Source organism: Bradyrhizobium sp. C9 (genome assembly GCF_002532045.1).
Classification (GTDB): domain Bacteria; phylum Pseudomonadota; class Alphaproteobacteria; order Rhizobiales; family Xanthobacteraceae; genus Bradyrhizobium.
In genome coordinates, this window is record NZ_NWTG01000023.1 from 1 (window position 1) to 55,620 (window position 55,620).

Here is a 55,620-nt window from a genome sequence, read left to right on the forward strand (position 1 = left end):
CCACGCCTCGTTCTACACCGATTCCATCCAACCAATCAGCCAGGACCAAACACTTTCGCAGGGACGACACCGAGTATGTTGCACTGCTTGTGAGTTGATCATCCCCATGCTTCGAGGCTCGCTTCGTTCGGTGACATGCTGCCTTCTCAAGCGCGTGAAATCTGCTAGATTTTGCCTGCGCGGCTTTTCTTGGGCGCCGACTACGTAATTTTTGCACATCGCCTTCGCACCGTTGAACGCCGGTGCGCACATTTCGCTGACGTACGTTTTTGAAGCCAGAAATCGATCTGAGTCCTGTCGCCATATTTAATTGATTGGAGGCGTCGTCATGATCCGCATCGGATCGTTAGCGCTCGTTATCGGCGTGTTATTGACCGGCCCGGTCAGCGCAGAATCGGAATTGCTCGCGCGCGGTGATTATCTCGTCAACGGCATCCTGACCTGCGGTAACTGCCATACGCCGAAGGGACCCTCAGGAGAGATCAGCGACAAGGCGTTTTCCGGCGGCCTGTCATGGGATGAGCCACCGTTCAAGGTGACGGCCCCGAACATCACCCAAGACACGGAAACCGGCATTGGCAATTACACCGACGCCGAACTCAGACGGCTGCTGCGCAAGGGCGTCAAGCGCAACGGCGCGCGGGTCGCCATGATCATGCCGAGTGGCTTCTACGAGATCATGACCGATCGCGATCTCGATGCGGTGATCGCCTATCTGCGCACGATCAAGCCGGTCAGGAATGCGGTGCCGGAGCCCATCTACAAGATCGCACAGGGACATCCTGTTCCCCCGGGCGGTGAAAGCCCGTACACCGAAGCGATGCTGGGTGACAAGGTGAAGCAAGGATTCTACCTCGCGACGATTGCACACTGCATGGAGTGCCACACCCCGATGGGCCCGCAAGGGCGAGAATTTGCAACCAGCATGGGCGCCGGCGGCGGCAAGTTTCCGGGACCCTGGGGTGTCTCGGTTTCGCGGAACATCAGCTCCAGCAAGACCAAAGGCATTGGCGGCTGGACGGACGACGAGATCAAGCGCGCCATCACGCAGGGCGTCAGCAAGGACGGCAGCAAGCTCAATCCGCCGATGGGCTTCCATTATTACGCGACTGTGTCGGCTGCTGACCTCGATGCCATCGTCGCCTATCTGCGCACGGTACCGCCAAAGGAATAGCCCGAAAGCCGAAGCCGCGCCCTGCAGAGACGCAGCTCAAGCGGCGCTGTAGCCGCCGTCGACCACTTGCGAAGCGCCTGTCATGAAGGACGCCTTGTCCGAGCACATCCAGACCACGGCCTCCGCGATCTCCTCGGGCACGCCCAGGCGACGTACGGGCACCTTGGCGATGATTTCGTCGTAACGTTCGTCCATCGTCTCCTTGGTCATCGGCGTCTTGATGTATCCGGGATTGACGCAATTCACGCGGATGCCGTCCTGGGCGTATTCGATCGCCGCGGACTTGGTCAGCCCGACGACGCCGTGTTTGGCCGCGACGTAGTGCCCTGACGTGGCAAGGCCAACGAGCCCGGCGATCGAGGCGGTGTTGACGATCGCGCCGCCGCCGCCCTGCTTCAGCATCTGTGCGACCTCGTATTTCAGGCACAGGAACACGCCCATCAGATTGACCGAGAACATCTTCGCCACCGAGGGCTGAGTGAGTTCATGGATGCGCTGGCCGGCCGGACCGACGGAGCGCCCGGCCACGCCCGCATTGTTGAACGCGCAATCGATGCGCCCGAACGCCGATACCGTGCGTGCCACCATGTTGGCGACGTCGGCCTCGTCGGTGACGTCGCCCTGGATCGCGATCGACTGGCCGCCCGCGGCGTTGATGAGCGCGACCGTTTGTTCGATGCCGTCCTTCGACAGGTCGGACACCGCGACGCGCGCACCTTCGCGCGCCATGGCAATCGCCGTTGCCCGGCCGATGCCGGAGCCGCCGCCCGTCACCAATGCAGCCTTGCCGTCCAGAATGCCTGCCATCAGAAACTCCTCTAGCGCTTGCCTTCGATTGCGATCTCGACGAGGTACGGCCGCTGCGCCGCGACGGCCTTTGCGACTGCACCCGCGATGTCGCCCGCCTTCTCGATCCTGACGGCCTCGACGCCCATGCCTGCCGCGAGATGCACGAAGTCGAGCGCGGGACCGGTGATATCCATGTTCTGATAGGGATGCTGGGTGCCGGCTTCGAAATTCTGCCGCCAGACGTCCACATTGTGCTTGAGGATGCGGTATTCGCGGTTTGCGAGCACCACGAACACGATCGCAAGCTTGTGGTGCGCGGCGGTCCACAGCGCCTGGATTGCGTACATCGCCGAGCCGTCGCCGGAGATCGCGACAACCGGACGGTCCGGCATGGCGACCTTGACGCCGATCGCGCCGGCAAGACCCTGGCCGATGCCGCCGCCGCGTCCGCCGAAATAATCGCCGAAGCCGCGATAGTCGAAGGCGCGAGCGAGATCGAGGCTCGCCGTGATGCTCTCATCGACGATGACCACATCATCGGGCAGGCCGCGACGCAGTTCCGCGGTGACGCGCGGCATCGAGCTCGGCTCGCGGTTCCAGCTTTTCTCGACCCGTGCGCGATAGGCTTCCTTCTCTTTCGCCTGCAGTTCGGCGAGCGCAGCGTTGCGGTTCTGCGCAGCCTGCCTGAAGTCCGCGCTCGCCCTGGCGCGCAGCGCGTCCGTCAATGCGCTGATGCTGACCGCGATGTCGCCGACGATCCCGGCATCGAGCCGGTTGTTGAGCGCGAGACGCTCGGCCGAGGCTTCGATCTGGAGCACGGACGCGCCGTCGGGAATGTGGCCATCAGGCGCGAACCAGATGTCCTCGAAGAACGGACCGCCGATGAGCAGAACGAGATCGGTGTCACCGAGTGCCTTGCGCACCTGCCGGGCGTCGCCGGGGAGCGACTGGCGATAGCTCGGATGGCTGGTCGGGAATGGCGCGTGATGCCGGAGCCCTTCGAACCATACGGTGGCGCCGATCGTCTCCGTCAGTGCCACCAGTGCCTGCTCGCCGCCCGACCGTGCCACGTCGTCGCCGGCGATGATGGCCGGATTCTTCGCCTTCAGCAGCAGCGCAAGCATCGCCTCGATGCCTGCCGGATCGGGGCGTGTCGACCGCCACAGATTGTCCGGCCTTGATGCATCGACCGCCGTCTCCTGTTCCAGGACGTCGATCGGGAGCGATACGAACACCGGCCCTTGCGGAGCATCGGTCGCCACCTTGAACGCGCGGCGCATGATCGGCGCGATCTCGTCGGCGCGCTCGATCTGAACGCTCCACTTTGTCACCGGTGCTGCCATCGCAACGAGGTCGTGGCCGAGCAGCGGATTTTTGAGCCGCATGCGCGTGTCCTGCTGACCCGCCGTCACAACCACGGGCGAACCAGCTTTCAGTGCGCCATAGAGCGAGCCGATGCCGTTGCCAAGGCCGGGCGCGACGTGAAGGTTGGCAACGGTGACGCGTCCCGATGCCTGCGCATAGAAGCTCGCCGCGCTCACGGCGACGCCTTCATGCAGCGCCATGATGTATTCGAGTTGCGGGAATGCCGGCAGGCTGTCGAGCAGCGGCGTTTCGGTCGTGCCGGGATTGCCGAAGATATGACGCACGCCGTGCGACACGAACGATTCCATCAGCACACGGCGCCCACGCATTCACTGCCTCCCGGTTGGTTCGGATCCGTTTTTCGCATCATCGGCCGATGACAGGCCGATGGCAACTGCGAACGGTTCGCTTCCGCGCGGCACCGGCTTTCGCGGAGCGCCGTGGACGATCACGCCTTCGAAATACCGCCGTCGATCACCGGTCCCATCGGCTCGTAACGTTCGCCACTGAAGCGCGTCAGCTGCAATTGCTCGAGCGGATAGTAGTCGGTCGGCGAGGTGTTGATCTTGATGCCCGGCAGCAGCATGTCGGATTCGACACCCTTCAAATTCGCCGCCTGCTTGATGATGCTTTCGGACGAGACGTCGTCGCCGCACTGCTTGAGCACCTGAACCAGGATCTGGCTGGTGAGATAGCCCGTGACCGCATAGATGTCATTCTTGGCTGCCGCCGGATCGTATTTGTCGAGGAAGGCGCGCCATCTCTGAATCGCAGGATCGTTGTCCCAGGCGGCGTCGACGGGATCCTTCAGATAGGCGCTCGAGATGATCCCCTTGGACACGTCGAAGCCCGCGGCCTTCAGGGTGGATCCGGCGGAGGAAGCATTGTTGCCGATGTAGTGCGCCGGCTGCCAGCCGAGCTCGGCGATCTTCTTGATGCCTTGCGCGGCGAATTTCGGCGTGGTCATGCTCATGAACACGTTGGCGCCGGCGGATTTGCAGCGAACCACCTGGCTGTCGATGGTTGGATCGGCGGTCTCATAGGACAGCTCCGCCACGATTGCGGACGTCTTGGCGCCGAGTCCGTCCTTGAAGCCCTTCAGCACGTCGCGTCCGAAATCGTCGTTCTGGAAGACGATGCCGATCTTGGGATCATTCTGTGTCGACAGGACATGTTGCGCGAAGGCCCGGCCCTCGATCTGGTAGCAGGGCTGGAAACCCATCGTGTAGGGGAAATTCTTGTAGTCGCCGAATTTGGTGGCGCCCGAGGCGATGAAGAGGTGCGGGACCTTCTTCTGGTTCATGTACTTCATGATCGCCGCATTGGTCGGCGCACCGAGCGGCGCAAACAGCACGTCGATCTCGTCGCCTTCGACCAGCTTGCGCGCCTGTTCCACCGTCTTGGCCGGGCTGTAGGCGTCGTCATAGGTGATGTACTTGATCATGCGGCCGTTGATGCCGCCTTGCTCGTTGATCATCTTGAAATAGCTGCCGGGCGTGCGGCCGATCGACGAATAGACCGCAGCGGGTCCCGAATAGGCGTCGATGTTGCCGATCACGATCTCGGTCTTGCCCTTGGCAATCGCGGGCCTGCCGAGCAGCAGCGTGGCTGACGTGGCGGCGGCACCCTGGATGAGATCACGACGAGTGAGCTGGGGTGAACGGTTCCTTGGCATTGTCATCCTCCGTTTCTTGTTGTTGGCCGTTTGGCATTATTGGCCGGTTGGCAGCCTCTGACGGGCATGTCGGCTCGAAGCATTTCACAGCCTCCGAGCCCAAACCAGTCTATGAGTGGTGCGCGGGCGAACTTGTGTGCAGTCGCTATTGCCGGAAATATTCGCGCGGTGCCAGGGTCCGGCGCAGCGCGGCAGATCGAATGATCCACCGCGCCGGACACTAGTACCGATCAGGCCGGCATGGCCCGGTTCGCCGCGCGAACTGGTGTGCTGCGCGGAGGCACCGGAAACACGCGATCGTACGCGATGTTGAAGACGAACGCGTAGACCAGATAGAACGCGACGATCGAGATATCCATCATCAGCGCGGCCCACAACGAGATGCCGAGATACCAGGCGACGAACGGGATCAGCAGCACGATCAGGCCGGCCTCGAACAGCATCGCGTGCGCGACGCGGATCGGCATCGTCTTGGCAACACGCCCGGTGACGCGAACCAGCGCGTGGTCGAAGCCGAGATTGAACAGCAAGTTCCAGATCGTCGCCACCGTCGCCGAGACGACGCCGATGACGCCCATATGGGCGACCGGCTGATTGAACAGCCAGGCGGCAGCCGGCGTGAAGATGGCGATACCGATCAGTTCGAACAGGACTGCGTGCCTGATCCGGTCGGAGAAGGAACGCATAGACATTTTGAAACCCTTTCTAAATTCTTGTTTTGACGCGGTTTCTTCACGCGAACCGGTATCCACTTCGCTTGAAAACGCTCTGTCGTTGTGACGAGATTTCTATCTGATATTGTGGGATAAGAAAGTTAGGTAATATCTGGAAAAGAGATAGATGACCGTTTCCATGGACCAGCTCGAATCCTTCGTGGCGGCGGCCGAGCAGGGCTCGTTCTCCGGTGCGGCGCGGCTTTTGAAGAAGGCGCAATCGGCGGTCAGCACCCACGTCGCCAATCTGGAGACGGACCTCGGGATTGCGCTGTTCGACCGGGCCGGTCGCAATCCGGTGCTGACCGAAGCGGGCGCGCGGCTGTTGCCGGAAGCAAGGTTGATCCTCGATCGCCGCGAGCATCTGATCGGGGTGGCCAGCAGTTTCGAGGCGCATGTCGAGAAGCGCCTGGTGGTGGCGATCGACGAGCTCTATCCGGAGAGCGCGGTCGGGGAGCTGTTTGCGGAATTCGCCAAGCGCTTTCCCCATGTCGAAGTGGAGCTGCTGTTTCCGATCATGGAGGACGTCAGCCGTCTCGTGCTCGACGGCAAGGCCGATGTCGGCGTGATGTGGCGGCAGGAGCATCTGCCGCCCGAGCTCGGCTTCAAGACCATCGGCTGGGTGCCGCTGCAGCTCGTTTGCGGCAAGAACCATCCGCTGGCGCATGGCCGGGTGGATTGGGAGGAGCTGAAGCGGCATCGCCAGATCATGGTCACGGTGCGTAACGAAGGCACCGAGCGGCATCGGCTGCGTGTCGCGGCCGAGGTGTGGTGGGTCGAGAGCCACTGGGTGATCCTGCAGATCCTCAAGCAGGGCGTCGGCTGGGCGCTGATCCCGGCCCACATCATGGCAAGCTCGCAGATTGCCGAAGAGCTTGCGGTTCCCGAACTGGAATTCGACGAGGGCGCGCATCCCGTCGCGCTCGAAGTGGTCTGGCACAAGCAGCGGCCGGCCGGGCCGGCGGCAAAATGGCTGCGCCGCCGCTTCGCCACGCGACCGCCGATGCTCCGCATGTGACGGGGCGTGCGCGCCGGATAAAATCGCTCGTCGCATCGGAGCTGACAGCGCGACCGTGATGTGTTGCGATGTGCGCTGCACTGACCGGACAGGATCAAGACGATGGCGAAGCAATTGGAAGGCAAGGTCGCAGCCGTGACCGGCGCGGCATCGGGCATCGGACTTGCGAGCAGCGAGGCGATGCTCGCCGCCGGTGCGCGCGTGGTGATGGTCGACCGTGACGCGGCCGCGCTGCAAGCGATTGCCGGCAGGCACGGCGATGCGGTGGTCCCGCTGGTCATCGACCTGCTCGATCCGAAGGCCTGCGCGAGCCTGCTGCCGCTGGTGCTCGAGAAGGCCGGCCAGCTCGACATCCTGCATGCCAATGCCGGGATCTATGTCGGCGGCGATCTTGTCGATGCGGATAGCAGCGCGATCGACCGGATGCTGAATCTCAACGTCAACGTCGTGATGAAGAACGTCCACGACGTGCTGCCGCACATGATCGCGCGCGGGACCGGCGATATTATCGTGACGAGTTCGCTTGCCGCGCATTTCCCGACGCCGTGGGAGCCGGTCTATGCCTCTTCGAAATGGGCAATCAACTGCTTTGTCCAGACGGTGCGGCGCCAGGTGTTCAAGCACGGCATCCGCGTCGGCTCGATCTCGCCGGGGCCCGTGATCAGCGCGCTGCTCGCGGACTGGCCGGCGGAGAAGCTTGAGGAGGCCAAGGCGGCGGGCAGCCTGCTGGAGGCGAGCGAGGTTGCCGAGGTCGTGATGTTCATGCTGACCCGGCCGCGCGGCATGACCATCCGCGACGTCGTGATGCTGCCGACGAACTTCGATCTGTAGCGCGGCGTTCCTGCCGGACTTCGCCTCAGGCGGCGCCGCGGTCGAGAGCCGGCTTGGGGTCCCTTTTCGTCAGCCGGCGCAGGGCCGCAACGTTGGTGGCGACGGACGCCAGGCGGCACTGTGCCTTGCCGTCGGATTTGGCTTCATAGAGCGCGGCATCGGCAACGGCCAGGAGCTCCTCGGCCTCGGTGCCGTGCTCGGGCGAGACAGCAACACCGACGCTGACGCCGACCCTTGCGAAGATGCCGTCGGCGAGCCGGTACGGCATCGTGACGGCCTGGATGACGCGATGGCCGATCCCGAGCGCCTGCTCCGCGGTGACGCCGTTTGCCAGCACCACGAATTCATCGCCGCCGAGCCGCGCGATCACCGCGGTCTCGGGCAGAGCGCGCCGCAGCCGCTCGGCCGCCAGCATCAGCACCTGGTCGCGGCCGCATGGCCGTAGGTGTCGTTGACCGGCTTGAAATTATCGAGGTCGAGGAACAGCAGCGCGAACGGCTTGCCATGTCCGGCCGGAGCCGCCAGCTTCGTGTTCAGCGCGGCGACGAAACCGGCGCGATTGCGCAGACCGGTCAGGGTGTCGTGATGGGCAAGATGGCCGTTCTCGCGCTCGGCGCGCATGGTCGCGATCAGCATCTTGTTGAGGCGGAAGGCCGCGACCGTCATCGCCGCGAGATACATCGGCACCTGCAGGAACACGATGAACAGCAGCGGCTCGTCGGCCAGCGCCGCGCCGGGCACGATCGGGCCGAGGCTGAGCAGGATCATGGTGCCGGCAAGGCGCGGGGCGCTGAAGTTGCGGAAGCAGATGCCGCCGACCATCGCCGCCGCCGACAGCGAGGCCAGCATCGCAACCACCCAGTCGCCGCTTGCGAGGCTGATCAGGATGCCGAAGCCGACGCTGGAGCTCCAGGCGACCGCGAGGACGAGGTGCAGATCAGTCGGCGTCGGCCGCCCTTCGCGTGCCGCGCGATGCGCAGCCACGAGCACCGACAGTCGCGAGAGGCAGATAACGAGTTCGAGGATAACCCAGGCGATGAACGGCGCGGTCGGCTCGCGGATCGCAATCACGGCCGCGACGGCGACCGTATTGACCGCGCCGGCCGCGAACACCGGCAGCGAGCCATAGAGATCGCCGATCAGCGCTGCGCGGATGTCATCGGGCACGCCCGGACCCGCATCGGCGAGCCAGCGCGTCACGCCCCAGCGCGGCTGGCTGTATCGTCCTTTTTCGGACTGCATTGTTCTTGCCTCGTACTTTCACGTGGCAACTGACCCTGCCGGACCTAACAGGCGTTTAAGGCTGCGGCGGATCGCGCGGCGTGATTGACGACAGGTAAATCCGGCGGCCGATCGCGCCGCTGAATACCGATGCTGGGGGCTGCGATGCGGCCGTTGGTCGCGACGTCCATTCGGTCGGCGGTTAATTTTCGGGCAGCGGCGGGATTAATCTGCACCGGGAAGGGTTCAAGAAGGTCACAGAACAACACCCTTCAGGGAGGCTTCCTCATGCGTCGTGTCAGTCTGGCTTTCTTTGCATCCGCAACCATCCTCGCCGCGACGCCGGCGCTGGCGCAGGCGCCGCTGGTCGAGAAGAACGTCTCGATGGCGATGTCGCTCGCGATCATGCAGGCGGCGCTCGATCAGTGCAGCAAGGATGGTTACAAGGTGTCGGTGGTGATCGTCGACAAGGGCGGCAATGTCGCGGCCTCGGTGCGCGGCGACGGCACCGGTCCGCACACCATGGAATTCGCGCGGATGAAGGCCTACACGGCGCGCACCCGCAGCCAGACCTCGCTTGCCACCATGAAGCAGATGGAAGATCCGGCCAACGCCTTCCTGAAGCAGATCCCCAATGTGGTCGGCGTCGGCGGCGGCGTGCCGATCAAGGCGGGCAACGAGGTGATCGGGGGCGTCGGTGTCTCCGGCGCGCCGGGCGGCGAGAAGGACGAAGTCTGCGCCAATGCCGGCCTTGCCAAGGTGGCGGACGCGCTGAAATAGCGCGGCGCCATGACGCGGCCGCGTGTTGCGCTGATACCGCGGTGATCCTATGAGTTGGTCGGGCAGGCGCGACATCTCGCCTGCCGCCGATACTCAGATGACAGAACACAACCTCGTCGCTGCAAGCAGCGAGCCGCGGACCCGGGATAGCCTCATCCGTGATCTGCTTCGCCTCGGCGTGCAGCCGGGCGAGACACTTCTGGTCCATTGCGCCATGAGCAGGCTTGGTTGGGTGGCCGCCGGCTCGGAAACCGTGGTGCGTGCGTTGCTCGGCGCGGTCACCGACGCCGGCACGCTGGTGATGCCCGCGCAATCATCGCAGCTCAGCGACCCCGCCAACTGGCGCGCGCCGGCTGTTCCGCAGGAATGGATCGAGACGATCCGCGCGAATTTGCCTGCCTTCGACCCGCGCACGACGCCGACCCGCGACATGGGCGCCGTCGCCGAGCTGTTCCGGACCTGGCCGGGCGCAAGGCGGAGCCTGCACCCGACCTGCTCGTTCGCCGCGCTCGGACCCGAGGCGGAGAAGATTACCGCGCAGCAGCCGCTCAGTGCGCCGTTCGGTGACGAGGGACCGCTGGGATATCTCTACCGATCGTCCGCGCGTATCCTGCTGCTTGGTGCAGGCTTCGATTCCTGCACCGCCTTCCACCTGGCCGAGCAGAGGGCGTGGCCGGGCTTGCCGCGCATCGCGGAAGGCTCACCCATGGTCGTCGACGGCGACCGCCGCTGGGTTCGGTTCGACGTCGCGGCGGCATACCCGGACGGCTTTCCGGAGATCGGCGAGCAATTGCGCCGGCAGGGGCTGGTCCGGAGCGGCAGCGTCGGCGCCGCCACCTGCCATCTGATGTCGTTGCCGCGCATCGTCGACGCGGCCGCCGAGATCATGGCCGCGCAGCCATTTCCATTCGGATGAAACGGGCGCGCGGCGCCTAGACTGCCACCAGTTCGTCCGCGCGGCCCGCGCGCTTCGTCTTCTTCAGCTTGGCCGGCGCGAACAGATTGCTGGCGGCGAGGCCCGCGGTGTCGGCGACCGCGGGATCACATGACACCATGGCGGCGACGATGGCGCCGTCGATCAGCAGCGCGAGCTGATGCGCGAGCACCGCCGGCTCGGTCGCGCCCATCTCGCCGGCGAGCTTCTCGATATGCGCCAGCACCACCTTCTTGTGCTTCAGCGCGATGTTGCGGAACTGCTTGGCGTCCTTGTCGTGCTCGGCGACCGCGTTGATGAACGGGCAGCCGTAGAAGCGTTCCTCGGCGAACCAGGTCTTCAGGGCAGGGAAGATTCGCGACAGCTTGGTCTGCGGATCGCCGCCGCCGGCCTCGATCGCGCCGATGAACCATTCGCGCCACTGCCGGCCTTCGCTCTCCAGCACGGCATGCACGAGGTTGGTCTTTGAGCCGAACAATTTGTAGAGCGTGGTCTTGGCGGTTCCCGCCTCGTCGATGATCGCATCGATGCCGGTGGCGTTGATGCCGTTCTTGCAGAACAGATGCGTCGCCGCATTGAGCAGGCGTCCGCGCGCGGACTCGTCGTCGCCGGCGGCGAACGCGGCGGCAGGTTTTTTCTTCGCAAGCGATTTGGCCATGCGCGGCAGTAAATCGGAGCGCGGCAAAATCATCAAGCCGCATCTTCACGGGGGCGGGCATGTGCGCCGTCCTGCGCTCAAAGTAATCGCGGCAGCGCGGCAGATGCACCGCGTTTGAGCAGCCGCGCCCTGATCAATCCGCAGGCAGGTAGGGCTAACCGGCTGCGCGATTTCAGCTTTTGATTTGGCGGAGGACTGGCACGCTTCGTGCAGGAAACAGACCGTTCGGTATCCTGACCAAATCCATCGCTCCCAGGGAGAAAACTGATGACCGCTGTCGCTCAAAAAACCGCACTGACCGGCTGCCTCGCGCCGATCGACAGAGGCGGGCTCGAGCAGCTGATTGCCAACGGCAAGGCCAACCCGAAGGTGATCAAGACCTTGAAGTGCAGGACGGTGGCCGAGGGCAAGTTCCGTCACGCCAACTACATCCGCAACCTCGCGCCCTACATCGTCGACGAACCGCCGGGCCTGCTCGGTGACGATACCGCGCCCAATCCGTCGGAGGCCTCGCTCGCCGCGCTCGGCTCCTGCCTTGCGGTCGGCCTGCACGCCAATGCGGTGCACCGTGGCTGGATCGTCAACAAGCTCGAGCTCGAGCTCGAGGGCGATCTCAACATCACCGCGGTGTGGGGCACCGGCGACGTCAGCGAGAAGCCGGTCGGCTTCACCGACGTCCGCGTCAAGGTCGACATGGAATGCGAGGGCGTCGCGCAGACCGAGATCGACGCGCTGGTGGCGCATGTGAAGAAGTGGTCGCCGGTCGCCAACACCTTCACCCGTCCCGTCAATCTCGAGGTCAGCGCGTAGGCGCCCGATCGGCAATTCAAGGTGCGGAGACCAACCATGGGTTCACTGGCTTTATCGCGGGTCGCAGCTCAAGATCCCGCACCGACGATCACGGACGAGGTCGCGCGCCTCGCCCGTCAGGAGCTGGCACCGCTCGCGTCCGCGATCGATGCCGGCTCGGTCTATCCCGGCGAATTCCTGCGCCGGCTCGGCAAGACCGGCGCGTGGAGCAGCCACGTGCCGCAGGAGGGGCCGGCCGACCTGCGCTGGGCGATCCAGTCGATGGCCGCGCTCGGCGAGGTCTGCGGCGCCACCGCCTTCATGGCGTGGTGCCAGAACACGCTGGTCTGGTACGTCGCCAATTCCACCAACGTGAAGCTCGCCGCGCGCTTCGGCAACTGCTTCTCCAGCGGGCGCGCGCTCGGCGGCACCGGGCTCTCCAACCCGATGAAGAGCTTCTTCGGCATCGAGCGGCTGAAGCTGAAGGGCCGCAAGGTCGACGGCGGCTACGTCGTGCGCGGCGCGCTGCCCTGGGTGTCCAATCTCGGCCCCGACCACTACTTCGGCACGATCTTCGAGCGCGACGACGATGGCACCGGCGGCGAGCCGGGCAGCACGGTCATGTTCCTTGCCGATTGCTCCGACCCGGCGATCACGCTGACGCCGTGCAAGCCGTTCCTGGCGATGGACGGCACCGGCACCTACAGCGTCCAGTTCCGCGACGTGTTCGTGCCTGACGAGCTGATCCTGGCCGAGCCGGCTGCGCCGTTCGTCAAGAGGATCCGCGCCGGATTCATCCTGCTGCAGACCGGCATGGGCCTCGGCCTGATGAGGGATTGCATCAACATCATGGACGAGGTCCATGCGCCGCTCGGTCACGTCAACCGCTATCTGCCGCAGCAGCCGGTGCAATTCCGCGAGCTCCATGCCGAGTTCGAGAAGGAGGCGATGACGCTGGCAAGCGATCCCTACAACGCCGACGACAGCTACTGGCGCCGTGTCGTCGCGCTGCGCCTGCGGATCGGCGATGCCAGTGTCGCGGTGGCGCATGCGGCGATGCTCCATTGCGGCGCGCGCGGCTACCTGATGAGCCATCGCGCCCAGCGCAGGCTGCGCGAAGCCTATTTCGTCGCCATCGTCACGCCCGCCACCAAGCAGCTGCGCAAGATGCTGGCGGACGGTTGAAGCATGATCCGGAAAAGTGGGAACCGGTTTTCCCTCGCGACAAACGCGGAACGCGTTTGCGCGGAGATCATGCTCAAACGAGTTTCGGGACCACCACAACTGCAACCACAAACAGGAGACAGCCATGACGGACGTTCTGATCATCGCCGGCGAACTTGCCGAGCTCGTCAAGAAAGAGCCGTGTGTCATCATCGACACCCGGAATCCGGATGCCTATGCGGCGGGCCATCTGCCCGGTGCCGTCAATGTGCATGACGTCTTCACGTTCCTCGCGACCTCGACGCCGGAGGGAATCCACGAGCTGAAGACCAAGTTCGCCGACGCGTTCGGCGCCGCCGGTCTCTCCGGCAAGGAGACCGCCGTGATCTACGAGCAGTCGATGAATTCCGGCTTCGGCCAGTCCTGCCGCGGCTACTACTTGCTGACCATGCTGGGTTATCCCAAGATCAAGGTGCTGCATGGCGGCTTCGATGCCTGGAAGGCCGCCGACCTTCCGGTTACCACGGACGTCGCGGTGCCGCCGAAGGCCTCGTTTGCGATCGTGCCGGAGGCCGGCGACATCATGATCGACGCCAAGGCGATGCTGGCCGCGGTCGGCAAGCCCGGCGTTGCGATCCTCGATGTGCGCGATGTCGACGAGTGGATCGGCGAAAGCTCGTCTCCTTATGGGAAGGATTTCTGCCCGCGCAAGGGCCGCATCCCCGGCGCGGTCTGGCTGGAATGGTACCGCATGATGAAGCCCACCGGCGAGGGTCCGCGCTTCAAGTCGAAGGACGAGATCCTGGCGGAATGCGCCACCGTCGGCATCTCGCAGACCACGCCGGTCTATCTCTACTGCTTCAAGGGGGCGCGCGCCTCGAACACCTTCCTGGCGCTGAAGAACGCCGGCGTGAAGGACGTGCGGATGTACTTCGGCTCCTGGAACGAGTGGTCGCGCGATCCGGCGCTGCCGATCGACGAGGGTCTGCCGACCGCTGCCGTCGTCACGGGCAAGGCGGCATAGAATCTGCATGTTTGCGGCGTCCGGCGGCGTAAAATGCGGCCGGACGCCGATCAATGCCGGCGTCGGCACCGTGCGCCGATCCCCAAGGAGGAAAGCCTGATGAAACGTGAAGACCTCACCGAAAAGCTGCTCGACATCAAGCGCGAGAAGGGCTGGAGCTGGAAGCACATCTGCGAGACAATCGGCGGCTATTCCGAGGTCCTGATCGTCGGCGCGATCCTCGGCCAGATGAAGCTGACAAAACCGCAGGCGGCCAATGCCGGGGAGCTGTTCGGGCTGTCGAAGGCCGAGACCGCGATGCTCAACGAGGTGCCGATGCGCGGCGCCGGCACGCCGATGCCGCCGACCGATCCCCTGATCTACCGCTTCTACGAGATGGTGATGGTCAACGGCCCGGCGTGGAAGGCGCTGATCGAGGAGGAATTCGGCGACGGCATCATGTCCGCGATCGACTTCGACATGGCGATGGAGCGTGTCGCTAACCCGAAGGGCGACCGCGTCAAGATCACCATGAGCGGCAAGTTCCTGCCGTACAAATATTACGGCGCCAGCGGCAATGTGCCGGAATACGGTTTCAAGGAGGAGTGAGACGAGAGCACGAATGGCAAGTAGCGAATGGAATCGCTACTCGCCCATCGCGAAGGAGGTCACAGGATCGTGCCCGGCGCGTAGCTCGCCGCTTCCGGCTTGGCCCGGGCCAGCGCCTCGACCTGCTCGGCGAAATAGTCGACCTGGGCGGCGGCGTCGCCGGAGTTGGCGCGACCTTGCGCGAGCACGAGCTGCAATTCGGCTTCGCTGAGGCCAAGCCGTTGATCGGCGGCGAGACGCTGCAGCAGATCGTTCTGCACGATCTTGCCGGTGCGCAGGTCGCCAATGGCGGCGACGGCGTGCTCCTTGATCGCCTCGTGGGCGCCTTCGCGGCCGGCGCCCTTCTTGACCGCTTCCATCATGACAGTGGTGGTCAGCAGGAAGGGCAGATAGCGGTTGAGCTCGGTGGCGACGACGGCTTCGAACACCTCCATCTGGTCGAGCACGGTGAGCAAGGTCTCGAGCAGGCCATCCATGGCGAGGAAGGCATCGGGCAGCATGACGCGGCGGACGACGGAGCAGGAGACGTCGCCTTCGTTCCACTGATCGCCGGCGAGGCCTGCAGCCATCGCGAGATAGCCCTTCAGGATCACATGCAGGCCGTTGATGCGCTCGCACGAGCGGCTGTTCATCTTGTGCGGCATCGCCGAGGAACCCACCTGGCCCTTGGCAAAGCCTTCGCTGGCGAGTTCATGGCCTGCCATCAAGCGGATGGTCTTGGCGAAGTTGCCGGGACCGCTGGCGAGCTCGGTGAGCACGCTGACCGCACGGAAGTCGAGGCTACGCGGATACACCTGGCCGACGGCGTCGAGCGCTTTCGGCAAGCCGAGGTGAACGAGGATGCGTTCCTCGAGCGCGCGCGCCTTGCCGGCATCGCCATTGAACAGGGTGATCTGGTCGAGGCGCGTGCCCACTGCGCCCTTCAGGCCGCGAGCCGGGTAGGTCTGCAGCACATTGACCAGGCTCTGATGCGCCAGCAGCATCTCTTCGCCGAACATGGCGATGCGCTTGCCGAGCGTCGTGACCTGCGCGGCCACGTTGTGGGTGCGGGCGGTGAAAGGGATGTCGCGCAATTGCTGGGCGCGCTTCGCAAACCGAATCAGCGCGGCGATGCTCTTGGTCTCGACCAGCTGCAACGCGCGGTAGACCTGCAATTGCTCCACGTTCTCCGTGAGGTCGCGGCTGGTCATGCCCTTGTGCAGGTGCTCATGACCGGCCAGATCGCAGAACTCCTCGATCCGCGCCTTGACGTCGTGGCGGGTGACGCGCTCGCGCTGCATGATGGAGGCCAGGTTGATCTGGTCCTTGACGCGCTCGTAGCTTTCGATCACGCCGTCGGGAACCGGAATCCCGAGATCGCGCTGGCCTTTCAGCACGGCGATCCAGTAGTCGCGTTCGAGGCGAACCTTGCCCTCGCCACTCCAGATGGCGCGCATGGCGGGTGAGGCATAACGTTCAGCGAGAACGTTGGAAATGTGATCCTGGGACATGATCCCGCTCTCTTGGCATTGCCTGAGGCTGCCTGCAAGTCGCGACCTGTCATGAATCGTCAGGTCTGGTAGCGCCTTGGCCGGACTTGCGGTGTTGGCGCTACCATACCAGATCAGTGGATGCGCCGCCTCAGGCAATCCCGGGGCGGCGCCGGCATTCCCCGTCGCGGGACAGGACGTCCCGCGCGCTACTTGCCTTTCGCGACAGCAAACGCCTCGCGCACGTCCTTCACCGGCGCCATGTCGCGGACGAAGCTGAATGCGCCCTGGTCCTTCATCTCGCGGGCACAGCGCAGGAAGGCATTGAGCGCGTGGCGCTGCATCGCGCCGCCGACGCTGATGCGCTTGACGCCGGCGGCGGACAATTGCTCGACCGTCAAGGTCGGATCGGCAAACCCCATCACGAGATTGAACGGCCGCTTCACGGCCGAGACCACGGTCTTGACGGTGCCGATGTCGTACAGACCCGGCGAATACAGCACATCGGCGCCGGCGGCCTCGAACGCCTGCAGCCGCTTGATGGTGTCGTCGAGATCCTTGCGGCCGTGCAGGAAGTTCTCCGCGCGCGCGGTCAGCGTGAATGGGAACGGCAGCGCCCGCGCCGCTTCGACGGCGGCCTGCACCCGCTCGACCGCGAGCGAGAAGTCGTAGATCGGGTGCTCACGATTGCCGGTCGAGTCCTCGATCGAGCCGCCGACGACGCCGGCCTCGGCGGCGCGGGTGATCGCCTTTGCCGCGGTCTTCGGATCATCCGCACCGCAATTCTCCAGATCGGCGTTGACGGGCAGGTCGGTGGCATCTGATATCACCCGGCAGTTCTCGATGATGGCATCGAGGCTGACAGTCGCGCTGCCGAGCGTGTTGGCGAGCCCGAGGCTGGTGGTCGCGAGCGCCTCGAAACCCATCGCCGCGAGCAGCTTCGCCGTGCCGGCATCCCAGGGATTCGGGATGATGAAGGCGCCGGGGCGCTGATGCAACTCGCGAAACCGTGCTGCCTTGTCTGCCTGGGTACGCATGTGAACTCCTGATGATTGAAAAATGCGACTGGCCCAGCGATAGGGCGGTTTCGGCCATCAGACAAATTTGTTATTTCTCTCGATATCATCAGCTTTTTGCATGAGGCGAGGGATGGACAGCGACGCGCTCAACACGTTCCTGGTGGTGCATCGCCGCGGCGGAATCTCGAATGCCGCGAAGGCGCTGCACCGCTCGCAGCCGGCGATCTCCCGGCGCATCGCGCTGCTCGAGCAGGAACTCGGCGTGCCGTTGTTCGAGCGGATCGCGGGCAAGACCAGATTGAGCGATGCGGGGCGGGTGATGGTGCCCTATGCCGAACGCGCGGTGGCGGCGGCGCAGGATGCCGAGAATGCGGTGCGCGCGCTGCTGCGCGACAATTCCGGTCCGGTGGCGCTCGCGGTGACCGGCACGCTCGCCGGCGAGCGGCTCTCGAAAGTGCTGAAGCGCTTTGCGCGCCGGCATCCGGACGTCGCGCTGACGCTGCGCACGGCGACCAGTGCGGAGGTCAGCGATCTGATCCGGCGCGGCGAGGCGACCATCGGGCTGCGCTACGACCGCGACCGCTCGGGCGACCTCGATTGCGAGGTGCTGTTCGCCGAGCCGCTCGGGGTGGTCTGCGCGACGGACCATCCGCTGGCCGGACGCCGGGTCGGCAAGCTCGCCGAGCTCAGGGACGAGCGCTGGATCGCCTTTCCCGAAGTGCCCGGACGGCGCGAGATCACCGCTTCGCACGTGTTCGCCCTGTTTCTGACCCACGGGCTCGGCGAGGTCGACTGGACGCCGGTCGACAGCCTCACGGCACAGAAGCGGCTGGTCGAGGCCGGGCTCGGCATCGCGCTGCTATCACAAAGCAATGCGGCGGAGGAACTGCGCGCCGCCTCGATCGCGACGATCCGCGTCGGCAATCTCACCGCAAGTCACGAGGTCGTCGCGGTGACGCGGCATGGCGGCTTCCTCAGCGCCGCGTCGCGCCGCCTGCTCGACATCATTCGGGCAGACTTCACCAAAACGAGGGCCCCAAACACGTCGCGCCGGAACGGTGTCCGGCGCGCGTAAGAATGTCGAATTGGAGCTCAGGGGGCGCGAGAGCTCAGGTTCCCGGCTTCATGTCCCCGCCTTCACCTGTGCTGCCGCCACCGCCAGCAGTTCGTCCATCTTGGCGCGAACGTCGCGCTCGGTGACCGCCTGGCCCTTGGCGGTGAGATCCTTCAGGACCTTGTGTAGGACGTCATTGTCGCCGGCCTCCTCGAAATCGGCGGCCACCACCTCCTTGGCATAGGCGCCGGCGGCGTCGCCGGTGATGCCAAGCTTCTCGGCGGCCCACAGGCCGAGCAGCTTGTTCCGGCGCGCTTCGGCCTTGAACTTCTGCTCCTCGTCGAGGGCGAACTTCTTCTCGAAACCTTCCTCGCGCTTGTTGAATTCGTTCATGGCTGAAGTTCCAGTTCCCTGCTGAATGGCGGGCTCCTGCGCGTTGCGGCAGCCCCGATGCCTGCCTAGATAAGTGGGAGGAATCGGCAAGACAACGAGCCGTTAAGCCGCAGGCAAAACAGGCGGAATCGGGCCTTTTTGATAGGGCGGTATAAGTGCCCTGAAGAGGGCACTATCGATTGTGCTGGATGGGCCAATCGGATAGGTTGCCAACAGGCATGGTTCTTGTTCTGTTTCCAGTTGGATTGCCCAGGTTCCAGGCCTCCGCGGCAGCTCCGTCGTGGGTCGTAACCCCAAGTCATCCGGAGCACCCAAATCCATGGATTTCAACAAAACACGGTACATCCCAATGAGCCGTCGACGCCGTATTTATGAAGGCAAGGCCAAGGTGCTTTACGAAGGCCCCGAGCCGGGAACCCTGATCCAGCACTTCAAGGACGACGCGACCGCGTTCAATGCCAAGAAACACCAGGTGATCGAGGGCAAGGGTGTCCTCAACAACCGGATTTCGGAGTACCTGTTTCAGCACCTCAACGACATCGGGGTGCCGACCCACTTCATCCGCCGCCTCAACATGCGCGAGCAGCTGATTCGCGAGGTCGAGATCGTGCCGCTCGAGGTGGTGGTGCGGAACGTCGCCGCCGGCTCGCTGTCGCAGCGGCTCGGGATCGAGGAGGGCACCCAGCTGCCGCGCTCGATCATCGAGTTCTATTACAAGAACGACCAGCTCAACGACCCCATGGTGTCGGAAGAGCACATCACCGCGTTCGGCTGGGCCACGCCGCAGGAGATCGACGACATCATGGCGCTGGCGATCCGCGTCAACGACTTCCTGACCGGCCTCTTCCTCGGCATCGGCATCCGCCTCGTCGACTTCAAGATGGAGTGCGGGCGGCTGTTCGAGAACGAGATGATGCGGATCATCGTCGCCGACGAGATATCGCCGGACTCCTGCCGTCTCTGGGACATCAAGTCGAACGAGAAGCTCGACAAGGACCGTTTCCGCCGGGATCTGGGTGGCCTGCTCGAGGCCTATACCGAAGTCGCGAAGCGGCTCGGCATTCTGATCGAAAACGAGCGGCCGGCCGGCAGCGGCCCGGTGCTGGTGAAGAGCTAAGCTTAAGGGGCGACCGTGAAGGCACGTGTGACTGTGACATTGAAGTCGGGCATCCTCGATCCGCAGGGCAAGGCGATCGAGGGCGCACTTAAATCGCTCGGCGTCGACGGCGTCGCCAGCGTTCGCCAGGGCAAGGTGTTCGACATCGAGCTCGCTGCGACCGACAAGACCAAGGCGGAGGCGGCGCTCAAGGCCGCCGCCGACAAGCTGCTGGCGAACACCGTGATCGAGAACTACCGGGTCGAGGTTCTGGGCTGACCGGGCGCGCCAAATGATAACAGCCGCTCCCGCCTGTTTTCGCAGTGACCGAATCGTCGTCCGAGCGCTGTTGGCCGGCTTGCTGACGGCAGCCGGAATCGGCGGGGCTTCGGCTCAACCGGCGCCGGCACCGCCTGCCGCGACGACGCAGGCGGCGCCGTTCACAATCAGCGGATGGAGCTACGAGCGTCGCGGCTCCGACATGCATATGTTCCGCTGCGCGCAAGCGTCCTGCGGCGCAGGCTCCAAGGTGAGCTACCGGTATTATACCGGCGGAAAGCAGATGACGCTCGACCAGTTCCGTGCGGGGCAGGAGCAGATCATCAAGGCACTGGAGCAGCGGACGCCTGGACAGCGCATCACGCTGCTCGGCGTCGACGGCGACAAGGGCACCGCAATGCCGCGCATGTTCAAGGCGCGGCGCCTGACCGTGACCGCCGACGGCGCAAGCGAGTATCAAGTCAGCGGCTTGCTGATTGGCGGACAAGGCTCCGCCAGCCTGATCAGTTCGGCGCGTGACGAAAAGGCCAGCAACGACAATTACGCTAAGTTTGCCGCCGCAGCTAAGCTCGTGCTGGCGCCCAAAACCAGGTGATGCAATGAAATCAGCGGTCCTCGTCTTCCCCGGCATCAATCGCGAGCGCGACATGGCACGCGCGCTCAAGCTCGCATCCGGCAATGATACCGCGATGGTCTGGCACGCCGAGACCGCGCTGCCCAAGGGCACCGACCTCGTGGTGGTGCCCGGCGGCTTCTCCTATGGCGACTATCTGCGCTGCGGCGCGATCGCCGCCCGCGCACCCGTGATGGACGCCGTGCGCGATTTCGCAGCCAAGGGCGGCCTGGTGCTCGGCGTCTGCAACGGTTTTCAGATCCTCTGCGAGTCCGGGCTGTTGCCGGGCGTCTTGATGCGCAATGCCGGGCTGAAGTTCGTCTGCCGCGACGTGCACATGAAGGTCGAGCGCTCCGACACGCCGTTCACCCGCGGCTACAATGCCGGCCAGGTGATCCGCGTGCCGGTGGCGCATGGCGAGGGCAATTACGAGGCGGACGAGGAGACGCTGAAGCGGCTCGAGGGCGACGGGCGGGTGCTCTACCGCTACTGCTCGGCCGATGGCGTGGTCGACGAGACCTCGAACTTCAACGGCGCCGCGCATTCGATCGCCGGCATCGTCAACGAGCGCGGCAACGTGCTCGGCATGATGCCGCATCCGGAAAACCACGTCGAAGAGATCATGGGCTGCACCGACGGCCGCGGCCTGTTCGCAGGGCTGGTTCAGCAGTTCGAGAAGGCGGCGTAACGGAAATGCTGGGGCGGTGGTACCTTGCCGCGGCCGCGGCACTCGTTTACGCGACAGCAGCCAACGCCCAAGATTCCTCGAAGCTGGACTTCCCGAAGCGCCCGATCACGATGATCGTGCCGTTCGCGGCCGGCGGCACCTCCGACGTGATCGCCCGCGCAGTGGCCGACCAGATGGGTACGGCGCTCGGCCAGACCATCATCATCGAGAATGTCGGCGGCGCCGGCGGCTCGACCGCGTTGACCCGCGCCGCACGCGCCGAGCCGGACGGCTACACGATTGCGATCGGTAACGCCGGCACCAATGCCGCGACCTACACGATCTATCCGAAGCTGTCGTTCACACCGGATTCCTTCGCGCCGATCGCCGTGGTCGCCAAGACCTTCGGCATCGTCGCGCTGCGCAAGGATTTTCCGGCCAAGGACCTCAAGGAATTCATCGACTACGCCAGGAAGAATCCGGGCAAGGTCAATCTCGGCCATGCCGGCGTCGGCTCGTCGAATTATTTGATCTGCAAGAGCTTCGTGCATGCCGCCGGGATCGACGTGCAGCTGGTCGGCTATCGCGGCGCGGCGCTCGCGCTGACGGACGCGATCGGCAGCCAGATCGACGGCGTCTGCGATGCCGCGGCATCGGTGTCGCAAGCGATCGACGACAAACTGGTGAAGGCAGTCGTGGTCGGCTCGACGGTGCGGCTCGCCTCGCTGCCGGACCTGCCGACCTCGACTGAGGCTGGCTTGCCCGAGTTCGAGGCGCAGGGCTGGAACGGCCTGTTCGCGCCGAAGGGCACCCCGGGCGAGATCATCGCCAAGCTCAATGCCGCCGCGCGCACCGCGGTCGCGAGCGAGGCGGTAAGGAAGCGCTTTGTCGAGTTGTCGACCGTTGCGCCCGACGCCGATGAGCTCGCACCCGAGGTGCTGCAGCAACTCGTGACCCGCGACGTCGCGAAGTACCGTGCGCTGCTGGCGGACGACAAGAAGTAGCCGGAACGACTATCCCCGCAACCGGCGCAGCCAGCGCTTGACGGCCTCGGCCGGTACCGTCATCGCGGCGACGCCGGCCATGACAAGCACGAGACCGAGCACGAGGTTCGACGGCACGGATTCCCCGAGCAGGATCACCGACAGCGCGACGCCAATCGGAATCCGCAAGTAACCCTGCGCATTGGTCGTGAGCGTGCCGAGCCGCGTCAGGCACATGTAGAACAGCATCAGGCCGAAGGCGCTGGAGAAGATGCCCATCACGACGGTGGCGACCAGCGCCTGCGGCGTCGGGTGCAGCGTCCAGGGATGGTCGACGATCAGGGCGACCGGCAGCAGCACGGTGCCTCCGAACAGCAGCGAGCCGGCGGCCACCACCATCGGGTCGTAGTCGGAGAGACGGAGCCCGAAGATCGTGGCGCAGGCGAACGAAACGGTGGCGAGCAGGATCCCGATCTCGGCGACAATCTCCTTGCCGAAGCCCGACAGCGCGTCGAGGCCGATGATCGCCACCGTGCCGGCAAGGCCGAGGATCGCGCCGACGAATTTGAGCGGCGAGGCGGGCTCGTGCCGGGTGATCGCCCAGGTGATCAGGAAGGCGAAGATCGGCGTCGTCGAGGCGAGCACCACGGTATTGGACGCCGGCACGTAGAGCTGCGCCCAGGTGATCACCAGGAACGGGATCGTCGAGTTGATGGTCTGCTGGAACGCGAACAGCTTCCAGGCCTTGATGTCGGTCGGGATTCGGATGGCGCGGATCCGCAGCACCACGAGCAGGAAGGCTGCGGCGACCAGCGAGCGCGCCGAGATGAAGGTGATCGGCGGGATCGAGCCGAGCCCGATCTTGGTCAGCGGATAGGTCGAACTCCAGCAGCAGGCGAGTGCCAAGAGCAGCGCATAGTCGCGCCACCCGCGCGCACCGGGCGCGGTGGTCGAAGTCGGCGTGATCGCGGGAGCCGTCACGCCGCCCGTCTTCGCGCCTTGTTTCAGCATGGTCTTTTCGGAAAACCGCTTCACACTTTTCCGGTTCATGCCCTGGCTGTGCTCTTCGGCACTTTGATCGGCTCCCCGCGCATTGGCGCGCAGCAAAACTGATACTTCGACAGCTCACCCGATGCCAGCGCAAGTTTGCCGGCGCTTCGTGCCGTTCAATCCCGCGAGACGGTATTCACAACGGCCGGCTCGGCATCCACGGAGCTGGACTTTGCTCCGGTATCCGACGTCGCCTCCCACCATTCGCCCAGCGCGTCGATCCGCGGCACCAGCCGATGGCCGGCCGGCGTGAGCTGGTATTCGACGCGCAGGGGATAGCCGCCGAATTCGGTGCGCTCGACGATGCCGGCGTCCTCGAGCTTGCGCAACTCGAGCGTCAGCATCTTGTGCGAGATGGTCGGGTTGTCGCGGCGCAGGTCGCTGAAGCGCTTGGTGCCCTGCTTCAGATAATAGATCAGCAGCGTCGGCCAGCGGCCGCTCAGGACCTGCATCACTTCCTCGATCGGGCAGCGGGAGACGAGAGATTTCATGGCGGCTCGTGGTTACAAAAAGGTGCGTAATTTACTTCACGGATGTGGCGAATAGGGTCCGGCTCCGCTGCGCAGCGCGATCGTCAGACATCATCGGAGACCACATCATGGAACCTATCCTTATCTATGGCTTCCCGCTCGGAAGCTCCATGGGGCTCGTTGCAGCGCTCGAATGGCTGCGCCAGCCCTATCGCCTGTGCCGCGTCGACATGCTCGGCGAAATGCGCGATCCCTCCTATGCGCGGATCAATCCGCGGCATGAGACGCCGGCCTTCGTCACGGACCAGGGCAGGGTGCTCACCGAGAACATGGCGATCGCAGGCTGGCTCGCGGCACGCGATACCGAGCGCCGCATCAGCTTCGACCCGTCGTCGCCGCAGGCCGACCGGATGCGTCAGCTGATGGCCTTCGTGAACACCGGCTTCACCGCCGCGTTCAGTCCGCTATGGGCGGCGCTGGAGATGCAAACGCCGAATCCGCCGATGCAGTCCGCGCTGCGGCAGTGGGGGAAGGGCAATGTCGTGCAGCGCCACGACCGGCTCGAGGAACTGGTCGGCGATGCGCCTTTCCTGCTCGGCGACCACCCGACATTGGCGGATGGGCTGCTGATCGGTGTCGCACGCTGGCTCGATTTCCACGCCGTCGCCGACCGCGATCGCTGGCCGAAACTATCCGCACTTCGCGCGCGCCTCGAGGCCGATCCGGCCGTGATCTACGCGACGGCGCTGGAGAGCGGCGAGAACAGCCCGGCGGGGTCAGGCGCCTGCGCTGGTCATGTTGCGCTCGCCGAGGTGATCGAGCGGTTCGGCACGCAGCGCGGGTGAGGATTGAGGGAGGCGGTGGACGCCGCTTGGCGTCCACCGCCCGGGATTTGCCCAAGATCCTAGCGCAAGACCTCGCTCAGCACCTCGCCATCGACCTGGTGCGGTGTGGTGTTGAGGATCCGCATGACGGTCGGCGCCACGTCGATATTGCGCATGTGCCGCACCACGGTGTCCTTGCGGATCTGCGGCCCCGCGGCGATGAACGTCGCGCTCATCACCGGCAGCTCGGGATCGTGACCGTGGGCGCCGTAGAAGTTCGGCATCGACAGTGCGGTGGTTGCCGAGTTGAACGGCGCGTCGCCCTGGCGCGCCACGCCGGGATTCTGGATGCCGTCGAAATTGTAGCCGGGCGCCATCAGCGCGAACACGTCGCCATAGTCCTGGCCGACGGTCTTGCTGATGCACTGTCCGGTGCCGGCGTCGCATTGCAGCGGCCGGGTCTCGACAACGGTGAAGATGCGCTGGTCCTTCAGCGAGTAGTTGAAGCGCGCATTGGGATCGACCGCGTTCTTCACCGCATCGGTGATTTGCGCCACCAGGTTCCGGTAGGTCGCGAGATCGACGGTGCCGCCGAGCTCGCGGTTTTGCAAGTTGACGTAGATGTCGGCGGCAGGACCCGAGGTACGGATCCCGACCTTGCTGGTGTCGATGCCGGCGTTGCGCAGGATGTTGGTGAGGTTGACCGAGGTGTGGAACGGCGCGAAGCCGTGATCCGACACCACGACGACGTTGCTGTCATGGCCCGCCGCATCGGCAATCTGCTTCACCGCCTTGTCGGCGGTCTGGTAGGCGAAGCGGATGTAGGAGGCGTAGCGCTTGACCTTGGCGGGATCCTGGTTGGCGCCGATCGAATTCGGGTCGGTCGGGCTGGTGCCCTGGCGCGGATCGGTCAGCAGGAACTGGTGCTCGGAGCCATCGGGCTGCTCGATATAGACCATGACGAGATCGGCGTCCGGATGGGTCTTGATCGCGCGCTCGCCGATATTGGCCTGGTAGCGCACGAAGGTCTTCACCATGTCTTCGAACATCGTTTCGATCTCGACATCGGGGAAGCCCGTGAAACCCGGGCTCAGCCGCTCCGGAATGCGGAAGTCGGCCTGCGGGCGCCAGAAGCCGATGTTGTTGTTGATGTCGTCGACGTCGGCGAGAACCGGCGTGTTGCGCGGGATGTAGTTGGCGCCGTAGCGGGCGAAGCGCACCGTCGAGAGGTCGGGCGACAGCGCCGAGACGAAGTAGGCGGCACCGACCTTGGCGCCGCTGCCCTCGAAGAAGAACGGCGCGTTCTCGCCGCCGAACTTGACGTAGGCCGGCCCGGTCGACGGCGCGTGGAACGGTCCTGCGGTGATGCCGCGGTTGGCATCGAAGAACACCAGCGTGTCGTAGTTCACCTTGCGGTCATTGGTGGTGTCGATCGCGGCGACGCGGATCGAATATTTGACGTCGAGCGTCGCGGCGTTGGTGCAGGTCGCGGTCGCCGCTGCGGAGCATGAGAACGTCTCGATCGGCACCGTGGTCACCAGCACCGGGCTGAACGAGAAATGGCCGGCGGCCTGCAGCGCCGCCACGATGCCGGGATCGGCCGCGAAGTCGCTGCGCGACAGCGAGAAGCCCTGCGCCCCGATGCCGCCGAACGCGCCGAACGGCACGGTGAAGTCGGTCACGCGGGTGGGCTGGGCCGGCTGCACCACGGTCTTGTTGATCGAGATGTCGGCGCCGTCGCCACCAGGCCAGGTCGCGGTGATCACCTTCTTGCCCTGCTGGCGCAGCTGCACCCAGAGCGGTTGCGCCGTCGGGTGCGCCGACGGCCCGAGCGGGCTTTCGCTATAGCCGCCGATCGGCGCCGCAAAGCCGCTGATGCTGCTGGAGATCGGGCCGACGATCGGCTGGAAGGTGTTGGAGGGGATGTCGTTATGGACCGCCGTCGAACCGGTCGCGATCGCGATATGCGACACCGCGGTGAGCGACGGCGACGCCGTCACGTTCTGCAGCGCCACTGCGCCGCGCCGGCTGAGCCGGGCGAGGCCGCCGTCGCGCGGCAGCACGCCTTCCTCGATGAATTTCTGGATGAAATCGGGCTTGGCGCCATCGAGCGAGATCATCACCACGCGCGGCTTGCGGCCATGATGACCGCCGTCATGGTCTTGATCCTGGTCTTGGTCGTGACCGCGGGACTCGCCGACGCCGCGATCGCCATTGTCGCCATCCTGGCCGGCGCGTGCCGGCGTTGCAACGCAAGCCAGCGATGCGACAAGCGACATCGCTGTCGTGACGGAAACCAACGTCTTCAATTTCATGAGAATGCCCCAACTTCGCTGACGCGAATGCACAAACGGAAACCGTTCAGCAATCTTCGGGGGCTTGGCTGACGAGCATGTGACGCGCGCGCGACGACGCAACGACAGCATGTCGTCGTGTCACAACGCGCGTTTGAATGAGTCACACGAAGAACGCGCGCAAACACAACGCGCTAGCGCCGTGCTTTCGATTCAATCCGCGCCGATGTAACGGTTGAATGACGGCGCGTATCCACGGATCATTGCGCGCTTTGCGCGAACTGGTCGCGAGCGTTACGCCGTCTTCTCGGCCGGCGCCTTGCGCTTCGTCCGCTTGATGGTGCCGGAGAAGCTGAACAGCGGCCGCTCGGCCGAGGTCAGCATGCCGCGCACGAAGATCAGCGACCCGCCGGCGCGGGTGACCTCGCCAGTGCATTCGATCACGTCACCCTCGCGGGCCGCATCAAGGAATTCCGAGGCGAACGAGACCGTGACCCCGGGGCCCTGGAGCACCGGGGAGGCGAGCGCGAACAGGCAGTAATCCGCGAAGGTCATGAGGCAGCCGCCATGGACGTTGCCCGAGCCATTGAGGTGCTTCGGGCCGACCCGGAACGCGCAGGCGATGCGGCCGTTCTCGTCCATGCGGTGGTAGAATGGGCCGGTATGGGTCTCGAAACTGTCCCGGGTCCAGGTCCGCCAGCCGGCGAATTCGCCTTCGGTTTCGACGTGCAGGTCGGGGCGGCGGTTGAATGCCGTATTGAGTGCGGTCTTGGCGAGCTCGTTCACGAAATCTGGCCTTCAATTATCGGGTCCGGGACCTTAAATCCGATCCATCCCCATTGTGCAAATCCCAGGCACAGATCCAGGCTGCAAATCCCGGGCCGCGTCCAACCGCCGCAAAGCTCTGGACAGGCCGGAAATGGGCCGTAAAAGGCCTTTTCGCCCCCGTTCGATCTACCTATTAAGGGTCCCATGACCGCGCCCAAGAACGACCCCAAGAACGAGCCTCAAATCACCCCCGAACTGGTCGCCGCCCACGGGCTGAAGCCGGACGAGTATGAGCGCATCCTGAAGCTGATCGGGCGGGTTCCGACCTTCACCGAGCTCGGCATCTTCTCGGCGATGTGGAACGAGCATTGCTCGTACAAGTCGTCGCGGATCCATCTGCGCGGGCTGCCCACCAAGGCCCCCTGGGTGATCCAAGGCCCCGGCGAGAACGCCGGCGTGATCGATATCGGCGACGGCCAGGCCGTGGTCTTCAAGATGGAGAGCCACAACCACCCGAGCTACATCGAGCCCTACCAGGGCGCCACCACCGGCGTCGGCGGCATCCTGCGCGACGTCTTCACCATGGGCGCGCGCCCGATCGCCTGCCTGAACGCGCTGAGCTTCGGCGCCCCTGAGCACCCCAAGACCCGGCATCTGGTGTCCGGCGTGGTCGCGGGCGTCGGCGGCTACGGCAATTCATTCGGCGTGCCGACGGTCGGCGGCCAGGTGCGCTTCCACACCCGCTATGACGGCAACATCCTGGTCAACGCGATGGCGGTCGGCCTCGCCGACGCCGACAAGATCTTCTATGCGGCGGCCTCCGGCGTGAACATGCCGATCGTCTATCTCGGCTCCAAGACCGGCCGCGACGGCATCCACGGCGCCTCGATGGCATCGGCCGAATTCGACGACGCCTCCGAGGAGAAGCGTCCGACCGTGCAGGTCGGCGATCCCTTCGCCGAAAAGCTGCTGCTCGAAGCCTGCCTCGAGATCATGGAAGCCGATTGCGTGATCGCGATCCAGGACATGGGCGCGGCCGGCCTGACCTGCTCGGCGGTCGAGATGGGCGCCAAGGGCGATCTCGGCGTCGATCTCGATCTCGATGCGGTGCCGACCCGCGAGACCGGCATGAGCGCCTATGAGATGATGCTCTCGGAGAGCCAGGAGCGCATGCTCATGGTGCTCAAGCCCGAGAAGGAGAAAGAGGCCGAGGCGATCTTCCGCAAATGGGGGCTCGACTTCGCCATCGTCGGCTACACCACGCCGAGCAAGCGCTTCGTCGTCAAGCATGGCGGCGACGTGATGGCCGATCTGCCGATCAAGGAACTCGGCGACGAGGCGCCGGTCTATGACCGTCCGCATGTCGCCTCGACTGCGCTGCCGGTGATCCGCGGCCAGGACGTCAAGCCGCCGCTCGGCATCGCGGAGGCGCTGACGAAGCTGATCGGCACGCCCGAACTATGCTCGAAGCGCTGGGTCTGGGAGCAGTACGACCACGTCATCCTGGGCAATACCGTACAGCGCCCCGGCGGCGATGCCGCGGTCGTCCGCGTCGAGGACGGCCCGAAGGGGCTTGCGCTCACCGTGGACGTCACGCCGCGCTATTGCGAGGCCGATCCGTTCGAGGGCGGCAAGCAGGCCGTCGCGGAAGCCTGGCGCAACATCACCGCGGTCGGCGGCCGGCCGCTCGCGATCACCGACAACCTCAACTTCGGCAATCCGGAGCGGCCCGAGATCATGGGCCAGTTCGTCGGCTGCTTGAAGGGCATCTCGGAAGCCTGCCGCGCGCTCGACTTCCCGGTCGTGTCCGGCAACGTCTCGCTCTACAACGAGACCAACGGCCGCGGCATCCTGCCGACGCCCTCGATCGGCGGCGTCGGCGTGCTCGACGACTTCACCAAGTCCGCGACCCTGGCATTCAAGGCGGCGGGCGAGGCGATCCTGCTGGTCGGCGACACGCAAGGCTGGCTCGGCCAGTCGGTGTACCTGAGCGATGTCTGCGGCCGCGAGGAGGGCGCTCCGCCGCCGGTCGATCTCGCCACCGAGAAGCGCAACGGCGACGTGGTGCGCGGCATGATCCGCGCCGGCACCGCGAGCGCGGTGCATGACGTGTCCGACGGCGGGCTCCTGATCGCGCTCGCCGAGATGGCGATCGCAAGCGGCATCGGCGCGCAGCTGCTGGCGGCGCCGTCCTCGATCGTGCCGCATGCCTACTGGTTCGGCGAGGATCAGGCGCGCTACATCGTCACCGTGCCTGCCGCCGACGCGGGCCTCGTGCTGGCCAAGATGAAGGGCGCCGGCGTGCCCTGCGCGCGCATCGGCACCACCGGCGGCGAGGCGATTGCGGTGGCCGGCGAGCCGCCCGTGACGATCGAAAGCCTGTCCCGCGCCTTCGAGCACTGGCTGCCGAACTACATGCACGGCACAGCCGCCTGATCCGGATGGATCGGGCGCTACAAGCGTCGAGCGAACAAAGTCTCAATAGCGCGATGAACCCATCATCGCGTTATTTTCTTGTATCCAGGCGGGATCCCTTCGGATCAGGTGCTAGGTGGCGCCGCGGACCGCGCGCCAGGCAAAGATGATAATCACTGCGCCGATGAAGCCGGCGACGAGATAGCCAATCCATCCGCCGCCGAGCGATACGCCGAGCAGACCCAACAGCCAGTTCGCCAGCGCGGCGCCGACGATGCCGAGGATGATATTCATGAAGATCCCGGTTCCGGTCTTCATGAACATCTCGGCGAGCCAGCCGGCCAATCCGCCGACGATGATTGCGGCGATCCATCCAACTTGAGGGTCGTTCATCTCAGGACTCCCTAGGGTCAGCAGTCCGGCCAGCATAGCCGAGAATCACATGGCCACATGTGACCAATGGCAGGTTGTGCGCAACTTGTTGGCGACGGGCTCAAGCCTGCCGCCCCCGGCGCTGCCTGCGTTCGGCCGCCGTGATCAGGATGCGGGGGCCCGAGCCCTCGGCGCCGAGTCTGTCGTCGCCGTTGCGCAACGGGCAATCGGTCACCGACAGGCAGCCGCAGCCGATGCAGCTGAACAGCTTGTCGCGGAGGTCGGTGAGATCGCTGATGCGCTGCTGCAGTGCCGCGGTCCAGGCGCGCATCGCACGCTCCCATTCGCGCATGGTCGGGGCGCGATCGAGCGGTATCGCCGCGAAGGTCTGCCTGATCTCTTCCAGCGGAATTCCGGCGCGCTGCGCGATCCGGATCACCGCGATGCGGCGCAGCACGCCGCGCATGTAGCGGCGTTGGTTGCCGCTGGTGCGCCGGCTCGCGATCAGCCCCTTGCTCTCGTAGAAGTGAAGGGTGGAGACGGCGAGGCCGCTGCGCCGCGCCACTTCGCCGACTGAAAGCTCTTGTGCAAGCGCCATTTGCCTCGATATCCCGGATTAGAAGTCCTGCAGGCTGCGAGCCTTGACCTCAACCATACTTGAGGTTCTATAACAGTCGCGGGCTTGCAGGGGCAAGCTTCCGGCCGAGATGCCGGGGTTCGTTCTTGGAAGCGAAATGCCGTCCGCATCATCCTCGTCGCGCCGCTGGCTCGGGCTTCGCCCCAAGCCGTTCGGCATTACCCTCGTATTGCTGATCTGTGCCGCGGCCGCCTTGTTTGCCTGGCGTGCCGGCAGCTCCAGTGCGTCAGCCAAGGCCACCGCCGAAGCCCCGCCGACACCTGTGGCGGCCATGGTGGTGCGGACCGAAACCTTGCCGCGCGCGATCGAGGCGATCGGTTCGCTGCAGGCAGTGCGGCAGGTGATTCTGGCGTCCGAAGTGGCCGGCCGCGTCACCGCGATCAATTTCGATGCCGGTACCGATGTCGCCGAGGGTGCAGCGCTGGTGCAGCTCTATGACGCGCCGTTGCGCGCCTCGCGCGCGGTTGCGGTTTCCAAGGGACGTTTTGCGCAATTGCAGGAGAAGCGTTCTCAGGGGCTGGCGCCGTCCGGCTTCGTGACCCAGGAGACGCTGCAGCAGCGGCAGGAAGACCTGAAGCAGGCCGACGCCTCGGTCGAGCAGCTCGATGCGCAAATCGCGCAGACGACGATCCGCGCGCCGTTCGCCGGCCAGATCGGCCTGCGCAAGGTCAACCTCGGTCAATACGTCAATGCCGGCGATGCGCTCGCCACGCTGACCGCGCTCGACCGGCTCTATGCCAATTTCACTGTTCCGCAGCAGCGCCTGTCAAATCTGAAGGTGGGAGGCGCGGTGACGATCCGTACCGATGCTTTCCCCGATCGGGTGTTCGAGGCCACGATCAACGCCATCGAACCGCAGGTCGCCGAGGATACCCGCAATGTCCTCGTGCAGGCTTTATTCAGCAATCCCGATCGGCTGCTGCGGCCTGGGCTCTTCGTGATGGTGAACGTCGTGCTGCCGCCGCAGCTCGACGCCATCGTGGTGCCCGTCACCGCGATCCAGACCAGCGCGTCCGGCGAGAGCGTGCTCGTGGTGCGCGACAACAAGGCGGTCGGTGTCGCGGTCAGGACCGGGCAGCGCATCGGCGAGCGCGTCGTCGTGGAGCACGGGCTCTCGCCCGGCGACCACATCGTGACCGCGGGCCAGCTCCGCGTCATGCCCGGCGCTGCCGTCCAGATGACCATGGCGGAGACGCCGGAGAAGGGACGCTAGCCCGCGGGCAGCGTCCGAGGCAGGCATCATGCATTTCACCGACATCTTCATCCGCCGGCCGATCCTTGCGACGGTCGTCAGCCTGCTGATCCTCTTGATCGGCACCGCGGCGATGGTCTCGCTGCCGGTGCGGCAGTATCCCAGCATGGAAAGCGCTACCATCCAGGTCGACGTGTCGTTTCCCGGCGCGACCCAGGACGTCATGCAGGGCTTCGTCACCTCGGTGATCGCGCAATCGATCGCGACCGCCAACGGTATCGAGTACATGACCTCGAACTCGACGCTCGGCACGAGCCAGATCAAGGCCAAGCTGGTGCTCAACGCCAATGCCGACCGCGCCATGACCGAGGTGCTCGCCAAGGTGCAGCAGGTCAAGTACCGCATGCCGGCCGGCGTGTTCGACCCTGTCATCACCAAGATCACCGACGGCGCGTCGGCGGTGCAGTACATCGCCTTCACCAGCGACACGCTGACGCCGGCACAGATCACCGACTTCGCCACCCGCGTGGCGCAGCCGCTGCTGACCTCGGTGCCCGGCGTGGCATCGGCCGACACGTCGGGCGGATCGTCGCTGGCGATGCGGGTGTGGATCGATCCGTTCAAGCTCGCAGCGCGCGGCCTGACCGCGGCCGATATCTCCGCCGCGCTGCGCTCCAACAACGTGCAGGCGGCGCCCGGGCGGCTGCGCGGCGAGATGACGGTAACCAACATCACTGCGGCGACCGACCTGCGCAATCTCGACGATTTCCGCAAGATGGTGATCAAGACCGGCGCCGGCGGCGGCGGTCTGGTGCGACTCGGCGACGTCGCGACGCTCGAGATCGGTGGCGAGAATTACGATTCCAACGCGCGCGACAGCGGCAGGCCCACCGTCTATATCGCGGTGCAGCCGACGCCCGACGGCAACCCGCTGGAGATCGTCGCCGCCACCGCCAAGGTGATCGAAGACCTCAACCGCGTCGCGCCGCCCGGATTGCAGGTCGCCGACGTCTTCAACATCGTGCACTTCGTCAAGGCCTCGATATCGGAGGTGCAGCACGCGCTGGCTGAGGCGGTCGCCATCGTCGTGGTGGTGATCCTGTTGTTCCTCGGATCGTTCCGCTCGGTGCTGATCCCGGTCGTCACCGTGCCGCTGTCGCTGGTCGGCACCGCCGCGATGATGCTGGCGCTCGGCTTCTCCATCAATTTGTTGACCCTGCTTGCGATGGTGCTGGCGATCGGGCTCGTGGTCGACGACGCCATCGTCGTGGTGGAAAATATCCATCGTCACATCGAGGAGGGTCTGAGCCCCGCCGACGCGGCCCTGATCGGCGCGCGCGAGATCATCGGCCCGGTTATCGCGATGACGATCACGCTGGCCGCCGTCTATGCGCCGATCGGCCTAATGGGCGGCCTGACCGGCAGCCTGTTCCGCGAATTCGCCTTCACGCTGGCAGGCTCGGTGGTGGTCTCCGGCGTCATCGCGCTGACCTTGTCGCCGATGATGAGCGCGCAACTGCTGGGGGAAGCCACCTCGCACGGCCGGTTCGCCCGCTTCGTCGAGCACCAGTTCTCGAAATTGTCGCGCGGCTACAGCCGGCTGTTGGCTGCGACGCTCAAGATGCGCGCCGCGGTGCTCGTGGTTGCGGTCAGCGTGCTGGCGGCGATCGTGGTGCTGTTTCTCGGCAGCCAGCGCGAGCTCGCGCCGTCCGAGGACCAGGGCTATGTGTTCACCGTGCTCAGGGCGCCGCAATATGCCAGCGTCGATTACACCACGCGCTACACCGACCAGGTCGAGCAGCTGTTTCGCTCGTTCCCGGAGTATCACGCGAGCTGGGTCATCAACGGCACCGACGGGCAAAACCACGCCTTCGGCGGCATCACGCTGACCGACTGGGACAAGCGCAAGCGCTCCGCCAACGACATCCAGGACCAGCTCTACGGCATGTCCTATGGCGTGCTCGGTGCCAGCGTGACGCCGTTCCAGCCCGCCGCGTTGCCGGCCGCAACCGGCGGCCTGCCGTTCCAGATGGTGGTGCGCTCGGCCGGCGATTTCTCAACCATCTATCAGGAGGTCGAGACGCTGAAGGGGGCGGCCTGGAAGAGCGGGCTGTTCGTGTTCGTCGACAGCGATCTTGCGTTCGACAGCCCGACCGCGCGGATCACGATCGATCATGCCAAGGCGGCCGAGGCCGGCGTCAGCATGCAGACCATCGCCGACACGCTCGCCGTGCTGGTCGGCGAGAACTACGTCAACCGCTTCAATTTCTTTGAACGTTCCTACGAGGTGATCCCGCAGGTGCGGCAGGCCGACCGGGTCACGCCGGACAATCTCGGAAACTTCAATGTCCGCTCGAGCTCGGGGCAGATGTTCCCGCTGTCGACGGTGATCAAGGTCAACGTCAAGCCCGAGCCGAATCGGCTGCCGCAATTCAACCAGATGAACGCGGCGACGATCTCGGCAGTGCTCAAGCCCGGCGTCACCATGGGGCAGGCTGTGGCGTTCATGCAGGCGCAAAAGCTGTCGCCGGGCATGACCGTCGACTGGCTGTCGGACAGCCGGCAATATGTCCAGGAGGGCAACCGCCTGATCGTCACCTTCGGCATGGCGCTGATCGTGATCTTCCTGGTGCTGGCGGCGCAGTTCGAAAGCTTCCGCGATCCCCTGGTCATCATGGTGACGGTGCCGCTCGCGGTCTGCGGCGCGCTGCTGCCGCTGTATTTCGGCTTCACCACGCTGAACATCTATACCCAGATCGGGCTCGTCACCCTGATCGGGCTGATCTCCAAGCACGGCATCCTGATGGTGAGTTTCGCCAACGAGATCCAGCATCATGAAGGGCTCGACCGGGTCGCCGCGATCCAGAAGGCCGCCGCGGTGCGCATGCGGCCGGTGCTGATGACGACGGCCGCGATGGTCACGGGCCTTGCGCCGTTGCTCTATGCCGACGGCGCCGGCGCGGCCAGCCGCTTTGCCATCGGCATCGTCGTGGTGATGGGGATGCTGATCGGCACGCTGTTCACGCTGTTCGTGCTGCCGACCTTCTACATCCTGATCGCGCGCGATCATCGCGCCGCGGCGGCCGCCCCGCGGCTGGAAAGCGTGGCGGCGAGGGACGAGATCGCGGCGTGATCAAAGCACGTATTTCGAGCCGGGAATCTTGCGCAGCACGGCGGTGGCGGCCCAGCTCAGCGCCACGGTGGCGAAGAACGCGATCGCGGCCTTGGCGATCGCCGGCAATTCCATGTCGAACAGCCAGTATTGCAGCCACAGCACGATCGGATAGTGCATCAGGAACATGCCGTAGGCATCGCCCTGCATGCGGTCGAGCAGCGTCGGTCCCGGCGCCTTCGATTGCAGGAAGTAGGCCAGGATCGCGAACAGGATCGAGGCGCTGAACAGCACGTAGAAGCTGCCGTAGATCGCGAGATACCAGCCCGGCAGCGGGTCGGGGTTATCGATGATCCCGCGCTTGATGTAGATCATCACCCACATCAAGCAGTACGGGATCACCGTGATGCCGGTCCAGAACCAGCGCCGCTCGGTCAGCCGTCCGTTTGCGCTGAGCAGCCCGCCCTCGAGGTTTGCCGCGCCAACCCCTGCACCGATGAAGAAATAGGACGCATACAGCAGCACCCGGCTCGCCTGCACCGAGAACGGTCCGAGCTCGAACCAGTAGTTCTGGCCGTAATGCACCAGCATCGGCAAATAGGCGGCGGCACTGACGACCACGAGGAACAGCCAGAACTTCGAGGGACGTTGAAATCCCTTGATCGACAGTCGGTTGATCGGCTCGAGCAGGCGCGACGACACCCGGTAGAGCACGCTTGCCGTCACGTCGAAGGTCATCAGGACCCAGACGAACCAGATCGGGCCGCTCGGCCACGGCCCGAAAATCATGGTCTTCCACCAGAATTCCGAGAAGGTCAGATCCGGCGTCGCACGCAGCGCGATCGCGTAATAGGCGATCGGAATCACCGTGAACGCGCAGATCACGAAGGGCAGGCCGAGCCGCAGCAGCCGGTCGCGCAGGAAGATCAGCCACGGCTTGTGGCCGAGCCCGGGCCAGACGAACAGCCCCGACAGGAAGAAGAACATCGCCATGAAGAAGCTGTCGGTGGCGAGCACCACGCAGTCGAAGCCGATCCAGGACGTCGGATCGGTGTGCCCGAAATGGGTGTAGGGGATCACCGCATGATGCAGCAGCACGACCAGCGTCAGGAAGGTGCGTGCACGGTCGAGGGCGACATTGCGCTTGTGGAGCTTCGGTGCGGCCTGAACGTCAACGGCCGGAGCCGCGTGAGCAATCGATTTCATGGTGCCCCCAGCCGGGTCTGCATCCGGATGTTGCAATCGGGAACCTGATTCAGCAAGGCCCAATCGTCCCGATTCCGTGGTGTCGAGGTCGGTCATTTCAGCGGATCTGTTTCGTTCTGGAACCGGGGTCGATGGCGGGCGTTGTCGGGCGGACGCGCCAAGCGCGCGGGTTTGTGGAGCGAGCAATGACACTGCTGAAATGGGCGTTGATCTTCCTCGTCGTCTCGATCATCGCGGGCCTGCTCGGCTTCACCGGCATTTCCGCTGCCTCCGCCGACATTGCGCGCTTCCTGTTCTACGTGTTCGTCGTGATCTTCCTGGTGCTGCTGATCCTTGGGCTCACGATCTTCAGGGTCTAGCGGCGATCCGGCCGAACACTCCCGTCGTCATGCCCGGGTCTTGCCCGGGCATTTCCGTTTTTTCAGGCTGGGTGGGTACGCGCCGAAACGGCCGGCGAGGCCCGGCGCGCGCGGCAGGCGCGGTGGTTTAAGCGACTTCCTCGATCTTGACCTTGTCCGGATAGAAGGCGAGGTGGCCGGCGATCTCGGTCATGGCCGGAAAGGGCGCCTCATAGGTCCAGATCGCATTGTCCAGCGTCTTGCCGTTGGCCTTGATGCTGAAGTAGTTCGCATCCCCCTTGTAGGGGCAATGCGTGGTCCGCTCGGTGCGGGTCAACAGCTCCATGTTGGCGTCCTGCCGGGGGACGTATTGCACGGCCGGATAGCTCGCTTCCTTCAAGGTCAGCGCATGGGTGGTCTCGGCAATGACGACGCCGTCGGCGGTGACGCGGACACGCTTGGCATTGGGCGTGATCGTGATCGGATGGTCGGGGCCGGGGAGCTTCATGATTCTGCGCCTCTTCTGGTCATTTCGGCGTGATGGCTTGTGACCGATTGATGCAGGTTTAAATCGCTGGGAATGGGAATATAGTGTGCCCCGGGATGACCTAGAAGACCTCAAGGGCTAGGTTTTAGCTTAGGTTTCTTCTTAGTTTTCCTGGCCGAATCGGCCCTGATTCGAATGACCTGACGGAGGTGGACTGGGATGCCGATGGACGCCCGTGATATCGAATCGATGATCAAGGCAGCGATCCCTGATGCCGAGGTGACGATCCGTGATCTGGCCGGCGACGGCGACCACTACGCGGCCACTGTCGTTTCCGAGTCATTCCGCGGCAAGTCCCGCGTTCAGCAGCACCAGATCGTCTACCAGTCGCTGAAGGGCCAGATGGGCGGCGTGTTGCACGCGCTGGCCCTGCAGACCGGCGTGCCGGAAGGCTAGTCCCCGGCAACCGGGCGGGGGCCCCAAGCGATGGCAGATAATCCGCGCGGCGCGATGTTTCGCGTCATCGTGCCGAACCAGCACAGCCGCGTCACCAATGCCGAGCTGTTCTTCGACCTCGTCTTCGTCTTTGCCGTCACGCAGCTGTCGCACACGCTGCTGCACCACTTCACCCCGCTGGGCGCGGTGCAGGTCACGGTGCTGTTCCTCGCGGTGTGGTGGGTCTGGGTCTATACCACCTGGGTCACCAACTGGCTCAATCCCGACCTGACGCCGGTCCGCCTGCTGCTGTTCGTCCTGATGCTGGGCGGGCTGCTGCTGTCGACCTCGATCCCGACCGCCTTCGAGGGGCGCGGCCTGTGGTTTGCGGGCACCTATGCCGCGATGCAGGTCGGCCGCACCGCGTTCTGGCTGCTGGCAACGCCGCGGCGGCGGACAGCGGTGCGCCACAACGCGATCCGTATCCTGACCTGGCTGTCCTGCTCGGCCGTGCTCTGGATTGTCGGCGGCTTCGCCGAGCACGAGACGCGGTTGTGGTTCTGGATCGCGGCGCTGGCCATCGAGTACGTCGCGCCGGCCCTGCGGTTCTGGACCCCCAAACTCGGCTTCTCCTCGATGGAGGCTTGGTCGGTCGAGGGCGGCCATATGGCCGAGCGCTGTGCAGGGTTCATCATCATCGCGCTCGGCGAGGCGATCGTGGTCGACGGCGCGACCTTTGCCGAGCTGACCTGGACGCCGGAGAATGTTGCCGCGTTCATCTCGGCGTTGGTCGGCAGCATCGCGATGTGGTGGATTTATTTCCACAAGGGTGCCGAGGCCGGCGCGGACATGATCTCGAAGTCGGAGGAATCCGGCCGCGTGGCCCGGATCGCCTACACCTATTTGCACATGCCGATCGTCGGCGGCATCATCCTCACCGCGGTCGCCGACGAACTGGTGCTCAAGCATCCGACCGGCCATTCCGACCTGAAGACGATCGTAAGCTCGGTCGGCGGCCCCGCGCTGTTCCTGGTCGGCACCATCCTGTTCAAATACGTGATCCGCAATTTCCTGCAGCTCTCGCACGGCGTCGGTCTCGTCGCGCTGGCGATCACGGCCTATTTTGCCCGCGAAATGTCACCGCTGGTGCTCTCGATCGTCACCACCGCGATCATGATCGTGGTCGCGGTGTGGGAGTCGATCTCGCTGCGGTCGAGCGGGGAGGAAGAATAGCGCGGGCTGCTATCCCCGACCGGCCGTGGCCACACGGTGCTGCCAATAGACGAACAACGGCGCGCCGATCACCTCGAGCGCGGTGAAGCCCACGAAGGGCAGCGGTGGGGCACCCACCATCACCATCGACAGCAGCCGACCAATGCCGCCAAGGAATATGCCGCCCCAGATCACGCGGAACAGCACGCTCTCGCTCTCGATGCGCGGCACCAGCCAGAGCAGAGCGAGGCCGAGACCGAGCCAGACCCCACCGAAGAAGCGCAGATTGCCGTCGAGCACCGGCAGAACCGGCACGCCCGACGAGGCGTAGAGCGGATCGCTCACGCCGAGCATGGTGATGATGCCGGTCAGGACAGAGACGAGGGCGAGCAGGGCCGTCGCAACCTGCAGCGCACGCCGGCCCATGATTGTGCCCCGTCCTCTATCGGTGCTAGTCCGCGACCAGCGCGTGCACCGAGAACATGGTGTCGGCGTCGGTCCAGCTGTCGCGCACCGTCCAGCCTGCGCTGCGCGCGAGCGCGGTGAACCGTTCGAGCGAGTATTTGTAGCTGTTCTCGGTGTGAATGCTCTCGCCGGGGCGGAACGCAAAGATGTTGCCGAGGATGCGCACGGTCTGCGCCTTGCGGCTGATCAGGTGCATCTCGATGCGGTGGCGGTCGCGGTTGTAGATCGAGCGGTGCGTAAATCCCGACAGGTCGAAATTGCCGCCGAGCTCGCGGTTGATGCGAACCAGCACATTGAGGTTGAAGCGGGCGGTGACGCCGGCCGCGTCGTTATAGGCGTCGTACAGCACGCGCTCGTCCTTCTCGAGGTCGACGCCGATGATCATCTGCGCGCCGTGGCCGAGGATCTTGCGCGCGCTGCGCAGGAAAGCCAGGGCCTCGCTCGGCTCGAAATTGCCGAGCGTCGAGCCTGGGAAGAAGCCGACCTTCGGCATGTCGGCAACCGCCTCGGGCAGCGCGAACGGCGTGGTGAAATCGGCCGCGACCGGATAGATGCCAAGACCCGGGAAATCCCGGCGCAGGCCATCGGCCTGGGCCTTGAGGAAATCGCCGGAGATATCGACCGGCACATAGGCGGCGAACTCGCTCGTCTCGAGCAAGAGGCGCACCTTGGTGGTCGCGCCGGCGCCGAACTCGACCAGCGCCGCGCCATCCGGAATGATCGCGGCGATCTCGCTGCCGCGGTCGCGCAGGATGCCGAGCTCGGTGCGCGTCGGATAATATTCCGGCAGCACCGTGATCTGCTCGAACAGCTCCGAGCCGGTGGCGTCGTAGAAATATTTCGGCGACAGCCGTTTCGGGTGACGGGCGAGATCGCCGATCACATCGCCGGCAAACGCCGAGGTCGCTTCGTCGAACGGATACGCTTTGGCCAAAGCGGCGGCATGCACATTCATGATACTCTCCCGAACGCGCTTACCGACGCGTCATCGATGTCGACTGGACTCTGGTCAGGCATAGTCGGCGAGGCGTAACCCCGTGAATTGCCAGCGATGGTGCGGATAGAAGAAGTTGCGGTAGGTGACACGGCCGTGACCGGCCGGCGTCGCCAGCGACGAGCCGCGCAGCACGAGCTGGTTGACCATGAACTTGCCGTTGTATTCGCCGAGCGCGCCCTCGATTGCGCGGTAGCCGGGGTAGGGCGAATAGGCGCTGCGGGTCCATTGCCAGACGATGCCATAGGCGTCGTTGAGCAGGCCGGCGCGCGCCGCGACCTCCCATTCCATCTCGGTCGGCAGATGCTTGCCGGCCCAGCGGGCGAAGGCGTCGGCCTCGTAGTAGCTGACATGGCAAACCGGAGCCTGCAGATCGATCGGCTGCAAGCCGCCGAGCGTCATGATCTTCCATTCGCCGTCGATCTCGCGCCAGTGGCCCGGCGACTGCCAGCCCTCGTTGCTCACGGTGCCGAAGCCGTCCATCAGCCACAGCGTGGCGGTGGAATAGCCGCCGTCCTTGATGAAGGCGAGCCAATCGGCATTGGTGACGAGGTTTTTCGCGAGCTTGACCGGGCCGACCAGCGCGCGATGCGCTGGCTTCTCATTGTCGAAATGGAAGCTGTCGTCGGCATGGCCGACGGTGTGGATGCCCTCGTTGAGCGTCACCCATTCCGCAGGTCCGCGCTGCGACGCCGGGAAGCGCCACGCCGGATCGTAGGCCGGCGGGATCGGGTTCTGGGCGAAGGCATGCAGGATGTCGGTGTACATCAGCTCCTGATGCTGCTGCTCGTGATTGAGGCCGACCTCGACCAGCGGCACCAGCGCCTCGAGCTTGTCCGTCGGGGCGGTCTGGAAGAATTTCACCACCTCGGCGTCGACATGGCGGCGGTAGGCGGTGACTTCGTCTGATGTCGGGCGGGTCAGATGGCCGCGCTGGTGGCGGGCATGGCGGGGTCCGGCGCTGACGTAATAGGAATTGAACAGATAGGCGTAGTCGGGATGGAACGGCGTGTAGCCCTTGGCGTGCTCGCCGAGCAGAAACTGCTCGAAGAACCAGGTGGTATGGGCGCGGTGCCATTTGGCGGGGCTCGCATCCGGCATCGACTGGATCAGCTGGTCTTCCGCCGACAGCGGCGCGACACGGCGCTCGGTCTCGTCGCGGACCGCGCGATAGGCGTCCACCAGCCGCCGCGCGAGCGAACCGGATTCGGAGGACAATGACGGGGAGGTGCCGGGAATGGCGGCCGCGGCAGAGGCTGGTTTCGTCAACGATGGTCTCCGATTCAAGGGGAGAACGTTGCTTCGGCAAACTGGTTCCAGACGGACAGTTCGTCCTAGATAGGGGCTCCGTTACGGGAAAAAAGCCTCCCCCCTGATGATATTGGGCCCGTCAGATAATCCCGGCCCGTTTTGCGGTGCCGTCCGGCCCCTGCCGCATGCCAGATTTCCGCCATTTTGCTTTGGATGCACAATGGTTTGAGCTACATATATAGCCAGTCACGGGTTAGAAGGGTGGGCCGGCCCACAAGGCTTGAGAGCGCCGCCCCCGAAGGAAGCGAAAATGAGCATCGAGCAATTCATCGACAACGAAGTGAAGTCGAACGACGTCGTGCTGTTCATGAAGGGCACGCCGCAATTCCCGCAGTGCGGGTTTTCCGGTCAGGTCGTGCAGATCCTCGACCACATCGGTGTCGGCTACAAGGGCCTCAACGTTCTGGAATCGGCCGAGCTGCGCAACGGCATCAAGGTCTATTCGAACTGGCCGACGATTCCGCAGCTCTATGTGAAGGGCGAGTTCGTCGGCGGCTGCGACATCATCCGCGAGATGTTCCAGGCCGGTGAATTGCAGCAGCTGTTTGCCGACAAGGGCATCCCGGTCGACGTGGCTGCCTGACCTTGACGGCGCGCCAGATCGGCAAGGCGCGGCTCGAAGTCATCGTTACCGACATCACGACCCTGCGCGTTGACGCCATCGTCAACGCGGCCAATTCGTCGCTGCTCGGGGGCGGCGGCGTCGATGGCGCGATTCATCGCGCCGCGGGACCTGATCTGGTCGCCGAATGCCGTATGCTCCACGGCTGCAAGACTGGCCAGGCCAAGATTACCAAAGGGTATCGGCTGCCTGCCAAGCACGTCATTCATACGGTGGGCCCGTTGTGGAATGGCGGCAAGCTCGACGAGGACGGTCTGCTCGCATCCTGCTATCGGCGCTCGGTGGAGCTCTGCCGCGAGCATGGCCTCGCCTCGATCGCTTTTCCCGCAATCTCGACTGGCATCTATCGTTTCCCTGCGGATCGCGCTGCCCGGATCGCCGTAAGGACTGTCGTCGACACGCTGGCCACTGCCCCCAGCGTCGAGCACGTGGTCTTCTGCTGCTTCTCCGCTCCCAGCGCCGAATTGCACGAGGCCGCTTTGGCCTCCTTTGGGAGCCCTTGTGCCTGATGATACCGCCGCTACACTTCCTCGTGATTTCCGGGGAGGGATAGCTCAAATGCATTCATTTCGTTTGACGCGCGCCGCCGCAGCCGCCGCGGTGTTGCTGGCGGCATCGTTTGCGTACGCGCACACCGAGGGCACCTATGAGATTCCGGCGGGCGCGCATTTCAACCCCGACAAGCTCGCCAAGATCGGCGAGTTCTTCAAGAACGAGGTCGCGACCGGAAAGATTCCCGGCGCCAACGTCCTGATCCAGCAGCACGGCAAGCCGGTGTATCACGAGGCCTTCGGCGTGCAGGACGTGGTCAGCAAGACGCCGATCACCGACAAGACCATCTTCCGCCTGGCTTCGATGTCCAAGTCGATCACCGCCGTGGTCTCGATGCAGCTGCTGGAAGAGGGCAAGTACAAGCTCGACGATCCGGTCTCGAAATACATTCCCTCCTTCGCCAACATGAAGGTCGGCGTCGAGAAGAAGGCCGAGGACGGCACCAAGACGCTCGAGCTGGTGCCGCTGAAGCGGCCGATCACGATCCTCGATCTGATGACGCATACGTCGGGCGTCACCTACGGCTTCTATGGCGACAGCCTGGTCCGCAAGGCCTACAAGGAAGCCAATATCTATGGCGGCGATTTCGATCTCGCCGAATTCGCCGAGCGGATCGCCAAGCTGCCGCTGCACAACCAGCCCGGCGAGCTCTGGCAATACGGCCATTCCACCGACATCCTGGCGCGCGTGATGGAGGTGACCACCGGCGAGAAGCTCTCGACGATCGAGCAGGAAAGGCTGCTCGGCCCGCTCGGTATGAAGGACACCGGTTTCTTCGTCACCGATCCCGAGAAGCAGAAGCTGATGGCAGAGCCTATGCCGAACGACAGCGACTTTCGGGTCGGCCGGATCAACGATCCGACCAAGGTCAAGAAATGGGAGTCCGCCAGCGGCGGCATGGTCTCGACCATGGCGGATTATTCGCGCTTCGCCCAGATGCTGCTCAACGGCGGCACCCTCGACGGCAAGACCATCCTGAAGCCCGAAACGTTCAAGGAATTGACCACCGATCGTGTTGGCCCGGGCTCAGGCGTTGCGCGCGACGTATTCTATTTCCCCGGCGATGGCTTCGGCTTCGGGCTCGGGATCGCTGTGCGGACCGATCCGGGCAACGCCAAGCCGCCTCCGCCCGGCGATCTCGGCGAACTGAAATGGGATGGTGCCAGCGGCTGCTACTACATCATCGACCGTAAGCAGGACTTCTTCTTCGTTCTGCTGGAGCAGACGCCGACCGAGCGTCAGCGTATCCAGCGGACCCTGAAGCAACTCGTCTATGAAGCCATGGAAAACTAACATGCGTGGGTGCCGCGCACTCGTCGCGGCACTCGTGCTCGCGTCCGCTGCAACGGTTGCGCAGGCCGGCTCCCCGGGGCCGGCAGTGCACAGCTTCTCGGCGGAGGAGCTCGCCAAGGTCTCCGACTATGTCAGGAGCGAGATCGCGACCGGGAAGATTCCCGGCGGGATCCTGCTGCTGCAGCAGCATGGCAAGCCGGTCTACTACGAGAATTTCGGGGTTCGCGACGTCGCAACCGAGCTCTCGATGAGCGCCGACACGATCTTCCGCCTCTATTCGATGTCGAAGCCGATCACGACCGTCGTGGCGATGATGCTGGTGGAGGAGGGCAGGCTCGCGCTCAGCGATCCAGTGTCGAAATACATCCCGGCCTTTGCCGACATGAAGGTCGGCGTCGAAAAGCGCGGCGACGAAGGCAAGCCGACGATGACGCTGGAGCCGCTCAAGCGTCCGGTGACGATCGAAGACCTGATGCGCCACACCGCAGGCCTGCCCTACGGCTATTATGGCGGCGGTGTCGTGAACAGGAGCTACGCCGATGCCGGGCTGCTCGACAACGATCCCGACAACGCCGAATTCACGGCGCGGCTCACGGCACTGCCGCTCGCCGAACAGCCCGGCACACAATGGGACTATGGTCATTCCACCGACGTGCTCGGCCGCATCATCGAGGTGATCACGGGGAAATCGCTGTTTCAGGTCGAGAAGGAACGGTTGCTCGGTCCGCTCGGGATGAACGAAACCGCATTCTATGTTGCCGACCGGGCGAAATGGCCGCTGATCGCCGAGCCGATGCCGAAGGATCGCGCGCTCAGCCCGGTCGCCAACGTCAGCGACCCGCGCCAGCCGCTGCGAAGGGAATCCGGCGGCGGCGGCATGGTCGGCACCGTCGGCGACTATGCGCGCTTCTCGCAGATGCTGCTGAACGGCGGCAGCTACGGCGGGAAGCGCTATCTGAAACCGGAAACCATCGCGCTGATGGCGTCAGATCACATCGGTCCCGAAACCGGTGTCATGCGCGACAAGAACTATTATCCGGGTCCGAACTCCGGCTTCGGCCTCGGTTTCGCGGTGCGCACCTCGGTGCCGGAGAACACGTCCTGGCCGCTCGGCGAATATCGTTGGGACGGCGTCGGCGGCACGTTCTTCTTCATCGACCCCGCTGACGATCTGTTCGGGATATTCATGGTGCAGACGCCGTCACAGCGCGGCCGGATCCAGCAGGAGCTGAAGACGCTGATCTATCGGGCGATGGGGCGGTAGACGCTCACGTTGCAATCGGTAGCTACGCCCCGCGCACGATGTCCCGGACGTGACCGACGGCTTCCTCGATCATCGCGGCCGTGACGTCGAGATGCGTGCAGGCCCTGATCCGGCCGTCCATCATCGCGAGCGTCACACCGCGCTTGCGCAGCTCGGCGACCATCTTGTCGCCGGAGAAGCCGGCGCCGTCGGGCTTGAAGAACACGAGGTTGGTCTCGGGCGCCTGCACCGCGATGCCGTTGATCTGCGACAGCCCGCGCGCCAGCGCCCGCGCATTGGCATGGTCGTCGGCGAGACGGTCGACATGGTGGTCCAGGGCGTAGATGCAGGCGGCGGCACAGACGCCGGACTGCCGCATCGAGCCGCCGAGCCGCTGTTTCCAGCGCCAGACGTCGTCGATGAAGGCGCGGGTGCCCGCGATCGCGCCGCCGATCGGTGCGCCCAGGCCCTTGGAGAAATCGATCCAGGCCGAATCCCAACCCGCCGTCATGTCGCGCGGCGAGATGCCGGAGGCGACGGTGGCGTTCAGGAGCCGCGCACCGTCCATATGGGTCACAAGCCCATGGTCCTTGGCGATGCGCACGACCTCGTCGAGTGCGGTCTTCTTCCAGATCGTGCCGCCGCCGATATTGGCGGTCTGCTCGACGCTGACGAGCACTTGCGGCGGCTGGTAGCGGGTGCGCGGATGCAGCGCGGCGCGAAATGTCTCCGGCGTGAACTGGCCGTCGTCGCCCGGCAGCTGCGTGATCTGGAAGCCGCCGAGCGCGGCATGCGCGCCGCCCTCGCGGGCGATGATGTGCGCGGTGGCGTGCGCCAGGATCTCGTCGCCGGGGCGGCAATAGGCCAGCGTCGCCGCGACGTTGCACATCGTGCCCGACGGCATGAAGACGGCGGCCTCCTTGCCGAGCAGGTCGGCGACGCGCGCACAGAGCTCGTTGGTGGTCGGATCGTCACCGACCTGCTCGTCGCCGACCTCCGCCCTCGCCATCGCCTCGCGCATCGCCGGCGTCGGCTTCGTCTGGGTGTCCGACAACAGGTTGATGCGGACGGCGGGCGCCTTGGGATCGGGCCGGGCAGGGGTGTAGTGCATGATGGTTCTCTCGGTCGGTGTGCCGCGACTTTAGCCAAACAAAAAGGCCCCGGCAAAACCGGGGCCTTTCGGATCTCGCATGCGTGCCGTGATCAGCGCGAATAGAATTCGACGATCAGATGCGGCTCCATCTGCACCGGGAACGGCACGTCGCCGAGCGCCGGGATGCGGACGAACTTCGCGGTCATCTTGCCGTGATCGACTTCGAGGAAGTCGGGCAGGTCGCGCTCGGGCAGCTGGGCGGCTTCCAGCACCGGGGTGAGCTGCTTGGAGGCTTCCTTGACCTCGATGGTGTCGCCGACCTTCAGCTTGTAGCTGCCGATGTTGACCTTGCGGCCGTTCACCTTGACGTGGCCGTGGTTGATGAACTGGCGCGCAGCGAACATCGTGGCGACGAACTTGGCGCGATAGACCACGGTGTCGAGACGGCGCTCGAGCAGGCCGATCAGGTTCTCACCGGTGTCGCCCTTCAGGCGGCTGGCTTCGACATAGATGCCGTGGAACTGGCGCTCGGAAATGTTGGCGTAGTAGCCCTTGAGCTTCTGCTTGGCGCGGAGCTGCACGCCGAAGTCGGAGAGCTTGCCCTTGCGGCGCTGGCCGTGCTGGCCGGGGCCGTATTCGCGGCGGTTCACAGGGCTCTTCGGGCGGCCCCAGATATTCTGGCCCATGCGGCGATCGATCTTGTACTTCGCCTCACTGCGCTTTGTCATCGCGTCCTCTTTGATAGCCGTCGCTGTCCAGCGACCGGCGTTTTGTCAGTCTAGGGTTTGAGGAGACGCGCCCTCCTGTGTACCGGCCAAAAGGCCCGTACCGACAGGTCCGCCTCGAAAGCTCGGGGAGAACCACGGGTCGCGAAACGCATCGCGGGCCGAAACCGGCCCGCGAGCAAGGGTGGTCTTAAGGAGAAAGTCCGGCTCTGTCAAACAAAACGCAGGGCGATTTGGGCCGAATCGGCGTCAAAATCGGCCCCTTTCGCCGCTTAAAGCCGGGCTCCGGCCGCCCGGACCGGCCGAGCGTCGGTTTGCGGCCGGATCGCGCCCATTTCCGTGGCGATTTCGCCGCTGAGCACCTGCTCGAGCCGGGTCAGGGTTTTGGCGATCAGGGCGGCGTCGCAGACCAGATGGTCCCAGCGCAGCACCACATCGACGGTATGGTCCGGCTTGATCACGCCATAGCTCAGCAGGAATGGCCCGGGGCTCAGCGCGTGCAATTCGCCCGGGCCATAGGCCGCGACCGACGTCACACCGAAGTTGCCGCAGAAATTGGCGCGCTGCCGGCCGAAATTCATCCCGATGGCCCAAGCCAGGCGCCGCAGCGGAAACGGCAGGCGCGTCACACAGAGCATCTTGCGGAACGAGGGGATCTCGTGCAGCGGCGCGGTCTTGGCGCGCCGGATCAGCGCGTCGACATCGCCAAGCGGCATCTCGTCGGCGCCCCGGACGCGTTCGAACAGCACGCATTCCTCGCCCTTCTCAACGCGCGCAATGGCCACCATGCCGACGCTGCACGGCAGCTCGTAGAGGCAGGGCCAGGGCCATTTGACGTGCAGGGTGCGCAGGGTCGGCTCGGTCTTGGCGACCAGCGCGAAAGCCTTGACGAAGATGGCGGCCCAGCCCGGCGCCTGCGCGGCGCGTGCGCGGGCCTCGACCACCGCACGAACGTTCAGCGAGCGCGTCAGGGAGACAAACGGCACGCCGGCCGACGCGTACATCAAATCGGCGACGAGACGGCGCGGCAATGAAATCCGACGAAATTTACCGCGCATCTGTTCGGTTCAAATCCCTGCAATCAGGCAAAAAACAAAGGCCCGGCGAGCTCGGATGGTTGCTCGCCGCACCTGAAGCCAACATGAACCAACGGGCCGGAGGCCAACAGGTTCGGCTCACGGCGCCGGTTTGGCCAAGGGCTCGCCAGCCTTGACCACGTAGACCCCTAGCACCTTGAGCGGCTTGTCGCCGGAAGTTTTGGCGTCGTGCACCGCACCTTCCGGGATCTGGTAGGAATCGCCTGCCTTCAGCTTCAGCGGCGGCTTGCCGTCGATTACAAGTTCCAGCTCGCCCTCGAGCACATAGCCGGTTTCAGCGCCGGGATGGCTGTGACGACCCGACGCACCCTCGGCTGGAACCTCGGCGATTGCCGTGACCGTGGTGTAGCCCGCCGGGAAATCGACCTTCTGCAGCGGCGTCCGCTTGATGCCGCTCTGCTGCCCAAATGCAGCGCCGGCACCGGCAAACGCAATCACAGTGAGACCAAGCAGCAATTTCCTGAACATGCATTTTCCTCCCAAGGCGCGAAACTCTAGCACGCGCAATCGCGGCGGAAAGCGGGCGAAGTGTGATCTGCACTTGCGACATTCGGATAAGACCGCCGGCTGTTCATGGAATTGGACGCGGTCATCCTTACGCGAGGCTTACACGTTGTTCAGGCAATTGCGGTGCTCGACCGCGGGTCCGATACCCGGCCTTGAACGCCGGTTTCCTGACCGATAGGAGCTTGCTCACCGGCAGCTGTTTGGGCGAAGCTGGTGGCTTCGCATCGACGCTCGATCCCGGTGAATGCCGCGACGAATCCGCGCTTCCAATGGCAGTGCGATCGATCGACTGAGCCGATGAAGTCAGGCGCCGCGTGTCCTGCGACATCGTGCCTCGATTGGTTGGATCTCCATCGCGAGCTCGTTTGGCGCGGATCCGCAAACAAGCGGATTTTCCCTTGTTTTCTCGAAAAACCAAATCTGACGACGTCATCGGATTGATGGAATTGCGACATCGTTCGTTAAGGCTGCACGCCTTGGGGTTGCGTTTGGCACAAAATGCACATCACACGCATGGCGCGTTGCGCTATCGTTTGATCTCAAAGCGAAACAGCTCGTGACAACGTCCGGCGGGACGGATCACGCGCCGCAGCAGCGGCAGCGCGTGGACGCGCGCATAGACGAGGAGGGGAGAAGGGGAAGACGGCCTGACGCAATCAACGCTGCCGAAAAAGTGCAGCACAGAAAAATGGAAGGGCGCGACAATGCAATCGAGCACGACGTTCGATCCCCGAGAACCCAAGCCCGTGATCTACAAGCCTATGATCCAAACGGCTGCCATCTTCAGCAAGATTTTCGGCGGAACGCCTATCGGAATCAGCGCCCCATCGAGAACACCGGGCTTCTGGGACCATTGCCCGCGGTAGCGCAAACAGGTGCATCGCCATGTCCCGGGCAGAGATCGCCTCCGCTGAAACAGAGCCGGATGACCGGATGCAGACCGACGACATGGTCTGGATTCCCGGCGGCACTTCCGCATGGGCTCGGACCACCATTATCCCGAGGAGGCGCCATCGCATCGGTGGATTGAGCTTCTGGCTTCCCGGCTCGTTCGCGAGCCTGACAGCGGCGCTGGCGATGCCGGGCTGGGCGTATGAGACGATCTACATTCACCTCGATCAAAGCGCCAACGCGAGCAAGAATTTCGTCATCGGCAACCGCGTGCCGGGATCGGTCGTCGCCGGTCTCAACGCACATGCGGACGTGCTGATCGAAGGGTTCACCTATACCTGAGCGCAGTCCGTGCTGGGCGGGCAGGCGGCCATCACCTTCCTTGCCGCGCCCGGAAATATCGGTGTCGGCGTCGACGCGACGCTGACCGGCCCGCGCGGCAACACGCTCTCGGGCGTTGCAACCGACAACCGCACGACGGTCTCCGACGTCTTCTACCAGGGCACGCTGAAATGGAATCAGGGTGTCAACAACGAGATGTTCTACATCATGGGCAACATCCCGAGCGGGACCTATGACAGCACCCGCCTCGCCAATCTCATTCGGCGTGCGTTGCGCGCTGCGTGTCCCCCGAACTCAGCTTCGGATTCGTCGCGGTCGATGTCGGCGGTGCCTACACCTATCTCGATCCGAAATCCGGCCGCGAGTTCTCGGTGCTGGCCGGGGTCACCTACAACGGCAAGAACAATGACCTGCAGTACCAGAACGGCATCGACTTTCACGTCGACTGGGGGCTCTCGCAGTTCGTCGCCAAGAACGTCCATGTCGGCGTCGCCGGCTACTATTTTCAGCAGATCACCGGCGACAGCGGCACCGGCGCCAAGCTCGGCGATTTCAAGGGACGTGTCGCCGGCATCGGCCCGCAGGTCGGATTCATCTTTCCGGTCGGCGAGGGCTATCAGGGCTATCTGAACGTCCGTGGCTACAAGGATTTCGCCGCCGAGAACCGCGCGGAGGGATGGACCGCCTGGGTGACGTTCCAGCTCTCGACATCAGCGCCGCTGACGGCGCCGACCAAGCCGATCGTGCGCAAATATTAGCGGAGGTGAACGACAGTCCCGATGAGTGACGCGCCTGCGACCAGCCGGCGGCCGGTTCGGATCGGCTTCCGCACCTCGATCATCACGGTGTTCATCGCCGCCGTGCTGGTGGTCGGCCTGACGCTGGTCTACCTCAGCTTCAGGCGGGTCTCCTCGATCACGCAGATGGCCGCGAGCACTTTCATCGACAAGGTCGCGCAACTCGGCGCCGACCGCATCGACGCGCAGTTCAAGAATGTGCGCGACAATCTCGAGATCCTGGCGGGGCTGCCGGCGATCCAGGAGGCCGACATCGCCGACAACACCCGGCTCTATGGCCTGCTGGCCTCGATGCTGCGCAACAATCCGCAGATCTTCAATCTCTACGTCGGATACGAGGACGGCTCGTTCCTCGAGATGGACGTCATCGATCGCGCCAAGCCGCAATTCCGCACCGCGCTGAATGTCGATGCCGACGCGGTCTACCGCGTGGTCGTGATTGCCCGCACAGGGGCGGCCGCGGCGGCGCCGGTGACGCTGTACCTGTCGGAAAATTTGATCCAGGTCGCGCAGGTCGCAGGACCTGACAGCTACGACCCGCGGCAGCGTCCCTGGTATGTCGAGGCCTTCAAGGATCGCAAGACGCTGCTCACCGGGCCCTATGTGTTCTACGCGACCGGTGAGCCCGGCTACACGCTGCGCATCCCGCTCAAGGAGGGCCGCCGCGGGGTGGTGGCCGCCGATCTCCTGCTCAATCGCCTCGAGGAGATGCTGAGCCGGCAAAAGCTCGGCAAATCCGGGCTGGTCTTCCTGTTCAACGATGCCGACCGCATCGTCGGCCATCCCGAGATGCGCGATCTGATGGCGGAGCGCCGCGACGCGTTGCCCCGGATCGACGCCCTCAAGCTTCCCGGCCTGTCCGCGGCGATTGCGTCCTGGCGGAGCGACGGCGGCGCCCAGCAGTTCTTCACCGACGCCGATGGGCGGACGCTGGTCGCAGCCTTTCACCGCATCGAGACCGCCGGGGCGGCCAACATCCGCCTCGCGGTGATCGCCCCGCTCGAAGAATTCTTCGCCAAGATCATCTCGGAGCGGCGCGCGTTGTTCGCGATCGCGCTCGGCTTTGTGATCGCGATGCTGCCGTTCGCGTTCTGGCTCGGCTCACTGCTCGCCCGGTCGCTGCGCGAGCTGGCGCGGCAGACCGACGAGATCCAGCGCTTTCAGCTCGCCGACCGGCCGCGCATGCAATCGGCCATCGACGAGATCGACGAACTCGGCCGTTCGGTGTTCACGATGCGCACCGTCGTGCGCAACTTCTCCAGCTTCATTCCGCAGCCGATCGTCCGTCAGCTGATGGCGTCCGGGGCCTCGTTGCAGCTCGGCGGCGTCAGGCGCGAGGTCACGGTGCTGTTCACCGACGTCGCCGACTTCACCGCGAAGACGGAGAAAGCGGATCCGTCGCAGGTCATGATCTTCACCTCGCGCTATTTCGCCGCGATGTCGGAGGCGATCATGAAGCACCATGGCACCATCGACAAGTTCATTGGCGATGCCGTGATGGCACTGTGGAATGCGCCGGACGACGACGACGACCACGCCATTCACGCCTGCGAGGCGGTGCTCGACTGCCTGCAGCGCAATGCCGAGCTCAACCGGACGTTCCGCAGCGAGGGCTGGCCGGCCTACACCACGCGGTTCGGCCTGCATCTCGGTGATGTCGTGGTCGGCAATGTCGGCTCCGCCGACCGCATGAACTACACCGCGCTCGGTGCCACCATCAATCTGGCCTCGCGGCTCGAAGGCCTCAACAAGAACTACGGCACGCAAGTCCTGGTCAGCGCGGCCGTGCGGGCGCGCGCCGAGCACAAATTCGCGTTCCGCAGCGTCGATCAGATCCGACCAAAGGGCTTTGCCGAGGCGATCACGGTCTATGAGCTTTGCGGCGCGCGCGGCGATTCCGAGCTGGCGTTCTGCGCATTTTGGGAGGCCGTCTACGCTGCGATCCGTGGCGGGGAACCCGCCACGGCGCTGCTGCACATTGCCGACTTCCTGGCCGAATATCCCGGAGACGGCGTCGCGCAATACCATGCCGAACGGCTGCGCGATGTCGTTCAGCAACCGCTGCTCGATCATCCGGTGCACTGAGATGCCGACTGAGGCCTGCGTGCTGCCCCGCAAGATCAACCGGCGACGTATCCTCGGCGGAAGCATCGGCGCGGCGCTCAGCGCCGCGGCGATCGCCGCACCCGCAATCGCGCGAGATCGCGCCCGGCTGCGGCTCGGCTATCTCCATGTCGTCGCCGTCGACGGCCAGATTCTGACCGGCCTTGATCGCGGCTCGTTCGACAAGGAAGGAATCGATTTTGATCTGGTCGAGTTCAACACCGGCTTCGAGGTCGTGCAGGCGATGGCCGCCGGCAAGCTCGACGTGCTGTCGGCCGGTGGCGTCATCTCGAGCCTGCTGCCGCGCGGCGGTTACACCGCGTTCCTCGTCAACGATATCGAGATCGCGACCGCGCAGCTCTGGGTGCGGCCGGACAAGGGCGTGACGACATTCGCGGACCTTCGCGGCAAGCGTATCGCGACCGCCAGGATGACGACAGCCCACATCTTCCTCGATCGCGCGCTCCGCGCCAACGGACTTGGGCCAGCCGATGTCGAGATCGCCAACAGCAACATGTCCGCGGCGGTGGACGCGTTCATCGCAGGCGAGGTGCCTGCCGTCGCGCTGTGGGTGCCATTCAATATCACGGTGCGCGAAAAGCTCCCTGGTGCCGTCAAGCTGGTCGACGCATCCGCCTACTATCCGCAATCCGCCGTCGTCGGGGGCTGGGTCGCCCGGCAGGACTATTTTGCCGCCAACCGCGACGTTTTCGCCCGGATCATCCGCGGCTGGGCCGACGCCAACGATCAGATGCTGCGCAACAGCAAGGCCGCGGCCGGTGCGTTGCAGAAGAGCAATTATCCGCAGGCCACGATCGCCGATATCGAGGAGGCACTCGCGGCGCAGAAGATGTTTTCGTCGCGGGAGTGGAAGCGGCTCTATGCCGATGGCACCGTCGCCAGGTGGCTGCAGCAGGTCAGCGATTTCTTCGTTACGGAAGCGCCGCTCGCAACTGCAACGCCGGCCACGCAATATTTCGATCCGAGCCTTTATCTGGCGACGATCTAGAGCATGATCCGGAAAACCGTGTAGCGGTTTTCCGAAAAGATCATGCTCAAGAAAAAAGTCCCTACCGCCTGATCCCGGCGAATGCGGCAGCGATGCCGCGCTGGAACAGCGACCAGTCGAAGCCGAGCGCGAGCGCGAGGTAGCCGCGATCGATCATCGCATTGGCTTGGTCTGCGGTGCGCGCGACGCCGCCGATCGGCACGCCGCTCTTCAGGATGCCCTGTTCGGCGCGCTGCATCAGCGCGACCACTTCGGGATCGTCAGGAAAGCCGCGCTTGTTGATCGAGGTGGCGAGATCGCCGGGCCCGATCACCGCGAGATCGATGCCCGGTGTTGCCATGATCTCGTCGATGCGATTGACGGCATCGACATGCTCGATCGTGATCATGCAGATCATGTCGTCGTCGGCGGTCGCCATGTAGTCGTTCATCGAGACGCCCCAGCGGAACGGCGCATGGAACGGCCCCCACAGCCGGTCGCCGTTCGGCGGATAGCGCACGCTGCGCGCGGCCTTCTCGGCGTCGCCGCGGTTGCAGATCATCGGAAAGTTGATGCCGAGCGCGCCGATGTCCATCGGCGCCTTGGCGAGGTGCGGCTCGTTGGCCGCGATCCGCACCATCGGAACGCACGGCGTGCCCGAAGTGGCCACGATCATTGCATGCGCGGTGCCGAGATCGATCGGCCCGTGCTCAAGATCGACGATGATCCAGTCCAGCGACTGCGCCATGATCTGCACGGTCTGGATGCTTGGAATGGTCGCGATCGCGCCGAAGGTCGGGCGCCTGTCGCGCCACGCCTGGCGCAGGCGGTTCAGCGGCGTCAGCGGGGCTGCGGTCAAATGCGGTCCTCCCTCGAAGGAGGGCAGAGGCTAGCAGCGAGTCGTGACGGCGAAAAGGATCAGGCCGGGACTCGGCCGCCGAAGAACGGCGTCAGCGCTTCGGTCAGCCTGTGCGGGCGCTTCGAGGTGAAGATCATCTCGGCGCCGGCCTCGTGGCTCTCCGAGCCGGCTGGGCCGAGCAGATCGGCGACGCGGCGGGCGATCGCGGGCGCCGGGTCGATCCAGTCGACCGGCCAGGGCGCGAGCCTGGTCAGGCGCTCCAGTAGCAGCGGGTAGTGCGTGCAGGCCAGCACGACGGTGTCGGTGCGGGCGGGGTCATGGGCGCCACCGCCGACGAAGCAGGGGGCCAGCTCGGCGGCAATGTCCTCGTCGCGCACGATTTGGCCGCTGAGCGCGGCTTCCGCCAGCGAAGCCAGCTCGCCGGAGCCGACCAAGGTCACCTCGCAACCCTGCGCGAAATCCGAAATCAGCTTGCGGGTATATTCGCGCTTCACGGTGCCCCTGGTGCCGAGCACCGAAACGCGCCTGGTTTTCGACTGTGCGCAGGCCGGCTTGATCGCGGGCACCGTGCCGACGAAGGGCAGGCGATAGGCGTCGCGCAGATGCGACATGACCAGCGTGGATGCCGTG

Annotated in this window: 56 protein-coding genes and 2 pseudogenes (1 of these 58 only partly in view); 31 read left to right on the top strand and 27 right to left on the bottom strand. The window is 64.8% G+C overall.

The window, feature by feature from the left end; all coding sequences use genetic code 11:
- The first annotated feature begins 328 nt into the window (after nt 1-328).
- Nucleotides 329-1,174, top strand: a complete 846-nt coding sequence (locus CO675_RS31500; RefSeq protein WP_245453009.1) for a c-type cytochrome — start codon at nt 329-331, stop codon at nt 1,172-1,174.
- A 36-nt stretch (nt 1,175-1,210) separates the two neighbouring features.
- On the opposite strand, the gene CO675_RS31505 is transcribed toward CO675_RS31500, so the two are convergent.
- From CO675_RS31505 to CO675_RS31520, 4 genes are all read right to left on the bottom strand, one after another.
- A complete protein-coding gene (locus CO675_RS31505) occupies nt 1,211-1,981 on the bottom strand; it encodes an SDR family NAD(P)-dependent oxidoreductase (RefSeq protein ID WP_097675670.1) in 771 nt (256 codons plus the stop codon).
- Between the two features lie 11 nt (nt 1,982-1,992).
- The gene (locus CO675_RS31510; RefSeq protein WP_097675671.1) at nt 1,993-3,657 is read right to left on the bottom strand and encodes a thiamine pyrophosphate-binding protein; all 1,665 of its coding nucleotides are present in this window, start codon (nt 3,655-3,657) and stop codon (nt 1,993-1,995) included.
- A 119-nt stretch (nt 3,658-3,776) separates the two neighbouring features.
- Nucleotides 3,777-5,003: an ABC transporter substrate-binding protein gene (locus CO675_RS31515; protein WP_097675672.1), complete on the bottom strand. Its 1,227-nt coding sequence runs from the start codon at nt 5,001-5,003 to the stop codon at nt 3,777-3,779.
- Between the two features lie 230 nt (nt 5,004-5,233).
- Nucleotides 5,234-5,695 carry a PACE efflux transporter gene (locus CO675_RS31520; protein ID WP_198964814.1) on the bottom strand — a complete coding sequence of 154 codons (462 nt, stop codon included), beginning with the start codon at nt 5,693-5,695 and terminating at the stop codon, nt 5,234-5,236.
- 148 nt (nt 5,696-5,843) lie between these two features.
- Here CO675_RS31520 and CO675_RS31525 point away from each other — a divergent pair, with 148 nt between their 5' ends.
- Together CO675_RS31525 and CO675_RS31530 are read left to right on the top strand one after the other, a co-directional pair.
- Entirely contained in the window at nt 5,844-6,734 is an 891-nt protein-coding gene (locus CO675_RS31525) for a LysR family transcriptional regulator (RefSeq protein ID WP_097675674.1), read from the top strand.
- A 102-nt stretch (nt 6,735-6,836) separates the two neighbouring features.
- Nucleotides 6,837-7,565, top strand: a complete 729-nt coding sequence (locus CO675_RS31530) for an SDR family oxidoreductase (RefSeq protein WP_097675675.1) — start codon at nt 6,837-6,839, stop codon at nt 7,563-7,565.
- Nucleotides 7,566-7,590: 25 nt separating this feature from the next.
- Here CO675_RS31530 and CO675_RS41905 read toward each other — a convergent pair.
- Nucleotides 7,591-8,102 (bottom strand): annotated as a pseudogene (locus tag CO675_RS41905) (GGDEF domain-containing protein); the annotation flags it as partial.
- Nucleotides 8,103-9,074: 972 nt separating this feature from the next.
- Between CO675_RS41905 and CO675_RS31540 the strand changes: the two are divergent.
- A complete protein-coding gene (locus CO675_RS31540; RefSeq protein ID WP_097675676.1) occupies nt 9,075-9,566 on the top strand; it encodes a GlcG/HbpS family heme-binding protein in 492 nt (163 codons plus the stop codon).
- 97 nt (nt 9,567-9,663) lie between these two features.
- On the top strand, nt 9,664-10,482 hold the full coding sequence (locus tag CO675_RS31545; protein ID WP_158231337.1) for an AAC(3) family N-acetyltransferase: 819 nt from the start codon (nt 9,664-9,666) through the stop codon (nt 10,480-10,482).
- Between the two features lie 16 nt (nt 10,483-10,498).
- Here CO675_RS31545 and CO675_RS31550 read toward each other — a convergent pair whose 3' ends face one another.
- Nucleotides 10,499-11,158 (bottom strand): TetR/AcrR family transcriptional regulator, encoded by a 660-nt coding sequence (locus CO675_RS31550; RefSeq protein ID WP_097675678.1) that lies wholly within the window; start codon nt 11,156-11,158, stop codon nt 10,499-10,501.
- Nucleotides 11,159-11,425: 267 nt separating this feature from the next.
- Between CO675_RS31550 and CO675_RS31555 the strand changes: the two genes are divergently transcribed.
- The 4 genes from CO675_RS31555 to cynS all read left to right on the top strand — a co-directional run bounded on the left by CO675_RS31555 (nt 11,426) and on the right by cynS (nt 14,723).
- Nucleotides 11,426-11,968 (top strand): OsmC family protein, encoded by a 543-nt coding sequence (locus CO675_RS31555; RefSeq protein WP_097675679.1) that lies wholly within the window; start codon nt 11,426-11,428, stop codon nt 11,966-11,968.
- Between the two features lie 36 nt (nt 11,969-12,004).
- The gene (locus CO675_RS31560) at nt 12,005-13,132 is read left to right on the top strand and encodes an acyl-CoA dehydrogenase family protein (RefSeq protein WP_198964815.1); all 1,128 of its coding nucleotides are present in this window, start codon (nt 12,005-12,007) and stop codon (nt 13,130-13,132) included.
- Between the two features lie 124 nt (nt 13,133-13,256).
- Complete coding sequence (locus CO675_RS31565; protein WP_097675681.1) at nt 13,257-14,135, top strand: sulfurtransferase; 879 nt, start codon at nt 13,257-13,259, stop codon at nt 14,133-14,135.
- 99 nt (nt 14,136-14,234) lie between these two features.
- Nucleotides 14,235-14,723: a cyanase gene (gene cynS, locus CO675_RS31570; protein WP_097675765.1), complete on the top strand. Its 489-nt coding sequence runs from the start codon at nt 14,235-14,237 to the stop codon at nt 14,721-14,723.
- Nucleotides 14,724-14,782: 59 nt separating this feature from the next.
- Here cynS and purB read toward each other — a convergent pair whose 3' ends face one another.
- A complete protein-coding gene (gene purB / locus CO675_RS31575; protein WP_097675682.1) occupies nt 14,783-16,213 on the bottom strand; it encodes an adenylosuccinate lyase in 1,431 nt (476 codons plus the stop codon).
- Between the two features lie 188 nt (nt 16,214-16,401).
- Nucleotides 16,402-17,229: an isocitrate lyase/PEP mutase family protein gene (locus CO675_RS31580; RefSeq protein ID WP_097675683.1), complete on the bottom strand. Its 828-nt coding sequence runs from the start codon at nt 17,227-17,229 to the stop codon at nt 16,402-16,404.
- A gap of 112 nt (nt 17,230-17,341) precedes the next feature.
- On the opposite strand from CO675_RS31580, the gene CO675_RS31585 reads away from it, so the two are divergent.
- Nucleotides 17,342-18,286, top strand: a complete 945-nt coding sequence (locus CO675_RS31585) for a LysR family transcriptional regulator (RefSeq protein ID WP_097675684.1) — start codon at nt 17,342-17,344, stop codon at nt 18,284-18,286.
- Nucleotides 18,287-18,334: 48 nt separating this feature from the next.
- Here CO675_RS31585 and CO675_RS31590 read toward each other — a convergent pair whose 3' ends face one another.
- Nucleotides 18,335-18,658, bottom strand: a complete 324-nt coding sequence (locus tag CO675_RS31590; RefSeq protein WP_097675685.1) for a DUF1476 domain-containing protein — start codon at nt 18,656-18,658, stop codon at nt 18,335-18,337.
- 349 nt (nt 18,659-19,007) lie between these two features.
- On the opposite strand from CO675_RS31590, the gene purC reads away from it, so the two are divergent.
- From purC to CO675_RS31615, 5 genes are all read left to right on the top strand, one after another.
- On the top strand, nt 19,008-19,775 hold the full coding sequence (purC, locus tag CO675_RS31595; RefSeq protein ID WP_016843454.1) for a phosphoribosylaminoimidazolesuccinocarboxamide synthase: 768 nt from the start codon (nt 19,008-19,010) through the stop codon (nt 19,773-19,775).
- 15 nt (nt 19,776-19,790) lie between these two features.
- Nucleotides 19,791-20,033, top strand: a complete 243-nt coding sequence (gene purS, locus CO675_RS31600) for a phosphoribosylformylglycinamidine synthase subunit PurS (RefSeq protein WP_097675686.1) — start codon at nt 19,791-19,793, stop codon at nt 20,031-20,033.
- Between the two features lie 70 nt (nt 20,034-20,103).
- The gene (locus CO675_RS31605) at nt 20,104-20,628 is read left to right on the top strand and encodes a hypothetical protein (protein WP_349644048.1); all 525 of its coding nucleotides are present in this window, start codon (nt 20,104-20,106) and stop codon (nt 20,626-20,628) included.
- 4 nt (nt 20,629-20,632) lie between these two features.
- Entirely contained in the window at nt 20,633-21,334 is a 702-nt protein-coding gene (purQ, locus tag CO675_RS31610; RefSeq protein WP_097675687.1) for a phosphoribosylformylglycinamidine synthase subunit PurQ, read from the top strand.
- A 5-nt stretch (nt 21,335-21,339) separates the two neighbouring features.
- On the top strand, nt 21,340-22,317 hold the full coding sequence (locus CO675_RS31615) for a tripartite tricarboxylate transporter substrate binding protein BugD (protein WP_097675688.1): 978 nt from the start codon (nt 21,340-21,342) through the stop codon (nt 22,315-22,317).
- 9 nt (nt 22,318-22,326) lie between these two features.
- Here the strand turns inward: CO675_RS31615 and CO675_RS31620 are convergent, their stop codons facing one another.
- Together CO675_RS31620 and CO675_RS31625 are read right to left on the bottom strand one after the other, a co-directional pair.
- The gene (locus CO675_RS31620) at nt 22,327-23,307 is read right to left on the bottom strand and encodes a DMT family transporter (protein ID WP_097675767.1); all 981 of its coding nucleotides are present in this window, start codon (nt 23,305-23,307) and stop codon (nt 22,327-22,329) included.
- A 155-nt stretch (nt 23,308-23,462) separates the two neighbouring features.
- Entirely contained in the window at nt 23,463-23,837 is a 375-nt protein-coding gene (locus CO675_RS31625) for a winged helix-turn-helix transcriptional regulator (protein WP_097675689.1), read from the bottom strand.
- A gap of 107 nt (nt 23,838-23,944) precedes the next feature.
- On the opposite strand from CO675_RS31625, the gene CO675_RS31630 reads away from it, so the two are divergent.
- Entirely contained in the window at nt 23,945-24,661 is a 717-nt protein-coding gene (locus CO675_RS31630) for a glutathione S-transferase family protein (protein ID WP_097675690.1), read from the top strand.
- 59 nt (nt 24,662-24,720) lie between these two features.
- On the opposite strand, the gene CO675_RS31635 is transcribed toward CO675_RS31630, so the two are convergent.
- Complete coding sequence (locus CO675_RS31635) at nt 24,721-26,955, bottom strand: alkaline phosphatase family protein (RefSeq protein ID WP_097675691.1); 2,235 nt, start codon at nt 26,953-26,955, stop codon at nt 24,721-24,723.
- 273 nt (nt 26,956-27,228) lie between these two features.
- Complete coding sequence (locus CO675_RS31640; RefSeq protein WP_097675692.1) at nt 27,229-27,720, bottom strand: PaaI family thioesterase; 492 nt, start codon at nt 27,718-27,720, stop codon at nt 27,229-27,231.
- Between the two features lie 186 nt (nt 27,721-27,906).
- Between CO675_RS31640 and purL the strand changes: the two genes are divergently transcribed.
- The gene (gene purL / locus CO675_RS31645) at nt 27,907-30,138 is read left to right on the top strand and encodes a phosphoribosylformylglycinamidine synthase subunit PurL (protein WP_097675693.1); all 2,232 of its coding nucleotides are present in this window, start codon (nt 27,907-27,909) and stop codon (nt 30,136-30,138) included.
- A gap of 111 nt (nt 30,139-30,249) precedes the next feature.
- On the opposite strand, the gene CO675_RS31650 is transcribed toward purL, so the two are convergent.
- Nucleotides 30,250-30,510 carry a GlsB/YeaQ/YmgE family stress response membrane protein gene (locus CO675_RS31650; RefSeq protein ID WP_097675694.1) on the bottom strand — a complete coding sequence of 87 codons (261 nt, stop codon included), beginning with the start codon at nt 30,508-30,510 and terminating at the stop codon, nt 30,250-30,252.
- 100 nt (nt 30,511-30,610) lie between these two features.
- Nucleotides 30,611-31,087 carry a redox-sensitive transcriptional activator SoxR gene (soxR, locus tag CO675_RS31655; RefSeq protein ID WP_097675695.1) on the bottom strand — a complete coding sequence of 159 codons (477 nt, stop codon included), beginning with the start codon at nt 31,085-31,087 and terminating at the stop codon, nt 30,611-30,613.
- 136 nt (nt 31,088-31,223) lie between these two features.
- On the opposite strand from soxR, the gene CO675_RS31660 reads away from it, so the two are divergent.
- Entirely contained in the window at nt 31,224-32,339 is a 1,116-nt protein-coding gene (locus tag CO675_RS31660) for an efflux RND transporter periplasmic adaptor subunit (RefSeq protein ID WP_097675696.1), read from the top strand.
- A gap of 28 nt (nt 32,340-32,367) precedes the next feature.
- Complete coding sequence (locus CO675_RS31665) at nt 32,368-35,451, top strand: efflux RND transporter permease subunit (protein WP_097675697.1); 3,084 nt, start codon at nt 32,368-32,370, stop codon at nt 35,449-35,451.
- Here the strand turns inward: CO675_RS31665 and CO675_RS31670 are convergent, their stop codons facing one another.
- Nucleotides 35,452-36,636 (bottom strand): acyltransferase family protein, encoded by a 1,185-nt coding sequence (locus CO675_RS31670; protein WP_097675698.1) that lies wholly within the window; start codon nt 36,634-36,636, stop codon nt 35,452-35,454. It lies immediately after the preceding gene.
- A 185-nt stretch (nt 36,637-36,821) separates the two neighbouring features.
- Between CO675_RS31670 and CO675_RS31675 the strand changes: the two genes are divergently transcribed.
- Nucleotides 36,822-36,995 carry a DUF1328 domain-containing protein gene (locus CO675_RS31675; RefSeq protein WP_074128140.1) on the top strand — a complete coding sequence of 58 codons (174 nt, stop codon included), beginning with the start codon at nt 36,822-36,824 and terminating at the stop codon, nt 36,993-36,995.
- 127 nt (nt 36,996-37,122) lie between these two features.
- Here the strand turns inward: CO675_RS31675 and CO675_RS31680 are convergent, their stop codons facing one another.
- The gene (locus tag CO675_RS31680; RefSeq protein ID WP_097675699.1) at nt 37,123-37,482 is read right to left on the bottom strand and encodes a DUF427 domain-containing protein; all 360 of its coding nucleotides are present in this window, start codon (nt 37,480-37,482) and stop codon (nt 37,123-37,125) included.
- A gap of 198 nt (nt 37,483-37,680) precedes the next feature.
- Here CO675_RS31680 and CO675_RS31685 point away from each other — a divergent pair, with 198 nt between their 5' ends.
- Entirely contained in the window at nt 37,681-37,917 is a 237-nt protein-coding gene (locus CO675_RS31685) for a BolA family protein (protein WP_021077843.1), read from the top strand.
- Nucleotides 37,918-37,947: 30 nt separating this feature from the next.
- Nucleotides 37,948-39,129, top strand: a complete 1,182-nt coding sequence (locus tag CO675_RS31690) for a low temperature requirement protein A (protein ID WP_097675700.1) — start codon at nt 37,948-37,950, stop codon at nt 39,127-39,129.
- 9 nt (nt 39,130-39,138) lie between these two features.
- Here CO675_RS31690 and CO675_RS31695 read toward each other — a convergent pair whose 3' ends face one another.
- Genes CO675_RS31695 through egtB form a run of 3 tightly spaced genes read right to left on the bottom strand, consistent with a single transcriptional unit; the run spans nt 39,139 to nt 41,836 of the window.
- Nucleotides 39,139-39,534, bottom strand: coding sequence for a DUF4345 domain-containing protein (locus tag CO675_RS31695; protein WP_097675701.1), 396 nt, complete (start codon nt 39,532-39,534; stop codon nt 39,139-39,141).
- Between the two features lie 25 nt (nt 39,535-39,559).
- Nucleotides 39,560-40,528 (bottom strand): L-histidine N(alpha)-methyltransferase, encoded by a 969-nt coding sequence (egtD, locus tag CO675_RS31700; RefSeq protein WP_097675702.1) that lies wholly within the window; start codon nt 40,526-40,528, stop codon nt 39,560-39,562.
- 54 nt (nt 40,529-40,582) lie between these two features.
- Entirely contained in the window at nt 40,583-41,836 is a 1,254-nt protein-coding gene (gene egtB / locus CO675_RS31705) for an ergothioneine biosynthesis protein EgtB (RefSeq protein WP_097675703.1), read from the bottom strand.
- A gap of 292 nt (nt 41,837-42,128) precedes the next feature.
- On the opposite strand from egtB, the gene grxD reads away from it, so the two are divergent.
- From grxD to CO675_RS31725, 4 genes are read left to right on the top strand one after another with little or no spacing between them, the layout of a single operon-like run.
- Nucleotides 42,129-42,461 (top strand): Grx4 family monothiol glutaredoxin, encoded by a 333-nt coding sequence (gene grxD / locus CO675_RS31710; RefSeq protein WP_016843475.1) that lies wholly within the window; start codon nt 42,129-42,131, stop codon nt 42,459-42,461.
- A gap of 2 nt (nt 42,462-42,463) precedes the next feature.
- Entirely contained in the window at nt 42,464-43,009 is a 546-nt protein-coding gene (locus CO675_RS31715) for an O-acetyl-ADP-ribose deacetylase (protein ID WP_502693427.1), read from the top strand.
- A 49-nt stretch (nt 43,010-43,058) separates the two neighbouring features.
- Nucleotides 43,059-44,345, top strand: a complete 1,287-nt coding sequence (locus CO675_RS31720) for a serine hydrolase domain-containing protein (protein ID WP_198964816.1) — start codon at nt 43,059-43,061, stop codon at nt 44,343-44,345.
- Nucleotide 44,346: 1 nt separating this feature from the next.
- Entirely contained in the window at nt 44,347-45,609 is a 1,263-nt protein-coding gene (locus CO675_RS31725; protein ID WP_198964817.1) for a serine hydrolase domain-containing protein, read from the top strand.
- A gap of 22 nt (nt 45,610-45,631) precedes the next feature.
- Here CO675_RS31725 and CO675_RS31730 read toward each other — a convergent pair whose 3' ends face one another.
- From CO675_RS31730 to CO675_RS40225, 5 genes are all read right to left on the bottom strand, one after another.
- The gene (locus CO675_RS31730) at nt 45,632-46,699 is read right to left on the bottom strand and encodes a threonine aldolase family protein (RefSeq protein WP_097675707.1); all 1,068 of its coding nucleotides are present in this window, start codon (nt 46,697-46,699) and stop codon (nt 45,632-45,634) included.
- A gap of 92 nt (nt 46,700-46,791) precedes the next feature.
- Nucleotides 46,792-47,409, bottom strand: coding sequence for a 30S ribosomal protein S4 (gene rpsD, locus CO675_RS31735; protein WP_092115295.1), 618 nt, complete (start codon nt 47,407-47,409; stop codon nt 46,792-46,794).
- A gap of 269 nt (nt 47,410-47,678) precedes the next feature.
- On the bottom strand, nt 47,679-48,464 hold the full coding sequence (locus CO675_RS31740; RefSeq protein WP_097675708.1) for an acyltransferase: 786 nt from the start codon (nt 48,462-48,464) through the stop codon (nt 47,679-47,681).
- Nucleotides 48,465-48,581: 117 nt separating this feature from the next.
- Nucleotides 48,582-48,971 (bottom strand): cupin domain-containing protein, encoded by a 390-nt coding sequence (locus CO675_RS31745; protein WP_097675709.1) that lies wholly within the window; start codon nt 48,969-48,971, stop codon nt 48,582-48,584.
- Nucleotides 48,972-49,536: 565 nt separating this feature from the next.
- Nucleotides 49,537-49,728: a hypothetical protein gene (locus CO675_RS40225; protein WP_143279178.1), complete on the bottom strand. Its 192-nt coding sequence runs from the start codon at nt 49,726-49,728 to the stop codon at nt 49,537-49,539.
- 167 nt (nt 49,729-49,895) lie between these two features.
- On the opposite strand from CO675_RS40225, the pseudogene CO675_RS40230 reads away from it, so the two are divergent.
- The 5 genes and pseudogenes from CO675_RS40230 to CO675_RS31760 all read left to right on the top strand — a co-directional run.
- Nucleotides 49,896-50,032, top strand: a pseudogene (locus tag CO675_RS40230) (formylglycine-generating enzyme family protein); the annotation flags it as partial.
- A 55-nt stretch (nt 50,033-50,087) separates the two neighbouring features.
- Nucleotides 50,088-50,243 carry a hypothetical protein gene (locus tag CO675_RS41910; protein WP_349644049.1) on the top strand — a complete coding sequence of 52 codons (156 nt, stop codon included), beginning with the start codon at nt 50,088-50,090 and terminating at the stop codon, nt 50,241-50,243.
- Nucleotides 50,244-50,524: 281 nt separating this feature from the next.
- Nucleotides 50,525-51,001: a SphA family protein gene (locus CO675_RS41920; RefSeq protein ID WP_349644050.1), complete on the top strand. Its 477-nt coding sequence runs from the start codon at nt 50,525-50,527 to the stop codon at nt 50,999-51,001.
- A 21-nt stretch (nt 51,002-51,022) separates the two neighbouring features.
- The gene (locus tag CO675_RS31755) at nt 51,023-53,125 is read left to right on the top strand and encodes an adenylate/guanylate cyclase domain-containing protein (RefSeq protein WP_097675710.1); all 2,103 of its coding nucleotides are present in this window, start codon (nt 51,023-51,025) and stop codon (nt 53,123-53,125) included.
- 1 nt (nt 53,126) lies between these two features.
- Nucleotides 53,127-54,152: an ABC transporter substrate-binding protein gene (locus tag CO675_RS31760; RefSeq protein ID WP_097675768.1), complete on the top strand. Its 1,026-nt coding sequence runs from the start codon at nt 53,127-53,129 to the stop codon at nt 54,150-54,152.
- Nucleotides 54,153-54,213: 61 nt separating this feature from the next.
- Here the strand turns inward: CO675_RS31760 and CO675_RS31765 are convergent, their stop codons facing one another.
- A complete protein-coding gene (locus tag CO675_RS31765) occupies nt 54,214-54,990 on the bottom strand; it encodes an HpcH/HpaI aldolase family protein (RefSeq protein WP_097675711.1) in 777 nt (258 codons plus the stop codon).
- A 59-nt stretch (nt 54,991-55,049) separates the two neighbouring features.
- Nucleotides 55,050-55,620 carry the 3' portion of a glutamate racemase gene (murI, locus tag CO675_RS31770; RefSeq protein WP_097675712.1) on the bottom strand. It continues 227 nt past the right edge of the window, so the window shows 571 of its 798 coding nt (coding positions 228-798); its start codon lies off the right edge, out of view — the gene reads right to left on this strand; the stop codon is at nt 55,050-55,052.

Coding starts and splice junctions, on each gene's coding strand:
- CO675_RS31500 (WP_245453009.1), top strand. CDS start 329: ATGATCCGCATCGGATCGTTAGCGCTCGTTATCGGCGTGTTATTGACC.
- CO675_RS31505 (WP_097675670.1), bottom strand. CDS start 1,981: ATGGCAGGCATTCTGGACGGCAAGGCTGCATTGGTGACGGGCGGCGGC.
- CO675_RS31510 (WP_097675671.1), bottom strand. CDS start 3,657: ATGCGTGGGCGCCGTGTGCTGATGGAATCGTTCGTGTCGCACGGCGTG.
- CO675_RS31515 (WP_097675672.1), bottom strand. CDS start 5,003: ATGCCAAGGAACCGTTCACCCCAGCTCACTCGTCGTGATCTCATCCAG.
- CO675_RS31520 (WP_198964814.1), bottom strand. CDS start 5,695: ATGTCTATGCGTTCCTTCTCCGACCGGATCAGGCACGCAGTCCTGTTC.
- CO675_RS31525 (WP_097675674.1), top strand. CDS start 5,844: ATGACCGTTTCCATGGACCAGCTCGAATCCTTCGTGGCGGCGGCCGAG.
- CO675_RS31530 (WP_097675675.1), top strand. CDS start 6,837: ATGGCGAAGCAATTGGAAGGCAAGGTCGCAGCCGTGACCGGCGCGGCA.
- CO675_RS31540 (WP_097675676.1), top strand. CDS start 9,075: ATGCGTCGTGTCAGTCTGGCTTTCTTTGCATCCGCAACCATCCTCGCC.
- CO675_RS31545 (WP_158231337.1), top strand. CDS start 9,664: ATGACAGAACACAACCTCGTCGCTGCAAGCAGCGAGCCGCGGACCCGG.
- CO675_RS31550 (WP_097675678.1), bottom strand. CDS start 11,158: ATGGCCAAATCGCTTGCGAAGAAAAAACCTGCCGCCGCGTTCGCCGCC.
- CO675_RS31555 (WP_097675679.1), top strand. CDS start 11,426: ATGACCGCTGTCGCTCAAAAAACCGCACTGACCGGCTGCCTCGCGCCG.
- CO675_RS31560 (WP_198964815.1), top strand. CDS start 12,005: ATGGGTTCACTGGCTTTATCGCGGGTCGCAGCTCAAGATCCCGCACCG.
- CO675_RS31565 (WP_097675681.1), top strand. CDS start 13,257: ATGACGGACGTTCTGATCATCGCCGGCGAACTTGCCGAGCTCGTCAAG.
- cynS (WP_097675765.1), top strand. CDS start 14,235: ATGAAACGTGAAGACCTCACCGAAAAGCTGCTCGACATCAAGCGCGAG.
- purB (WP_097675682.1), bottom strand. CDS start 16,213: ATGTCCCAGGATCACATTTCCAACGTTCTCGCTGAACGTTATGCCTCA.
- CO675_RS31580 (WP_097675683.1), bottom strand. CDS start 17,229: ATGCGTACCCAGGCAGACAAGGCAGCACGGTTTCGCGAGTTGCATCAG.
- CO675_RS31585 (WP_097675684.1), top strand. CDS start 17,342: ATGGACAGCGACGCGCTCAACACGTTCCTGGTGGTGCATCGCCGCGGC.
- CO675_RS31590 (WP_097675685.1), bottom strand. CDS start 18,658: ATGAACGAATTCAACAAGCGCGAGGAAGGTTTCGAGAAGAAGTTCGCC.
- purC (WP_016843454.1), top strand. CDS start 19,008: ATGAGCCGTCGACGCCGTATTTATGAAGGCAAGGCCAAGGTGCTTTAC.
- purQ (WP_097675687.1), top strand. CDS start 20,633: ATGAAATCAGCGGTCCTCGTCTTCCCCGGCATCAATCGCGAGCGCGAC.
- CO675_RS31615 (WP_097675688.1), top strand. CDS start 21,340: ATGCTGGGGCGGTGGTACCTTGCCGCGGCCGCGGCACTCGTTTACGCG.
- CO675_RS31620 (WP_097675767.1), bottom strand. CDS start 23,307: ATGCTGAAACAAGGCGCGAAGACGGGCGGCGTGACGGCTCCCGCGATC.
- CO675_RS31625 (WP_097675689.1), bottom strand. CDS start 23,837: ATGAAATCTCTCGTCTCCCGCTGCCCGATCGAGGAAGTGATGCAGGTC.
- CO675_RS31630 (WP_097675690.1), top strand. CDS start 23,945: ATGGAACCTATCCTTATCTATGGCTTCCCGCTCGGAAGCTCCATGGGG.
- CO675_RS31635 (WP_097675691.1), bottom strand. CDS start 26,955: ATGAAATTGAAGACGTTGGTTTCCGTCACGACAGCGATGTCGCTTGTC.
- purL (WP_097675693.1), top strand. CDS start 27,907: ATGACCGCGCCCAAGAACGACCCCAAGAACGAGCCTCAAATCACCCCC.
- CO675_RS31650 (WP_097675694.1), bottom strand. CDS start 30,510: ATGAACGACCCTCAAGTTGGATGGATCGCCGCAATCATCGTCGGCGGA.
- soxR (WP_097675695.1), bottom strand. CDS start 31,087: ATGGCGCTTGCACAAGAGCTTTCAGTCGGCGAAGTGGCGCGGCGCAGC.
- CO675_RS31660 (WP_097675696.1), top strand. CDS start 31,224: ATGCCGTCCGCATCATCCTCGTCGCGCCGCTGGCTCGGGCTTCGCCCC.
- CO675_RS31665 (WP_097675697.1), top strand. CDS start 32,368: ATGCATTTCACCGACATCTTCATCCGCCGGCCGATCCTTGCGACGGTC.
- CO675_RS31670 (WP_097675698.1), bottom strand. CDS start 36,636: ATGAAATCGATTGCTCACGCGGCTCCGGCCGTTGACGTTCAGGCCGCA.
- CO675_RS31675 (WP_074128140.1), top strand. CDS start 36,822: ATGACACTGCTGAAATGGGCGTTGATCTTCCTCGTCGTCTCGATCATC.
- CO675_RS31680 (WP_097675699.1), bottom strand. CDS start 37,482: ATGAAGCTCCCCGGCCCCGACCATCCGATCACGATCACGCCCAATGCC.
- CO675_RS31685 (WP_021077843.1), top strand. CDS start 37,681: ATGCCGATGGACGCCCGTGATATCGAATCGATGATCAAGGCAGCGATC.
- CO675_RS31690 (WP_097675700.1), top strand. CDS start 37,948: ATGGCAGATAATCCGCGCGGCGCGATGTTTCGCGTCATCGTGCCGAAC.
- CO675_RS31695 (WP_097675701.1), bottom strand. CDS start 39,534: ATGGGCCGGCGTGCGCTGCAGGTTGCGACGGCCCTGCTCGCCCTCGTC.
- egtD (WP_097675702.1), bottom strand. CDS start 40,528: ATGAATGTGCATGCCGCCGCTTTGGCCAAAGCGTATCCGTTCGACGAA.
- grxD (WP_016843475.1), top strand. CDS start 42,129: ATGAGCATCGAGCAATTCATCGACAACGAAGTGAAGTCGAACGACGTC.
- CO675_RS31720 (WP_198964816.1), top strand. CDS start 43,059: ATGCATTCATTTCGTTTGACGCGCGCCGCCGCAGCCGCCGCGGTGTTG.
- CO675_RS31725 (WP_198964817.1), top strand. CDS start 44,347: ATGCGTGGGTGCCGCGCACTCGTCGCGGCACTCGTGCTCGCGTCCGCT.
- CO675_RS31730 (WP_097675707.1), bottom strand. CDS start 46,699: ATGCACTACACCCCTGCCCGGCCCGATCCCAAGGCGCCCGCCGTCCGC.
- rpsD (WP_092115295.1), bottom strand. CDS start 47,409: ATGACAAAGCGCAGTGAGGCGAAGTACAAGATCGATCGCCGCATGGGC.
- CO675_RS31740 (WP_097675708.1), bottom strand. CDS start 48,464: ATGCGCGGTAAATTTCGTCGGATTTCATTGCCGCGCCGTCTCGTCGCC.
- CO675_RS31745 (WP_097675709.1), bottom strand. CDS start 48,971: ATGTTCAGGAAATTGCTGCTTGGTCTCACTGTGATTGCGTTTGCCGGT.
- CO675_RS41910 (WP_349644049.1), top strand. CDS start 50,088: ATGCCGGGCTGGGCGTATGAGACGATCTACATTCACCTCGATCAAAGC.
- CO675_RS31755 (WP_097675710.1), top strand. CDS start 51,023: ATGAGTGACGCGCCTGCGACCAGCCGGCGGCCGGTTCGGATCGGCTTC.
- CO675_RS31760 (WP_097675768.1), top strand. CDS start 53,127: ATGCCGACTGAGGCCTGCGTGCTGCCCCGCAAGATCAACCGGCGACGT.